This is a genomic window from Microcoleus sp. POL10_C6 (assembly GCF_036701585.1).
Classification (GTDB): domain Bacteria; phylum Cyanobacteriota; class Cyanobacteriia; order Cyanobacteriales; family Microcoleaceae; genus Microcoleus.
Genome location: NZ_JAUBRB010000035.1, coordinates 1 through 57,671, shown reverse-complemented (window position 1 = coordinate 57,671; position 57,671 = coordinate 1). Strand labels below are relative to the sequence as shown.

Genomic DNA, 57,671 nt, shown 5'->3' with positions numbered 1-57,671 from the left:
GTATACGCCCCAGTTACCACTGAAGAACGGAGCCAAACCGGCCGGGTGAGGTGGGGTAGACAAGAAGTTGTCCCAACCTACGTGCTGTCCGCGAGATTCGGGGATAGCAACGTGAACCATGTGACCAGTCCAAGCCAAAGAGCTGACACCGAACAAACCAGCCAAGTGGTGGTTGAGGCGAGATTCAGCATTTTTGAACCAAGACAAGCTGGGGCGGTACTTGGGTTGGAGGTGCAACCAACCTGCGAACAGGAATACAGCGGCCAGTAGTAGCAAGAAGATAGCTCCTTGATACAGGTCGGCGTTTGTCCGAATCCCTTGGGTGAACCACCAATGGTAGACACCGGAGTAAGAGATATCCACCGGGTTAGAAGCGCCCCCTTGAGTGAAAGCTTCTACAGCAGGAGCGCCGAATTGCGGGTCCCAAATCGCGTGAGCGATCGGGCGGACGTTTAGAGGGTCTTTAATCCACTGTTCAAAGTTACCTTGCCATGCTACGTGGAACAGGCTGCCCGATGTCCACAAGAAAATGATTGCTACGTGGCCGAAGTGAGAAGCAAAAATCTTTTGGTAAAGATTTTCTTCGGTCATGCCATCGTGGCTTTCAAAGTCGTGTGCTGTGGCAATCCCGTACCAGATCCGCCGTGTGGTCGGGTCTTGGGCAAGGTCTTGGCTAAATTTTGGAAATTTCGTTGCCATAAGCCTTGATTAATCCTGAATCCTGAACAAAATTGAAGGGATTCGGTTCGGAGTTTGGATTCTCGATTTGAGATTCCTCCCAAATCGAGAATCCAAAACCTAGGGGTAGTTTACCCTACCGAAATGATTCGCGCTAGGAAAAATGCCCACGTAGTGACAATTCCTCCTAGGAGGTAGTGAGCTACACCCACAGCCCGACCCTGAATAATGCTCAGAGCGCGAGGCTGAATCGACGGAGCTACCTTGAGCTTGTTGTGAGCCCAAACAATCGACTCAATCAGTTCTTGCCAGTAGCCGCGGCCGCTGAACAGGAACATCAAGCTGAAGGCGAAGACGAAGTGTCCAGCTAGGAACATCAGACCGTAGGCCGACAGTGCCGAACCGTAGGACTGAATCACCTGAGAAGCTTGCGCCCAAAGGAAGTCCCGCAGCCAGCCGTTAATCGTGATCGCACTTTGTGCGAAGTTGCCACCGGTAATGTGAGAAATTGTGCCGTCTGGCGATACTGTTCCCCACACGTCCGACTGCATTTTCCAGCTAAAGTGGAAAATCACGATCGAGATGCAGTTGTACATCCAGAACAAGCCTAGGAACACGTGATCCCAACCAGAAACTTGGCAGGTGCCGCCACGGCCGGGGCCGTCGCAAGGGAACCGGAAGCCCAAGTTGCCTTTGTCAGGAACCAAGCGAGAACTGCGTGCAAACAACACGCCCTTCAAGAGAATCAGGACTGTAACGTGAATGGTGAAAGCGTGGATGTGGTGGATCATGAAATCCGCCGTACCCAACTCGATCGGCATCATCGCTACTTTGCCGGCGACTACTACTGCACCGCCGCCAAAAGCGTGGCTAACGATTTCCGTAGCATTAGGCGCGGTTGTGCCCGGAGCCAAAGCGTGGATGTTTTGCACCCACTGGGCAAATATCGGACGCAACTGAATCCCGGTATCCGAGAACAAATCTTGAGGACGACCGAAAGCCCGCATCGTGTCGTTGTGAACGTACAAACCGAAGCTGTGGAAGCCCAAGAATATACAAACCCAGTTCAGGTGGGAAATGATCGCATCTCTATGACGGATCACGCGATCGAGCAGGTTGTTGACGTTCCCGCTCGGTTCGTAGTCCCGAACCATGAAGATTGCTCCGTGAGCGGCTGCTCCAACAATCAGGAATCCGCCGATCCACATATGGTGGGTGAAGATGGACAACTGAGTCGGGTAGTCCGTCGCGATGTACGGATACGGAGGCATCGCGTACATGTGTTGGGCGACGATGATGCTCAGAGAGCCCATCAGTGCCAAGTTAATCGACAGTTGCGCGTGCCAAGAATTAGTCAGGATTTCGTAGAGACCTTTGTGACCTTCACCAGTGAAGGGGCCTTTGTGGTTCTCTAGGATTTCTTTCATGCTGTGGCCGATGCCCCAGTTCGTGCGGTACATATGACCAGCAACAATGAACAGCACTGCCAAAGCTAAGTGGTGGTGTGCTGTATCAGTCAGCCACAAACCGCCTGTGGTCGGGTTCAGACCGCCTTTGAAGGTCAGGAAGTCTGTGTATGCGCCCCAGTTGAGGGTGAAGAAGGGGGTTAAACCTTTAGCGAAACTCGGGTAGATGTCAGCCATCAAGCCCGGTGTCAAAATCCACTCGTGCGGCAGAGGGATGTCAGCAACTGTTTTGATCAGCTTGCCGCCGACTGTCAGCGGTGAACCTGCATCGATCGCGTCCATGCAAGCATTGATCGGCAGAGCAACGTGAATTTGTTGTCCTGCGAAGCCCAAGCACCCGCAGCCTAACAAAACTGCCAAGTGGTGGTTCATCATCGATTCCACGTTCTGGAACCATTCCAGTTTCGGAGCGCGGACGTGATAGTGGAACCAACCGGCAAACAGCATCAAAGCTGCCATTACCAGGGCGCCGATCGCAGTGCAATATAGCTGGTATGAGTTAGTGATGCCGTTGGCGCGCCACAGTTGGAATAGACCAGAGGTGATCTGAATCCCGTGAAAGCCGCCGCCTACATCTGCATTTAAAATTTCTTGACCAAAAATCGGCCAGACCACTTGAGCGCTGGGCTTGATGGCTGTAGGATTTGTCAGCCAAGCTTCGTAATTGGAAAATTTAGCGCCGTGGAAATATGCGCCGCTCAACCATACGAAGATTACTGCCAAGTGGCCGAAGTGAGCGCTAAAGATTTTGCGCGAAACGTCTTCTAAGTCACTTGTATGACTGTCAAAGTCGTGAGCGTTAGCGTGGAGGTTCCAAATCCAAGTGGTGGTTTTTGGCCCCTTAGCTAGAGTGCGATCAAAATGACCGGGTTTTGACCACTTCTCGAAAGAAGTTGGAACCGGATTTTTATCGACTACTACCCTAGCTTTTACCTCTCGCTCTGGAGGACTAATGGTCATGAAGACTCTCCTCTCGGTAAGACAAGGAACGAGAACTGAACACTGTACCGGACACTCCCCACGCTTGATTAGGCGGGGGATTCTCGAAAAAGCCGACACTTCACTGCACTTTACTCTTTGCAGAGCTAGACGCAGGTGCATCGTCTCCCCAAGCATTTTGCTTCTGTGAAGAAGCCAGTTTCCCAGTGTCGCTAACAATGTGACTGGGTACTGCTAACTCTTCTCGCTATCTGCAGCCGCCGATCGCATCCTTGATTCAGACTTGATACGGCTGCTCCTTTTGAGGGAGTTTTATGAATTATAAGCTTGCTAGAGGAGTATTAATCGCTTGTTAACAATACTTAAAAAAGGCTCAATTCTTGATGTAATAACGCCTTTAAATCCCACAGTCCCTCAAAAAAGTCAAGGGGTACTGCCATTAACTTTACAAAACTCAAAGATAAGGTAATTTAGGAATACTCATTTGTAGATATATGTTTGGGAAAAAGGCTGCGGCAATTAAGAGTGGGAGAGGATGGGTTGCCCGCTGCTGCCTCAATCCGGGCTCCTACGCGGCTTTGGAATTCCAAAGCCGGCAATTCCCCAATACTAAATTCATTTTTGGGCTATAGTTCCCTATGAGAAGGCTTCTAGGAGTATGGTTGCGTGATTGGGATCAATTGGCACAGAACGGTTGCGGGCAGGCTGCTGGCATTGTTCGCAGTAGCAGTATTAATTTTGGGTTTAGCAAGTTGTGGTTTGGGCAATCCCGAATTGCCCAAACCAGGGAACAAGAGCGGCTCAGCTACCGCCCCAGTAAACAGAATCTCAGAGGTTTCTCCCCCAGAAGCCATTCAACAACTGCGTCAGGCTCTAGAAATCTACCAGCCTCAAATTAGTATTTTGAATCCAAAACCTGACGAAGTGCTTCAGGATATAAATGTGTCTGTTCAGTTCCAAGTTAAGGATTTGCCCATTTTCAAAGATGCAAACTTGGGTTTGGGCCCCCATCTGCAAGTTTTATTAGACAACCAACCTTATGCAGCAGTTTACGACATCAACCAACCTTTAACGCTCTCCGACTTAGAGCCCGGAACCCATACCCTGCAAGTGTTAGCCGCCCGCCCTTGGGAAGAAAGCTTTAAAAACGAAGGTGCCGTGGCTCAAACCACCTTTCACATTTTTACCAAAACAGACGACAACAATCCCGATAGAAGATTGCCCCTATTAACGTACAACAGCCCGCAGGGCAGCTACGGGGCAGAACCCATCCTGCTCGACTTTTACTTGACAAATGCCCCCCCGCACCAAATGGCGCAAGAAAATTCCCAAGATGAAATACTCGATTGGAAAATTAGAGCCACAGTCAACGGCCAAAGCTTTGCGATCGACCAGTGGCAACCTATATATCTTAAAGGATTCAAACCAGGCAAAAACTGGGTACAGCTAGAATTAATTGACGAGCGGGGAAATATCGTCAAAAACGCCTTTAATAATACAGTCAGACTGATAAATTTCCAACCGCTCGGTCAAGAGCCTCTTTCAAAATTAGTGCGGGGCGAACTAACAGCAGCAGAAAGTCGCGGTATAGTCGATCCAACCTACCAAGCCCCCGCTCCCACACCAACCCCAACCCCCGAACCGACACCGACACCTGCATTAGAAAAAACACCAGTTGTCCAACCCTCACCAGCGGTTCCAGAAACTCCTGTTACCCAACCGACTTTAGAGCCAACAGTCGCTCCCGAAGTTGCTCCCATTCAACTAATAGAACCGACACCGACAGCAACCCCCCAACTCGAAGCCCCGAAAATTGTAGAACCAATTCAAGTAATAGAACCGACACCGACAGCAACCCCCCAACTCGAAGCGCCGAAAATTGTAGAACCAATTCCAGTAATAGAACCGACACCGACAGCAACTCCACCGTTAGAAACCCCTAAAATTGTAGAACCAATTCCAGTAATAGAACCGACACCGACAGCAACTCCCCAGTTAGAAACCCCCAAAGTTGTTGCACCCGTTAAAATAATAGAACCGATCCCAACAGCATCTCCCCAAACAAAAAAACAGGAATATAAAGGATACTACAATCGGTTCCGCAACTTCCTGCGTCAAGAACCCCAACCTGTTAATCCTTCAGAGCCACCAACCCTGCCAGAAATAACAGGAAAAGCTCCAGTACCAAAAGTAGTTGCTCCCGCGATACCAGAACAGTCTCCCAATCTTGTACCGCCAACGCCACCAGTGGCCGCTGAAACTCCTAGCCAGCCAACCAGCGAATTAGCCTCTCCCGAAACAACAGTTTCCCAACCAGAAAATCCGCCCAAATCCGAACAAAAAGTCGAATTTGCCACCTAACAAAAACTTTCTGGGATTCGTGGCATGGGCGTCCCGCCCGTGCTCCATCTGCGGTCAAAAATCAAAAATTAGGACACTAAAAAATGACCTACCTCGAAACAGCAGCCAAATTCTACAGCGATGTTGCTGAAACACCCCAAATCGGACTTTGCTGCGTCCAAAGCAGCCCCTTGCAATTGCCAGGATTAAAAATTCCCGAACAAATGCAAGAAATGAATTATGGCTGCGGCACAACCGTTCACGCCGCCGAACTTGTAGGCAATCCCTTCGTGCTTTATGTAGGCGTCGGCGGCGGCTTGGAAGCACTACAATTTGCATATTTTTCTAGACACAAAGGAGCGGTTATTGCCGTCGATCCGGTTCCAGCAATGCGAGATGCGGCTGCACGAAACTTACAAATTGCCGCCCACGAAAATGATTGGTTTGATGCTAGTTTTGTGGAAATTATAGAAGGCGATGCTTTTGCGTTGCCAGTGCCGGATGCTTCTGTAGATGTTGTCGCACAAAATTGCTTGTTTAATATTTTTGAACCTGCGGATTTAGCTAAAGCATTAAAAGAGACTTATCGAGTGTTAAAACCGGGTGGTAGATTGTTGATGAGCGATCCGATCGCAACTCGGCCAATTCCGCAGCATTTGAAGCAAGACGAACGCTTGCGGGCCTTGTGTTTGTCGGGCGCTCTGACCTACGCAGAATACGTTCAACACCTTGTAGACGTTGGTTTTGGGCAAGTCGAAGTGCGGGCGCGCCGTCCTTACCGATTGCTGGACAAACACAATTATCAATTGGATGCGGATTTGCTGTTAGAAAGCCTGGATTCGGTGTCTTTCAAAGTGGATGTACCGGATGACGGAGCTTGCATTTTCACTGGCAAGACGGCGATTTATACGGGGTCTGAAGAGCTGTTTGATGACGGGGCAGGCCACGTTTTGCAGCGGGGAGTTCCGGCGGCTGTCTGCGATAAAACTGCTGGGAAGTTGGGGGGATTGATGCCGGATAAGGTGTTAATTACTGATTCGACTTGGCATTATAACGGCGGCGGTTGCTGTTAGATTTATTTCGGAATAATGTGGCTGTAATCTTTGGGGAATAGAGCATTTCTCAAAGAAGTGAGGTGTGGGCGCTTCCTATGCCCTCTTTTCACCTCATGTTAGTGAGCAATGGTATAAGCTGTCGCGCATTTGAATTGTATATTCAGGGCGGGCGGGACGCCCAACCCTACTCCCCACAAGACTTTGATTTTTTTTGACATACAATTTAAAGGCCGCAACAGCTTAGAGGTATCTAATTTTAGACTTCGACTCAAATTTTCATCAAATTTTTATTTCCCCCTGACATCCTAGCGGGAGAAGGTTCACAACTCTGAAGTAAGGAATAGATTGCTCTTGAGAGGAGTGGCTGTTTTCATCACACTCGTTCGCTAAATGTGAGGAGGAAATTTCCATGCTATCGAAATATTTAAATTCAAGTTTGTTATCGATCGTCCGTTACGGATCTAGTTTTGTTTTGGGATTAATGTTGTGGACGGCTCCAACTCCCCTGCTGGCGCACGTTGGGCATGACAACGAGTTTGCAGGTGGCGATGCGGCGAAGATTATGCAACCCATTGAGGTCGATGCAAATAAGGCGGCAGCATTGGGAATTAAGACAGAGGCGATCGCCCCCACGACCGATGGAGGTATTCTAAAAATTCCCAGCACCAGTTTGATTGATGCCAATGGGCAAAAGCTCGTCTACATCCAAGAGGGAACGACATACAAACCCATCTCAGTTCAGGCTGGTACCGACTCTGGAGATGTGGTGGAAATTAAAGAAGGCAATTTAGTTCCGGGAAATCAGATTGTGATGCAGGGGGCAACGCTTTTGTACTCCGAGGCCTTGCGAGGTAAACCGCAGGCAGAAACCCAGGCATCACCCGCTACATCGCAAGTAGAAACGCAGGCATCACCCGCTACATCGCCCGCTACATCGCAAGCATCGGCCGCTACATCGCAAGCAGAAACGCAGCCTGCTCAAGGATCGTCACCTTTGATGTGGGTAGCAGGCGCAGGAGTTTTACTGGTGGGTGGATTCGCCCTCTTTGGGTTAAAAGGCAAGGATCGGTAGACATTCAAAAACCAAGATTTTTGGTAACAGTCGATCGCGAGTGAGTAAATCTCTTTACTCCGTCTCCTAAAAGCTTGCCTCATGCTATCCAAATGTCATCCTTATGTTAAACGTCATCCCCAAATGGTCTATTGCTCAACGATGGTTAGTGGTGTTCGGGGCGATCGCCCTAACCATCTGGAGCCTGCATACTGTAAGTCGAATGCCCCTCGACGTGTTGCCCAACTTTGCGCCCCCTCAAGTAGAAGTACAGACCGAAGCCCCCGGTCTTGCGCCGGAAGCGGTGGAATCGTTGGTGACGTTACCGCTAGAAAGTGCGGTCAACGGAACACCAGGAGTTGAAGTCGTCCGTACCTCCTCAGCCGTAGGAATTTCGGTATTGCGGGTGGTGTTTAAGTGGGGAACTGACCCCTATCAAGCTCGTCAACTCGTGGCAGAGCGCTTGCAGGACGCGCAAGACCGACTTCCAGAAGGCATAGGTACACCGCAGATATCGCCCCTAGCTCCCCCCATCGGGACGGTGATTCAATATGCCTTCACGTCAGACACTACATCGATCATGGAAGTACGGCGTTTGGTGGATGGCAAAATCAACAATCGCTTGCTGGCAGTTCCAGGCGTATCGCAAGTGCTAGTCTACGGCGGAGAAATTCAGCAGTTTCAGGTTATTGCTAATCCTGAAAAACTCAAAGCGTTGAAGGTTTCCCTTCAGGAAGTCGTCAAGGCGGCAAACGAGGCAAATGCCAAAACCGCCGGTGGATTGTTGATTGACCCCGAGCGAGAATTGGTGATTCGGGGCGAGGGACAAATCCAGAACATCGAAGATTTGCAAAAAGCGGTCGTCAAGGTGCAGGAAGGAAAAGCGATTCTACTGCAGGATGTGGCAGAGGTGAAGATTGGGGCTGCACTCCAGCGAGGCGATGCCAGTTGGAATACTAAACGGGCTGTGGTCGTGATGGTCAACAAGCAACCTTTGGTGGATAGTCCCACCGTCACGCAAGCCATCATCGAGGCGATGGAGGAAATTAAACCGGGCTTACCCAAGGATGTGAAGGCGAATGTCACTTTCCGGCAAGATGCCTACATTGATGCCTCGGTTGGTAATGTGCGATCGGCCTTGATCGAAGGCAGTTTGATTGTCGCAGCCATTCTGATTCCCTTTCTGATGAACTGGCGCACCCTCACCATCTGTTTGCTGGATTTCTTTCTCACGCTACTGTTCTCGCTGTTAGTGTGTTCCTGGATTGGGCTGGAACTCAACACCATGACCCTCGGCGGATTGGTAGTGGCGATCGGGACAGCAGTGGATGATGCGATCGTCTACTGCGAAAATACCGATCGCCGCTTACGGGAAAATCGCCTCTCGCCCAATCCCCAGCCACCACTAGAGATTATTTTTGAGGGTTCTCAGGAGGTGCGCGAGTCGCTGATTGGAGCGACGTTAATTGGGATTATCGTCTTTTCACCGATTTTCACACTCTCTGGGGTAGAGGGGCGGATCTTCACCCCAATGGGTATTGCCTATCTGGTGGTGGTCATCATCTCCAGCCTGGAATCCCTAGTAATTTCCCCTGCATTGTGTGCCATTCTGCTGCCCCACAGCCGGATGCAGACGACAGAACCATTCCTAGCCCGGTGGTCTAAACAACTTTACGATCCGTTGCTGCGAATGGCGATGCGTCGCTCTACCTTAATTTTAGGATTGGCCACAGCTTCAATGGTGGCGGCAATGTTGATTGTGCCGACGTTAGGACGGGATTTTCTGCCAACGTTCCAGGAACGATCGCTGATGAATGCGATCGCCCTTTATCCGGGTTCCTCACTCGAAGCAACCAATCGCGTTGGCTTAGCGATTCAAACCGCCCTTAAGGATGACCGCCGATTTGAATCAGTACAACTCCGGGCAGGGCGTGCTCCGGGCGACCCGGATGCCGCATCGGTGAACTTGGCACACTTGGACGTGGAACTGAGTGAAGCTGCGATGCAAAACCGTGCTGCCTCGATTGAAGCCTTGCGGGAGGCATTGGGTCAGTTTCCGGGAGTTGCCACCAATGTCGGTGGATTTATCAGTCACAGGATGGATGAAGTGTTGTCGGGGGTCAGGAGTGCGATCGCCATTAAAGTATTCGGCAACGATTTACAAGAACTACGCCGCATTGGAGAACAAATCGAAACGACAATGAAAGACGTGAAGGGATTGGTAGACCTTCAGCTTGAGCCCCAAATACCGATCCGTCAAGTACAAATTCAATTTAACCGAGATGCAGCCGCTCGCTACGGATTGACGATCGCCCAATTGTCCGATTTCACGGAAACAGCCCTGAATGGTCGCGTGGTTGGTCAGGTGCCGGATGGTCAACAGTTGGTCGATGTGTTGGTTTGGGTCAACGAATCAGCCCGTCGCAATCTCAACACGATTCGCAACCTCCAAGTTAATACCCCAACAGGTCAAATCATCCCGCTTTCGCAGGTAGCAAAGGTTGACTTTGGCAATGGTCCGAACACGATTAACCGGGAAAATGTCTCACGTTTAATTGTAGTGTCAGCCAACGTACAGGGACGCGATGTTGCTTCGGTCGTCGGTGACATTCGCGCCAAGGTCAAGCAATCGGTGCAACTGCCCCAGGGCTACTATATTCAGTACGGCGGACAGTATGAGTCGGAACAACGGGCTGCTCAAAACTTCCTAATTTTCGGAATATTAGCAGTGCTAGCGATCGCAGTATTGATGTACTTCACGGTGAAATCCGTTCCTGCCATGCTGATGGTTATGATCAACTTACCATTAGCCCTGGTTGGCGGTGTTATCTCAGTCCTGCTGACGGGCGGCGTTATCTCAGTTCCGTCAATGGTGGGCTTTGTTACCCTGTTTGGCGTAGCGACGCGCAATGGGTTGCTGCTTGTAGACAACTACAACACCAAACTGGCACAAGGAATGCCACTTCCCAAAGTCATTGTCGAAGGCTCGATGGAACGGTTGCTGGCGATTCTGATGACAGCACTCACCTCGGCATTGGGCATGATTCCCCTGGTTTTAAGCGGTGGGGCTGGTAAGGAATTGTTGCAGCCGCTAGCGATCGTCGTCCTCGGCGGACTCTTTACCTCAACTGCTCTCACCCTACTGGTTCTACCTGCATTGTATGCTCGATTTGGGAAGTTTCTGATGCCTAAACGGGTGATGAAAGTGCCCGATCTGAGAAACTACAACGTGGAGCAGCCACCAACGACAGGAGATGAGGTAACGATTAAATGAGAATTCTGCTGGCGGAAGACGAACCCGATTTGGGTGCCATTGTGCAACGCACCTTGAGCCGCGAAAAGTACCTGGTGGATTGGGTGCAGGATGGCACAACTGCTTGGAACTATCTGCAAGACCAATGGATCGAGTACACGGTTGCAATTTTTGACTGGTTGCTGCCGGAAATCTCTGGCGTCGAACTATGCCAACGCTTGCGCCAGCAGAATAATCCTTTACCCGTTTTGATGTTGACGGCAAAAGATCGCACGGAAGATATGGTGGCAGGGCTAGATGCGGGTGCTGATGACTATCTGATGAAACCGTTTATTAAAGCAGAATTGTTAGCCCGGTTGCGGGCTCTTCAGCGACGGGGACGGAGTTTGTCGCCAGAAAACTCACCCCATTTCAATCCTGCCCAACTTGAGGTGGGGCGATTGCTGCTTGACTATACTAAATCCATCATCTGCACTACGGATGACGAAGGACAGCTAAGGGTGATTCCTCTGACGGCTAATGAGTTTCGGTTACTGGAATATTTCATGCAGCATCCGAACCAAATCCTCACGCGCGATCGACTTTTGACTCGTTTGTGGGATGTTGATACTGACCCGATGAGCAATGTAGTTGCTGCTAGAATTCGTCTGTTGCGCCGCAAGCTGGCAGATTATGGCTGCGACGGGATGATTGAAACGGTTCATGGATTCGGGTATCGCTTGAACAAGTAACTAAGTAGAAGGAAGAAGTCAACAGTCAACAGTCAACAGTCAACAAATAATATGCGATCCAACAAGCTATTTAACCGCACGCGCTGGCAACTTGCGGGTTGGTATGCGATCGTCATTGGGTTGTTGTTAGGTATATGCGGTGTTGCAGTCTATCAGGTTGTGTTTCACACGCAGCGATACATCCTCCAGGAAAAACTACAGTCCTTAGCCGGAACGCTGCATGACACTATCGAACCACAATTACAACAACCGGGACAGCTTTCATCCAGCTTGAAAACTATTTTGCCCGGTTTATGTCTGTGGAATGAAAACTGTTACTCTTCAGGCAATAACGGGGCGCGACATACTGCTAGGGTGTTTCAGCAGGAGGGATATTATCTCCGCTTTTTAGACCAATCTGGGCGAATATTAGGGAAGGTTGGAGAGCAGCCGGATGTATTAGAAAACTTTGCACCAAAAGAGTTTTGGCAAATTCTGCATCTTTCTAATGGCGATCGCTTTTATCAAATTTCTCTATTACTAAGAACAAACAGCGGTTTGCCTTGGGGTTATATGCAAATTGGGCGATCGCTCAAAGAATGGGATGCCTATCTTAACACCTTGCAATTGTTGCTCTTTTTAGGCTTACCCTTGGTCATGCTGCTAGTGGGAGGAGCTAGTTGGTGGTTATCTGGATTAGCGATGCGACCAATTTATCAGTCCTATCGCCAGATGCAACAATTCACCTCCGATGCCGCTCATGAATTGCGAACGCCTCTGGCTGTCATTCAGACTACTGTTGAGGATACTCGTCAGGCTGAAGATTTACCGGAGGTTAGTCAAAACCTGGATATTATTGAACGACAAAACATCCGCCTTTCTAGGTTAGTGAAAGATTTATTGTTTATTTGTAGAATTGAGCAACAACAGATTCCGACTCAATTGCAGCATTGCTGTTTCAACTATCTGATCGGCGATTTAGTAGAAGAACTTGCAGGTTTAGCAATGGTGGCTGAGGTGGAATTGAAGTTAGAAATTCGTGCTTCGCGAGCCGTTGTAATTCTTGGGGATGAAGCCCAACTTTACCGAATGGTGACGAATTTAATTACCAACGCGATTAACTACACTCCCCCAGGAGGGCTAATCCTTGCCATCCTCGATTGCACCGACAAGGAAGCCATAATTCAAGTTCAAGATACGGGTGTTGGTATCGCCCCAGCCGAGCAAACGCGAATTTTTGATCGTTTCTACCGAGTGCAGAGCGATCGTTCTAGAGCCACGGGTGGTGCTGGATTAGGGCTATCGATTGCAAGTGCGATCGCAGTGGCTCATCAAGGCAGCATTCAAGTCCAGAGTGAGTTAGGAAAAGGCAGTACATTTACAATCCGTCTACCACTCAAATGAGAACAATATTACTGCGATCGCGTCAAGATTGCCTTTGCAAGGAGAACCGCAGAATATCAATCTGTGGGTTAACTCGATCGTAAGTGCGATCGACCCGACCAAAATTAACGGAGTATTGCTTATTTTGGAAAATATCAGCAGAGACAAGCTAGATAAATCTCTCGCCAATTTGGTACTTTAGACCGCAACAGCCTTCAATTAAGGTATCAGCAGCGATCGCTAATCAAGAAAACTCTCACGCGATCGCCCCCCTCGCCCCCCTCTTGTCGCACTCGCATCTTGCCTATGTCCAAAAACCCTGATTTAATCAGCTTTCTTCCCATCCTGCGAAACTTCCCGCTAAATTAAAGAAGTAAAAAAATCATTCACGTCCTACCCAGGAGATGCCATGCCTCGCGTCAGAGCACCAGAATTCCCCGGAAACTACCCCTGGCTAAATACCGAGAAACCTTTATCCATTGAATCCTTAAAAGGTCGGGTCGTCCTCCTCGACTTCTGGACGTACTGCTGCATCAATTGCTTGCACGTCCTCCCAGACTTAAAATACCTCGAACAAAAATATAAAGATTCCCTCACGGTTATCGGCGTTCACTCGGCTAAATTTGAAAACGAAAAAGAAGTAGAAAACATCCGCCAAGCTATCCTCCGCTACGATATCGAACATCCTGTAATCGTTGACAGCGGCATGAAAGTTTGGCAAAGCTACGCGGTTCGCGCTTGGCCGACTTTAATGGTTATCGATCCTGAAAGTTATGTCGTTGGGTTTGTTTCCGGCGAAGGCAATAGAGAAGCACTTGACGAGTTAGTTGGCAAGTTAATTGCTGAATACAAAGATAAAAATGCGCTCAACTTTAAACAACTGCGTTTTAGCTTAGAAAAACAGCGCAAACCTGTATCAACACCGCTGGCTTTTCCCGGAAAAGTGCTGGCATTTGCGATCGCTGCAACGGAGGCAAAACACCTTCACCAACAGGTTGCGCTTTTGGGCGAAATGAGTCAGGAAAATGAATCTGTAGATGAAACTGTATTGCCAGGGCCTGCTAATTCAGTCATACAAAACTTAGTCGGTTCTTGCTTATTTATTGCCGATTCTGGACACAATAGGATTGTTGTCAGCACCCTCGAAGGTGAAGTGCTGCACGTCATCGGTAGCGGCAAACCGGGTTTAACTGACGGGGACTTTGAAGAGGCTGAGTTTTTTGCACCTCAAGGTATGGCTTTTGATGCAGAAAGTCAAATTCTATATGTTGCTGATACGGAAAATCATGCTCTCAGAAAGATTGATTTTACCACTCAACGGGTAGAAACTGTTGCTGGTACGGGCGAACAAAGTCACGAAATTTCACCCCGCAGCGGCAAGGCTTTAGAAACGCAATTGAATTCGCCTTGGGATTTAGAAAGAGTTGGAAATAGACTTTTTATTGCAATGGCGGGTTCCCACCAAATTTGGGAAATGCAGTTAGACACTGGCACGATCGGCACTTATGCAGGTATTGGCCGAGAATCCTGTGTTGACGGGAATCTTGCAGAATCTGCTTTTTCTCAGCCCAGTGGCCTGTCTACGGATCGATCGGAGTTGTTTGTTGCCGACAGCGAAATTAGTTCGATTCGTGCTGTGGGTATAGATGAAGACCCGAAGGTTCGCACTGTTTGCGGTAGCGGTGAATTGTTTGGTTTTGGGGATAAAGATGGTCGCGCTGAGGAGGTAAGGTTGCAGCACTGTTTGGGTGTTGAATACGCTCAAAATTACCTCTGGGTGGCTGATACTTATAATCACAAAATTAAGCGGATCGACCACCGGGGCGGTACGTGCAGAACAATGATTGGAGATGGTACAGCAGGTTTGGTTGATGCTAAAGGTCTCAAGGCTCGATTTTTTGAACCTTCAGGGTTGAGTGCGATCGGGCCTCATTTGTTTGTTGCTGATACGAACAATCATGTAATTCGGAAAGTTGAGTTGGATACGCTGGAAGTCACAACTTTGGATTTCCCCAGTTTGTGCGCTCCGGAGGTTTGTGTTCCTGATTAAGTCGATCGACCTTTTTGACATCAGGCACGGTTTTCAATTCTCCTGATTACCAGATTGATTGTGGTAAGGTAGGGTGCTCTTCGGCCCACCTTACCGCAATTTTTCAGCAAAGTAAGTTAACCTAATTATTCGCGGTAAGTGCAGTTCCTCACCCGCAATTCACTCATGGATGCAGAACCTCTATATTTAGGGTGTACAGCCCCATAACACCTAACCGATACAAGTAGAACGCCACACCACTTTTTGCGTCTAGGACTGAATTACTAAATGTTGTTAATTCCATCGCTACTAAAACCGCGATCGCCCCTATTAAATAATCGCAAAAATCCTCGCCCCCATCTAAAATTCCGAATAGCTCAGCAGCCGCACTATTTTTTCATCATCGTTCAATTCGCCGACAATTCGTCGCACGGGTTTCGGCCAGATTTTAATCAAAGTAGGAGTTGCTGAAATCTGATCTGCCTCAGCTTGGTCTGGATGTTTCAAAACATCAATTACTTTTAAAGTGTAGGGACGATCGAGGCATTGCTCTAAAAACTGGTGTAAAGTTTCTAGGGTGCGTTCGGTGCTGGGGTTGCTGCCGGAAACAAACAGACGCAAAACGTACCCTTGAGTTTGTGGCGGTGGGGTGAGTGCTGTTGGTTTGGGAAGCCGAGTTTGCTGCGCTTGCGGAAAGCCCAAGGGAGTTACTATGGAACTGCTCCAGTCCGATCGAGCTTCGGGGCTGGCATACTGTACAACTAAGTCGTGATTTTCCCAAAGTTCGGGGAATTCTTCGTGATAAGTAGCAATCGCCATCGGTTCGCACATTTCTTCGCTCCGGGGATGCCACACTAAGTCGCCAGTCCCAAAAATGGCGTTCAGCAGCGTTTGATGTCGCAGCACGGGGGGGTAAGCCTCGGCAACAACCCGCACCTGCCGATCGCCTGGATCGAGCCAGGAGTCAACGGTTGCCGTGTAGCAAGGTATCAGAAAATGCGGGGGTTCCGACAAACCGAGGAGCTCCTGTAGAGCTACGCACAACTGCAAATGCCAGCGAGTTTGCTTGTGCGGGTCTATGCAATAGATTAAGTCTCCCCCTGGTGTAAACAGCGCAATGCCTTTAAAAATTTCTGGCAAAATCGGGCGATCGACTTTCAATTCAGTACACCAATAACTGTTAACAGTTAACAGTTAACTGTTAACAGTTAACTGTTAACACTCGACCTTTAAACTCGACCTCGGAGCATCTGAGCCATTTCGTTCGGAAACGGCGAGTTCTCTACACAAAGTTCTTCAGTAATCCGACCTTCTTGATAAAGGCCGTAGAGCGACTTATTCATCGTCGTCATGCCTTCATAAGTATCTTTGATCATGATTTGATTGATTTCCTCATTCTGGCCCTTCAGAATGTATTCCTTAACCACGTCGGTATTGATCATAACGTCGTGGAAAGCAGCCCGCTTTCCGTCTGTGGTTTTGCACAGCAGTTGAGCAATAATCGCCACTAGGGATTCGGAAATTGAAACCCGTATGGCATCCTGTTCTTCCGCCCCGAACATATCAAGAATCCGGTTCAGGGTCTTAACCGCACTGTTGGTGTGCAGGGTTCCTGCAACTAAGTGACCGGTTTGAGAGGCTTTGAGGGCGATTTCCACCGTCTCTCTGTCCCGAATTTCTCCTACTAGCAGCATATCCGGGTCTTGTCGCAGAGCGCCTTTGAGAGCGCTCATAAACTTGAGGGTGTGCCTGCCGACTTCCCGGTGCTTAATCAAGGATTTTTTGCTTTCGTGTACGAATTCTACGGGGTCTTCGATCGTGATGATGTTGTAGGCTTTATTCTTATTGATGTAGTCGATCATCGCGGCCAAGGTGGTAGACTTACCCGAACCTGTCGGGCCTGTTACCAAAATCAGCCCTTTGTGGTAGCCACATATTTTTCTAAAGACCTCCGGCAGTTTCAATTCCTCCAGTGTCATTATTTTGGCAGGAATTAGCCGCAGCACCATTGCCGGGCCGGCCAAGGAGTCCATGCAACTAATCCGAATGCGGACGAACCCGAAGTCGAAAGCGCCGTCAAAGTCTAGAGTTTTTTGGAAAATTTCAATTTCTTCATCGCTCATGCACTCCCGCAACCAGCCAAAAAACGTATCTAAATCGGTCGGTGGATAGCCGATGTCGGCAATCTCGCCCCGGGTGCGGAAGCGGGGAACTTCGTTTACTCCGAGGTGAAGGTCGGATACTCCTTCATCTTTGGCTCGGATTACTAGCTCTTTCAAACTCGGAACTCCGCCGCTGCTAGAGCTCTGGCTTTTAGGTGTGGCGAAGGATTGCGGCGCTGGTGCGGGTGGCGCTGCTGGTGCTGGTGCGGCAGGCGGCGGTGCTGGCGGCATTCCTGCTGCTCTGGGGGGCATCCCTGGAGCTGGAGGGCGGGGCATTCCTGGCGGTGGGGGGGCTCCGGGTACGGGCGGGCGAGGAGCTGGCGGATGCTGTTGTGTCATATGCGCTACCTTAAGTTGGTGAGAAGGCTGACTCGAACAGATGATTTGTGGGAGTTGAACAATGCCGATCGCCATTGTGCGCGTCTTGCACAAAAGCTTAACTGTTGTTCTCAGTCTATCCCAAGATAGGGTCGTAGTGCTGCACTACTAAGGAAATATTCTGCCAATTGGAGGATGCCATCACTCTCGATATATGATCACATATGGACTTTTGACTTTTTTGGATAAATTTCTTAAGGAAAAGAGTTTGCAGCAACTCAACAGTATTAAATTATACTTTGCCAAACTATTAAGGAGTTAAACGGATGAATTCTGTCGATCGGGCTTTTACTCCTGCTCTGGAGTTGGCGAAGTCGATTCGCGCCCTGGAAGTGTCGCCTTTAGAAATTGTCAATCTTTACTTGGAACGGATCGATCGATTAAACCCTCAGCTTGGCAGTTATTTTACAGTAAGCGCCGATCGGGCGATCGCCCTGGCTAAATCTCAAACCGAGCAACTAGCTGGCTTAAACAAGCCACAGGAATTGCCACCTTTTTTCGGAGTACCAATTGCGATTAAAGACTTGACACCAGTTGCCGGCGTTCCCTGTACCTATGGCACTCAAGCTTTGGTGAATAACATATCTAACTACAGCGAGTCAGTGGTATGGCGCATCGAAGCAGCGGGATTTAACATTCTGGGCAAAACAGCAACCTCTCAAATTGGCTCATTGCCTTACACCGAACCCCCAGGTTTCCTGCGGGCGCGCAATCCCTGGAATTTAGAGTATACGCCCGGAGGTTCCAGCGGCGGCTCAGCGGCGGCTGTAGCGGCGGGTTTATGCGCGATCGCCCAAGGTTCAGACGGTGGCGGTTCGATCCGAGGCCCAGCTTCCTGCTGCGGTTTAGTGGGCATTAAACCATCCCGGGGGCGAGTTTCCTGGGCCCCCGTCGGAGATTACCTCAGCGGCATTTCTGCCAACGGCCCCCTGGCGCGCACTGTAGCTGACGCCGCCGCACTTTTGGATGTAATGTCAGGCTACACAACAGGCGATCCGTACTGGCTACCAGATTCAAATCCGACGTTTTTAGAAGCTTCCACTCAAGAGTTAGGCAAGCTACGAATTGCTTTTTCTACCAGTATTTCCCCTGTGGGCGAGGCTTCGGCTATCTGTCAGCAAGCGGTACTCGAAACCGTCAAGTTACTGACAGATTTGGGTCACGATGTCGAACCGGGATGTCCTGATTTTACGGGTTTAATCGAACCGTTTATCGCAATTTGGCAGTCTGGGGCGGCGGCAAGCGGCATTCCAGGCCCTGCTTTGGAACCGATGAATCGCTGGCTGTTAGAAAGAACTATTTCCGCTGGGGAATATTTGCGGGCGGTGAATCAAATGCAGGTGATTTCACGGCGGATTGTGGGATTCTTTGAAAAATTTGATGTGTTAGTTTTGCCGACTTATATGCACTCGCCAATCCGGGTTGGGGAGTGGGCGGATTTGAGCTTTGAAGAAACTTTGCAGCGAATTATTAATTGGGTTGCTCCTTGTCCGCCGTTTAATGCTAGTGGTTTGCCTGCGATCGCACTTCCTGCCATTTTAGATAACAACGGTTTGCCCGTGGGAATTCAAATTATCGGGCGGCCTGCGGCGGAAGCTACTTTAATTGCTTTAGCGGCGCAGATGGAAGCGGCGAAACCTTTCCCCGTTTTAGATTTTAAATAGGGAAGAGCAAGAAATAAAAGCACGTTTCCCTTTTTTATGGGTATGCCAAATCAGGACTTGTGCGCGGCGAACAAAAAATCCGGTTTATTGCAGAATTTTCTAGTCAGCCATCCCATATTTGACTAATAAACCGAGTTGATCGCCCAGTCATACTTATTACCAATTACGCTGTAATTTATTGATAATACCTCTTTAGATTGATAGACATTTTGATTATTTCCTTTTAAATATGGTAGCAGTTCGCTGCCAATATTTAGGGTGACATTCATGTTAACTTCCGGCCCGATTACCGCTCCCGTTCCCGTTTTCCTGGTTCTTTTAGCAATCATGCTAATCGCACCGCTGGTATTTGAGCGCTTGCGACTGCCGGGAATAGTCGGTTTAATTATTGCTGGCGTAATTGTAGGGCCCAACGGTCTCAATTTGCTGCAACGGGACGCTACTATTGTTTTGTTAGGTACTGTAGGATTGCTGTTTTTAATGTTCCTAGCGGGACTGGAAACTAGCCTCGACGACCTCAAACTCAATGCGGACAAAGCGGTCATATTTGGGCTGGCTACTTTTTCGCTACCGATGATATTGGGGACAGGAGCAATGCTGCTGTTGGGATATAGCTGGCTGGCTGCAATTTTAGTCGCTTCTTGTTTTGCTACGCACACGCTTTTAGCGCTGCCAATTCTCACCAAATTGGGATTGATGCGAACTCAGACTATTACTGCGACTTTGGGCGGAACTTTAATTACCAATGTGTTGGGACTGTTGGTGCTGGCAATTGTTGTCAAAGCTTACAAAGGAAATCTCACGCTCGATTTTTGGCTGGTTCTCATTCCATCTCTTGCTATCTATACTTTTGCTACTTTGTGGGGAGTCCCCAAAATCGGTCGCTGGTTCTTTAAGAAATTCGGCCACGACGAGAATGCCGAATTTATATTTGTACTGGCTACCCTATTTCTAGTTTCTTACGCAGCAGAACTAATTGAGATTGAGGCAATTATTGGTGCATTTTTATCGGGAATTGCCATTACTCAAATTATTCCCAAAATGAGTCCGCTGATGAATCGGATTGAGTTTATTGGCAATACGCTGTTTGTGCCGTTTTTTCTGATTTCTGTGGGGATGTTAATTGACCCGCTAATTTTGGTGAAGCAGCCACAGTCTTTGTTGGTGGCGGCGGTGATGATTTTAGCAGAGGTGGTAAGCAAGTTTTTGGCAGCTTGGCTACCGGGGAAATTATTTGGTTTTGAGTTTCCGAACATTATGGTAATGTTCGGTCTTTCTGTTGCTCAAGCTGCTTCTACTTTGGCTGCAATTACGGTTGCTTTTGACATTGAATTGGTTGATCGCGTAACGGTGAACGGCATCATTGCCATGATTTTAGTAACTTGTGTCGCTTCTCCTTGGATTGTATCTCGGTGGGGTCAAGAAATGCAGCAGCCGGGGTCGAGTTTGCCGACTGCTACTTCGGGAAAGCATTCATGGGGACAGCGAGTTTTAGTCCCTGTTGCTAATCCGAATACGGAAGATAATTTGCTGCGTTTGGCTTTGATTTTAGCAAAAACATCTCAGGGAACTTTGCTACCGCTGCATATTTTGTCCGATCGCGGGGAAGCAATTTCACCGGCAGATAAAATGCAGCAAACTCAACTTTTGACGGCTGCGGAAACTGTCGCCCATGCGGCTGCTTGTGCGGTTGAACCGATCGCGAGGATAGATGATGCGATCGATCGCGGAATCCTACGGAGTGCAACCGAACGCGAGGCTAGTTTAATTGTTTGCGGTTGGAAGGGATTTTCTACGACTCGCGACAATTTTTTTGGCAGCATCATTGACAATGTGGTAAGGCGATCGTCCGTACCCGTACTGATTGCTCGATTTCCCGATCCTCTCCAGAATACAGCCAGAGTTATTTTGGCGGTAACTGACAGCGAGTTGACTCGGTTTGGATTTCAGGAAACCGTGGATATTGCTAAGAGTTTGGCCGAGGAACTCAAGGCGAGTTTGCAAGTGTTGTTGGTGGCGACAAAACGGGAACAAAGCAACCAAAGTGCGGCGGAGGTGGGAATTCTCTCTGAGATACCAGTAAATCGGGTTCGGGGAAATTTTATCAAGTTAGTTTCGCAGAATTTGTTAGAACACGATTTGCTGATTTTAACAACAATTTCTCAGCAACAAAATTTGTGGGAAAAACCGGGAACTCTCAAAGAACCGGAAGCGATCGCCCGCACTCACCAAAACATTTCGATGCTTGTTGTTTATTTTCCTGTATCTTGAGGAAGAGTTTAACCGCAGATTATGTTATGAATCTGCATTCATCTGCGGTTAATATTTTAGGACTAAAGCCAACGGGCAAATTAAACAAAGGTATGTATAGCCTTTCTCAGTAACATGAGGTGCTCTGGCGGGCATAGGGCATAGGCATAGGGCATAGGGCATAGGGTTCGCCCCCATACCTCACCACGCTTGAGAACCGCTAGAGTTGCGATAGACTCGCTCTTTCCTAAGCTAAGAAAGAGCGCACAAGCGCAACTACATACCTAAAATTTAAGCCCTGTTTCTGACAATTGTGTAAGTCTTATATTTAATCCTAATCCAACGGAATTGCTAGCAAAATTTCCGCACCCTTGCGCGGTTCAGAAATACACTACATCGCTCTTTTCACTCGCGAAGTTGGTATTTTTTGGGCTGCCGATTAAAAAATCCTTCAACTCATCATCATTAGCACCCGCACAAGAAGTGCACTTAGGTACGGAATGTGCGATCGGCCAGTAAATATGCGTAGAGGCTTTGCCGATCGCACCCCGATGGAGGCAATTTCTCGGCATCTAGAACAATATCTCGGTATCTGGGAGAATTTTGAGAATATGGTGATCTACCCCCTCTAGTTCAATAAGGTAAAAATGAGCATCAGACCAAATTTCAGATGGTTTTCTTCAGTGGCGAGTGTTTTGGGTTCGATTTCGATCAGCCCTTTGAGTGGCGCGACATCCTCTGTAAAAGCAGCAGAAACGGTTGTTGTCCGCAAAGGTATTTTAGAATCGTCAATATCGGTGGCGGATTTGCGCGAACTCGCAGAAACAGGAAAAGTCCCCGCCAGACTGCAAGCTTATGCCAATCTCCTGTCTGAGGAACAGCGGAGTAAAATTTTTCGGGCGCTGCAAGCGAAAATTCCCCTCAATGTAGTAGGTCTGAGCAACTTGCTAAATACGGGCATCGGGACTGCCATCCTGACGGATTTGACTACAGTGATACCCAGGCGCGACGGTGCCGGTGTGGAAGCGCTGCGAGCGGCTTTGGTGCAGGGAGCAAACGCGCCGGAAGGCTTATCGGTATTGAGTTTCATTGAATCTTATCCGAGCTCGCGAGTAGTGGTGGATCTCGATCGAGCTTTCACAGTTTTGGGAAATATGAATGCCAGTTTTTGGCAAACTCAGCGCTTTATGGCGGCGATCGCACCTCAGTTAGCAGCGGTTAAACCCGCGTTTAAGCTGCCTTTCGATCCAACCCAGCCCGGCCCTAATTTGGTGCAGGTACGGGCGCTAGATTTGAAAGATAGTGTCCGCAATCGACTTATTCCAGTTGATGTGTACTTGTCGGAAGCTGCGACAGCCGACAAACCGACGATCGTCTTTTCTCACGGGTTGGGTTCCGTCCGCACCGATTTGCGCTACTTAGCCGAGCATTTGGCGTCTCACGGCTATGTAGTAGCAGCTTTAGAACATCCGGGCAGCAACGAGACAAATACCAATGCTGCGATGGCGGGGAAGTGTCCCTTGCTAGCTCCTCAAGAGTTTTTAGACCGTCCCAAAGACATCAGTTTTGTACTCGACGAACTGACAAAATTGAACCAAACTGATGATAACTTGCAGGGGAAAATTGCGATCGACCGATGGGTAATAATTGGCTATTCATTTGGCGGCGCTACAGCCTTGTCCTTGGCCGGCGCCGAACTGCAATTGAGCGCACTCAAACAAAGGTGTCAGGGGGATTTGATTGGGTTCAGCTTAGGCGAAGGCATTCAGTGCGCGGCGGCCGGATTGCCCGAAGAACGGTATCAATTGCGGGATGGGAGGATTAAAAGGGCGATCGCCATGAATCCGATCACATCATTATTATTTGGAGAAACGGGTTTAAGTGCAATTCAAATTCCCACCTTAATAGTAGCATCTTCTGCGGACAAAACAACTCCCGCCTTAGCCGAACAAATTGCAGGCTTTCCGAAAATTCCATCTCCTAAATGGCTAGTTGGTTTGGTAGGAGGAACCCATTTAAGTGTCAAAGATCCCAGTACAACTTTAAACCAGGTTCGTAGACCGAGTACAGTAATTACCGGGGATGAAGTAGTCGGCGACCAAGCTGTTAGCATACGCAATTATATTAAAGCTGTAAGTTTGGCTACCGCCGCGCAACTAACTGCTGAAGCTGATAAATATGCAGTTTTTCTAACACCAGAATACGCGCAATTTGCTTCCACATCGGCAATCCCGGTGCGGCTAGTAACAGAAATTTCCTCTGAAACTAATGCAGTAGTGCAAACTTTTCTTAAAGGGAATAAGTAGTGATTAGTAATTAATCATTAGTCCTCAGCTAATAACTAATTATTAAGAGTTGTAGTAATATCAAATAAGGTGACATGGAAATTATAATTGAGTGCGTCTTCTCGGTCGCTCCTGAGAGCACGGAGCCACACGGGAAGCTCCCACGGCACTCGGAAAATTATGATTCCGATGTCAGCGGAAACGATATTACGACTAGCAGCTTTTCCTTTTGTATGGGCGGCCGCTTAGCCCCGAAGGGTGTATTTTTTTCTTAAGCTGTTTCTGATATATTTTTTCCGTGCAAGGGCAAAATATAACAAACTGCTTCCACAAACTCTACTCCCAAACTGCGATGCCTAAAAAAAATCTTATCCCGTTATTGCTTCTGTTGGCAGCCCTATTTACCCTTTACGGTGACACTTTAACTTTTCTCCCCAAACCTGTAAGAGATACTAGCGTGGCAAGCCGAAAGTTCTTCGTCGGGTTGTGGCCAGATTGGTTGAGGCCGAGAGATTTCAACGAGAAAAGGCAACAGGATATTGATAAATTGCAAAAAAGTCCTAGCCCGAGTCGATAGTTTTGAGCTACCAACGACAAACCCGGTTTCTCTAACAATACCTAGCCATTTTCTTGTAGTATTGTAGGTTGGGTTAAGCGAAGCGAAACCCAACAGTACGATTTTAGATTTTGGATTGTAGATTAGAGATTTTTTATCCACTCTCTAATCTGTAATCGATTAAACTTAAGATTTTAGATTTTCCTCCCAGCGGTAAGGTGTGCATTGCACACCCTACAGATAGAGGTTATGCCTCCAGGGCTGTTTTAGATTGGTCTTCCCATCTAAAATCTAAAATCTAAAATCTAAAATTGATTAGGCTTGCTTTTTCAACCAGCTAAACATAGCTCGCAAATCTTTACCAACTTCTTCAATAGGATGTTCTGCTTCCTGACGGCGCATGGAGGTAAAACCTGGTTTGCCAGCTTGGTTTTCCAGAACGAATTCGCGGGCAAATTGACCGGATTGAATTTCGCTGAGAATTTTCCGCATTTCGGCGCGGGTTTGATCCGTAACGATGCGGGGGCCGCGAGTTAAATCGCCGTATTCTGCGGTATTGGAGATGCTGTCGCGCATTTTGGCGAGACCTCCTTCTACTATTAAGTCAACGATAAGTTTAACTTCGTGCAAACATTCAAAATAAGCTAATTCCGGTTGGTATCCGGCGTCAACTAAAGTTTCAAATCCAGCTTTAATTAATGCGCTCAAACCGCCGCACAAAACTACTTGTTCGCCAAAAAGATCCGTTTCTGTTTCTTCGCGGAAAGTGGTTTCCAGGATGCCAGCTCTGGTGCCACCGATACCTTTAGCATAGGCCATTGCCCGATCGCGCGCTTGACCGGAAGCATCTTGATATACTGCAAACAAACTCGGAACACCTTCCCCTTGTTCGTAAGTCCGTCGCACCAAGTGTCCGGGGCCTTTGGGGGCAACCATTACTACGTCTACATTGGCAGGGGGAACAACTTGGCCGAAGTGAATGTTAAAACCGTGAGCAAATGCTAAAACATTTCCTTCGGAAAGGTTCGGTTCGATTTGTTCTTTGTAAATAGTTTTTTGAACTTCATCGGGCAATAAAATCATGATGAAGTCAGCGGCGGCGGCTGCTTTGTCTACCGGGTGAACTGTTAAACCCGCGTCGGTTGCTTTGGCGGCAGATTTGCTACCGGGATACAAACCGACAACGACATTCATGCCACTGTCTTTGAGGTTAAGCGCGTGGGCGTGTCCTTGGGAACCGTAGCCGATGATAGCAATCGTTTTGTTGGCTAAGAGGTCTAGGTTCGCGTCGGTGTCGTAATACATACGGGCCATAATCCTTGTCTCCTGAGATGCAAATTGGGTGATTGACTGCAAAACTCTCATTTTATCAAAGTAGGGTACTTTTTTTGCAGAAATTTTTAGATTAAGATTTGGAAGGGGGAAAATAAAGGGCGATCGCGCTGAATTTAGCAGGGTTTCTGGCAGAGTCTGCGATCGTCAAATATAATTGTCAATAGCGTGCTGTGCTGTTGAAAAAAAACCCAACTATAGCAACCGCGCCCGACGCTATTGACATTCTTAATGGCTGAAACCATTGCTGTTACTGCTTCTTCCTTCTTCCTTCTTCCTTCTTCCTTCAGCTATAACTAACTTTTTTCAGATGAAAATAAAAGCAATACATCATGTGGCGATTATTTGCTCGGATTACGAAGCCTCGAAAAAATTTTATGTAGAAGTATTGGGATGTTCCATTATCAAAGAAACTTTCCGAACCGAGAGGAATTCTTACAAACTAGATTTGCGAGTCGGAAACGGCGACACCATCGAGCTTTTTTCCTTTCCCCATCCTCCTGAAAGAATTAACAATCCTGAAGCCTGTGGCTTGAGACATTTAGCTTTTGCAGTTGAGGACATAGAAGCATCAGTTGCTTACTTAAAATCCCAACAAGTAGAAGTAGAAGAAATTCGCCTTGACGAAATTACCGAAAAAAGGTTTACATTTTTCCGAGACCCCGACAACTTACCATTAGAAATATATGAGAATTAAGGAGTCTATTTATTTTGTCAAGCCGTTATTAAGTCAACCAGTCCGTAGTGCTGACTATAGAAATTGCATCATTCATTTCCCTCTAAAATATAAAATATAAAATTGTATAATGGACAGATTAATCAGAAACACAATCACCATCGGATTGCCGACTTTAATGCTCTTTATCGCCATATTAGCTACAGGAAAAACAGGTGATGCAGCCGTTTGGTCGGGTTTGGTCAAAGTCGGCGGTTCCTTTGGTATGCTGATCGGTTTAGGTGTGTTGGTATTTGTAGGATTTGTTGCCAATTCTGTTAGTTATTTTGTGGTAGATAGCTTGCTAGTGAGGTTTTATCAAAAGCGGTGCGAGTTGGAACAGCCAGAACAACTGGTAATAGAAATTGATAAATTGCCGATTACCAACGACCTCAAAATTAAGCTCAAATGGGCGGTGATGCACAGCACGCCCAACAAAAACATTAGCTTGAAGCACATAATTTTAAAATGGTTTATTATCGCAGCAACTGTCAATGCCGTATTGTCAATAGTCGGTTATTTAGGACAATTCAACATTTTTTTTGAATTGAGTTCTCATTTTAAACTACAATATCTGCTGCTGGGTTTCTCTACTTTTATATTCTTCGCTCTGGTGCGCTCAAAAAAAATATGGTTGTTGGTGAGCGCATTTTGCATTATTATTAATTTGGCGGAAATTGTTCCTTGGTATTTTCCAGCGCCAGCAGTTGCCGGAGCAACTCCCGGACACAACTTGCGGATTTTGCATTCAAATGTTTTAAGGGCTAATCGGCGATATTCTGAGGTGATATCGCTGGTTAAAGCAGAACAACCTGATATCGCGGTTTTTGTGGAAGTCAACTCAACTTGGGCAAAACAGTTATCGGTTTTAAGCGAGATTTTTCCTTACTCTTCTACCCAGCAAGAATCTGAGAGATTTGGCAGTGCAATATACAGCAAGCTGCCTTTAGAAAATTCTTCGGTTAAAGCCTTTTCAACGCGAAGAAAGAGCTTGTCGGCGGATGTTAAATTTCAAGGTAAAATCATTTCTCTGATTCTTGCTCATCCGACTGTGCCAGTCAAACAGGAGAGTTTTATCAATCGCAATAAACAGCTAGCAGCCATCGGCGAGTATGCAGCCCAAATAAAAAATCCGCTGATTGTGGTTGGGGATTTAAATACCACAATGTGGTCGCCGTTCTACAAAAATATGGTAAAAACCGGAAATTTGCGAAATGCGCGATCGGGGTTTGGCATTTTACCTACTTGGCCGACTTTTATGCCGCTGGCTTATATTCCGATCGATCACTTTCTAGTCAGCAAAGAAATTGGTGTTTTAAAGATTCGTACTGGCCGAAATGTCGGTTCGGATCATTTGCCGTTAATTACAGATTTGGTCATTTGAAGGCAGGATTCGATATTTTCTAACAAATTATTGATTAACTGTATCTGGTATTGCTGAATATTTGTCTGTAGCGGTTCTTTGCTGTCTTGAAAACTGATAACTTTTCCGGCGATTTCCTTGTAGTGTTGCAGCATGGAAAAAGTATCGGTGCTGAAGCGAGCGAGATAGTTTTTAGCAGCCTCGCTGCAAATTTCCTTTACTTGATTTAGATAAGCTTCAGACGATTCAGGCGGCTTTTCATACCCTGTTCTTTTATTCAAAATATAGCTAGCACCGCCGACTACTGCGGCTCCCACAGGCCCGCCCAATAGCCAACCTAAGCCGGTGGCGATCGCCACTGGAGCCACTTCGCCCTCGATCGACTTTTGCGGTGGAGGTGGCGGCGGTTCGGGTAAGCTGACTTGTGGGGCTGGGGGAAACGAAATCAAAAGGGCGATCGGCTGTTCTTTCTCAAAGAATTCGCAAGCTTTATTTACCCATTCTGCGATGGTTTGCTGCTGATGTAAGACCTCTCGCTGAAATTTTAGCTTCCACGCATCAAAACTCCCTTCCTGAAGCGACAGCGCCATTTCCGATTGATACCGCTGCAAAAGTGTGGGCTGGTAAAGCCAAATCTCGAAGTCAGAAACGCTGGCTTGAAAGCCTTTTGATATCAATTTTTCAGCTTTTTGTTTAATTTCAATTTTGTCTTTGTGCTTTTGTTGAGCAGCAGCTATTTCTGCGGTGACAGTTTCAGCTTTGGCTCGGAGAGATTGGCAAATTTTAGTAGCTATAGCTTCAATTCTGGGCAACTTAACTGCTAGTTGTTCCTGTTGAGCTGCCACAATACTTTGCAAAGCCGATTCAAAGCTGGCAATTCCTGTAGTTTGGGCGGCCGCCACATCTCCTTTCAGCCTCGCCCTCAAAGCCGGCAAAGCATCGACGCGGTAGATATTGCTGATATTGGTCGGCAAGTTCGAGCGAAAACTTTCGGCAACAAACAACAAGCGATTGTAAACTTGTTTTTGGTCGTCTGGTTCGAGTAGATTGAGAAAATTGGCAACAAAGACGACAGTGTTGATGTGGCGATCGCTCAACCAATCTCTCAAGTTTTCCCGTTCGCCTAAAGTCATCAATTTGCGAGCATCTAAAACCTGCACAACTAAATCAGCCGTTAGCAATTTATCCCGAACCAAATTATCCTGTTCTTCCCGATCGTTGGTTCCCGGTAAATCCAGCAATTCCACACCGGTTTGCAGGAATGGATGGGGACAGTAAACATTCACGGCCGCGACATCATCCCGCATTTGTCTCGCGTCGTCAAGGATGGCGTAGCGTTTCAGAACATCAGTCCCCGGTTCGCTAATTTCCGTGCCGTCTTTCAGGGTTATTTTTGCGTGCAATTCCTCGCCGTAGTTGACATAAATGGCAGCACCTGTAGTGGGCACGAGGTCGATCGGCAAAGCCCGATTTCCAAGCATTGCATTGAGCAAAGTTGACTTGCCATAATTAAACGGGCCAAAGACAGCAACTTGAAAAGTTGGTTTGGCTAGATAGTCGCAGATTGAGGTGGTATCTCGATACAGTTGGGAGTTTTTGTCAAGTTCGAGAATACCCAGTGCTGATTTGAGATAGTCGGTCAGGTCTTGATAAATTTCGGTTTGTTGCATATTGTTGTTTTATTTCATCTAGCTGATGCTAGGAAAGCTTGATATAGCGATTCAATACTCTGCGACTCGGCAGAAACATTAGCCTCCAATTTTTTCAACCGCTCAGATTCAGCCTGACAATTAATCTCGCGAGATTCCTTTTGCTCCAGCAAATTATCTAACTCAGCTTTCCGAGAATTAATATCCGCATTCATGCGATCGCCCACTTCTCGCCCGTAAACATCAAAACACTCTTTCACAGCATCGTGAATCGGCTGCCACTGCTCTTGAGCCACCTGCGGCAGATATTTCACCAACTCTTTTTTTGCCGCTTTCACCAACTGTTTGTTAGCTCCGTCTGCTTGCAAAACGCCAACACCAATCCCCAACAAAGCTAAATATAGCGGCCCCAAAACAACCCCGGTCAAACTAGCAAAAATCGTACTGACGCTCAACACAGTGATTAAATTAAGCAGGATATTTTTCCAGTCAAAACCAGCTCCTGCCATTGCTACGCCCGCCAGATTTCCGGTCGTTAACGAGAACAATCCCATCGCCCATTTTGCCCAAGCTGGGGAGTTATCTTCGTTCGAGTTGCTGACTGCTGCTGGTATTTTTTGCCCGGTCAGTTTTTCGGTGATTTTTTCAGTCACTTTCGTGTAAGATGCTCCGTAATTTGCCGCACTTTTCGATAGCTGCGAAAATGCTGAATTCATCTCTTGTTCTGCTGTGAGAGTCCAAGCTGCTAATTTGTCGTTGATGTACTGCTCTAATGCTCGTTTGAGCGATGCTTCAAAGGCTTCTCGCTTGCCTTGGCTGAAGAAATCCAGAAATTTTAGATCCGGTTGATACCGCAAAAAGTCTGTTTCAAAGGTATTTTCTAAGTTGAGAACGTAGGCGCGGAAAGAATCTGCGATCGCCCGCGATTTACTATCTCTAACTTCGATAATTTCTTGTTGAAACTCATCGCGAATGTGAGTCAGTTTTTTAAACTCCGGCTCAACTGAATTAATCTTTTCCTTCAACTCATTGACATCGCGATCGAGTAATGGTAATCTGCGCCCAACAGCTTCGCGGACACGAGCAGAAATTTGACGCGCCAAAGTCCTCGCCGGACGCAATTCTGAAATCGCCCTTTCCTGCGTCAAAAACGTATTCAGTGCCACCATAAACTCGGGAAAACCAGTTCCTGCCAAATCCGCATCCGGGTTTTTCATCCGCAACCTGAGCGCCTTAATGGAGGTAATTGCAAACACTCGCTCGTCGTAAATATCATGTCCTTCGGTTAAACAATATTCAGCCAAATTAGCTTGAAAAACCCGTCGCAGTTTCCCTTCTGCTTCTGCCAATTCTTCAGGATCATCCGGGTCAATCAAACTTTCCCGCACTTGATCCCAAGCATTAATCAGAAAGAAAATGCTCAATCCGCGATTTTTGATGTAATTTTCTAAATAACGTCTTTCACCCATGGTGCAAGGCTGAGTTGCCCTGAGTACAAACAAAATAGCGTGGCAGTTGTTGATGTAACCGAGAGATAATTCGTTGCGGGCTTCTGTATCGTTTAGTCCGGGACTGTCTACTATTTCTATGCCTTTTTCCAGCAAAGGTAAGGGATATTCTACTACGGCACAATCGATATCTGGAAATGCTGGTTTCTTTTCTTCTTCTAAACGTTTTGCCTCAGCGGGGTCAATTGTGTAGTTCTGTTTAAAGCTTTTAAAATCTAGCTGTTTTGGGCTTTTGCCGTCATTGAAATAAACAGTAACTTTTTTTTCTGAACCATAGCGCAAAATCGTCAACAAAGCTGTACAGGGATTTACATCGCTGGGCAGTAAGTTTTCGCCGATTAACGCATTGAGAAAAGTGCTTTTTCCGCGTTTCATGTCACCTAGCACTAACAGGCGAAAGACTCCTTGGCGCAAGTTTTTACTGGCGACATCAATGTCAGCGTTGTCTGTTTCTAAACCGAGTTTTCCCGATGCTTCTCCTGCTGCTAATTCTGATTGGTTGATGGCTGTGGCGATGTTGCTGAGGCGATCGGCAATTTCTCGGCGGACGGCGGCTACGCGCTCTAAATCGTTGAGAAAGTTGCTAGTTTCTACTTTAAGGTTCATGGGTGTTTCCTGATAGTTTCGTGCTTGAGCTTTTCAACTTCTGTCTTCTTCAATAAACATTTTGTAAGCTATGAAAGCAATGCCTCCCACTATCAGCGCGGCTGCCAGCCAAGATGCTATGCGAACTGCAACGATAACAGCAATGACAATGCCTGTAAATTGAGCGGCTGCTATAATTTTTCGGCGCCACTGTTTGAGTTTGCCGTTAACTTGGCTGTCTGGTTCTTGGTACTTGCTTGTTAGATGTTCGGGTACTGAGCGGTCGATTTCGGCTTCTAGTTCGCGGAGCCGAATTTCTTGTTCTCGCTTCCGCAGTTCTTGTTCTTTGCGCCGGAGTTCTCGGGATTTGTTGTCAGGAGAATTCATAAATTTTAGCCTGTTTTTCGCGGGAAAAATGTGTTATTTATTGTCAATGTTGCGGATCGATAAGTTCTCTACGACTGTAACTCACCTTTTCCCCCATGTCGAGAAATGTTAAGAAATTTTAAAAATGGCGAGCGACTAATTAAGCCACTCGCCCTACGCCCTAGACTAGCCGCTGCAAATCCTCAATATCCTTCGGGGCCGATAGTAGTGCGATCGCACTCGGCTTCGGACAAATCACCCAAGCGCGATCGAAATAAGTTGCAGCCCGCTAATTGAGCTTTGCTTAACTTTGCTTTCTCCAAATTAGCTCGACTCAAATCCGCATATCTCAAATCGGCATTCGTCAAATCTGCATTGTACAAATCCGCACCTTGCAAATTAGCTTTCTGCAAATTAGCACCTTGCAAATTGGCGTGACGCAAATTTGCTCTTGATAAGTTTGCTCTTGATAAACTTGCTTCCGACAAGTTAGCTTGATAAAGTTGAATGTCGCCCAATTCAGCCTCTTGCAAATCAGTTTTATAAAGATTAGCTTGCGTCAAATTTCCGTAGGGCAGATAAGCTCGCCTCAGAACGCTACCAGAAAGATTTATTTCTGTCAAATCTGCTTGAAACAAGTTATTTTCACTTAAGTCAACGGCGTTAAAGTTTCGCTGGCCCTTAGCATACTGAGCAAGCAATTCCTCAGCGCTTAGCTTTTGCATTTTCACTCCTCATGACGACAGCTACTGCAGCCAATCCATAACAGTAATTAATGGTTATTATTCTGCGTATTTATACTTAGGCATATTCTTATGTTAAGCTTGTGTAACAACAGTCGCATTTTTTCTAAGATTTTTTTTATATTTGTAAATTTCTGCCTTGCTCGACCAGTAAGCGGTTAGTAATGTCAAGATCGATCGAGAAACCAAAGCCAATCCTCTACTGAAATATGCCAGAACTTCCTCTCTCCATTGCTCAGCACTACCACGAACGCACCAAATACGACCCTGAAACCATTGCTGCTAAAAGCAAACAGCTAGATTGGACAGAGCAACCTGTGCCTTTCAAAGAATATAAAATTGGAGCGTATTTTGACCTCAAGCCTTATCTAAAAGACCCCTCGGAGGATGCCGATGCCGATCCCGATGCCGCTTGGTGGCATCGGTTATCTAGCTTGTTGCTGTGCAGCTACGGGTTGACGGCGAAAGTGCAGACGGTAGACGACAGCTACCTGTATTTGCGCTCTGCACCGTCGGCGGGTGGACTCTACCCAGCAGAGGTTTATTTAATCTCCCGTGGGACTGCCCAGTTGCCGGCCGGACTCTACAACTATCAGTGCAGAACTCATTCACTTGTTCATTTTTGGGACAGTCAAGTTTGGCCGACATTGCAAGCAGCTTGTTTCCAGTCGCCAGCGCTAGAAAATACCCAATTGGCGATCGCCATTACCACTGTTTTTTTCCGTTCTTCTTGGCGTTATGAAGACCGAGCTTATCGGCGAATTTTTCTAGACACTGGCCATTTATTGAGTAATATCGAGTTAGCTTGCGCCGTCAACGATTACCGACCTCACCTGATTGGAGGATTCGCCGACGAAGCTGTCAATGAATTACTTTACATTGACTCGGAGCAAGAAGGAGCGATTTGTATAGTTGCTTTAGCCGACTTGCTAGATATTGACCAAAACTTGCCTAAATTTAAAACAGCTTTGCCCGGAAACACCACCACTGATTACCCGAAAATTTCCGAAGGTCAACTGTTAAAATACCTTCACAAAGCGACGCATTTAGAATCAGACCCTACCGGAGCTGATGGCTGGAAAATTGATGAAAGTGAAGGGGAATTAGAGGATAAATACAACTTTCCATTTTGTACTAAAGTTTCGACTGTCACTCCTTCGATTCCTTGGGGAGTGAACCTGGAAACTTTAGAAAACACTATGCTCAAAAGGCGTTCGACCCGTGCTTATACAGGTGCTTCTTTGAGCTTGGGCGAACTGCTAGCTATGCTCGATTTTACTTACCAGCCGCAGCACTATATCGACCAAGGATTAGACGGTAATCCAGACTATTTTGATCTAAGTTTGATCGAGACTTTTATTGCTGTTTCGGGAGTGCATGGGTTAGAAGAAGGCTGTTACTATTACGCTCCGAAAGCTCAAGAATTGCGGCAAATTCGGTTTAAAAATTTCCGCAGGGAGTTGCATTTTTTGTGCTTGGGGCAAGACTTGGGCAGAGATGCGGGGGCGCTGTTATTTCACACGGCGGATTTGAACAGGGCTGTAGCAAAATATGGCGATCGAGTTTACCGCTATTTGCACATGGACGCGGGTCATTTGGGCCAGCGGTTGAATTTAGCAGCTATGCAACTGCGTTTGGGTGTCAGCGGTATCGGGGGCTTTTTTGACGATCGCGTCAATGACGTTCTCGGTATTCCTGCGGGTGAAGCTGTGCTTTATATTACAAGTCTGGGAAGACCTCGATCGTAAGAATGACTCATCAGTCAGCATTAGTCAGAAGGCAGAAGGTATCCTAAAAAAACCAACTCTGCTCGCGAAGCCGCTGCCATGCTTTGCGAATATGTTGAGGCTTAAATAGTTCGCTCTTGCGAATGTTCCATTCGCGTACAAGTTCGATCGCTCTTTCGCAATCCTCTGCTGCTGCCCTATTTTCCCTAGCCACCCAGTGAACAGTTGCCAACAGTTCCATTCCGTAAGGAGTTTCAAAACCGTTGATTAAGTTGCTAACACGCTCTAGTCGCTCAATAGCATCGGGGGCATTTTCTAAAAATTTCCGCGCCGCTATTTCACCGTCAGACAACACATAGATTTGTGCCTCTCTACTCCTGTCTCCATAACCTCGAATATAATGGCCTTCCAGCTTCTGCAAAACATGATTGAGATTATTTGCGTAGGGGCCGTACTTTTCTTTAACATACTGTAATCTGAGCGGTTCTCCTGCACTTTGAAGGAAGTAAGCTAGCTTTTGAATTTCGAGCATTGTCAGCCGATAACCAGGAATTCCATACAGTTGCAGCAAGCGAACAAACAAGGCACGAGCGCGAGTCATTTTTGGTTTTTCGGTAGCAACCTGCATCGTATCAGCTTCAGGAGTACCCTGCGGTTCAAACAGCAAAACTTGCACGTTAGGCAGTTCCAAAAACGCCGATTCAATGAGAGGTTTTACCGTCTTCCAAGACAAGCCACCATTCCCGCAACCCAGCGGAGGAACCGCAATGGAAGTGATTCCCAATTGCTTGATTTCTTGAATCAAAGCTGTTAGCCCAGATTTAATATCTTCAATTTTTGATTTTCCTCTCCAGTGACGTTTTGTGGGAAAATTAATAATGTATCGGGGATTAAATAGATTGCCAGTAGATATTACAAACATTTGTCCTGGCTGCACTTCACCAGCGCGACAAGCCTTTTCATATTGGCGGTAATTTTCGGGATATGCCTGCTTGAACTGCAAGGCAATTCCTTTGCCCATAACTCCAACACAATTAACTGTGTTGACTAGGGCTTCGGCATTTACTTTTAACAGGTTGCCTTGCTGAATTTCAATCACTTTTATTTCCCAATCTTTCTTATCTTAAGAATACCAATTATTACGGACTATGACTGATGGCTTGTGTGTAAAATTTTGTAAAATATTCTCTACCTGTGTTTTTATTGTATCATTCATAACTCCGATTTCTGTTATTAGCTGCCAAGGAAAAAAGTAGCGAACCAAAAACTCGGCTTGACGCCTGCGTTTTCTGTCATTATCTTCGTTTGTGTCATTCCAGTAAAGCGATTCCATGACATCCCAATCGATCGCATCTAGATAGTTGAGATCGTCAAAAAAATCGGTAAATGTCATGACTGCATGACCGTCAGTAAAAACAAAAGATAAATCTTCAGCCTCGATATTCTCTATACTAGAAACCAGGTGAATAACTGCTGCCTGACCTTGAGTGTAGTTTTCTACATTGCCACGACTAATAGTATATAGCATCGGAGAGCGCGGAGCAAAATAAAATGGAACATAATCGTGCAAGACTCCACCTTCACCGCACGGAACATAAGTTGTAGCGCGACGATATTGGATATTTTCGTAGGCGATATTAGTGTAGTTAGTTTGGGTCTCAACCATAACATTGTAAGCTAACAATCCACCTTCTGACAGGATAGATTCTAGATTGTCAATGTGGGTGATGTGGTAGATAAGTAATGGCACTGCTGTTATCTGTTTGCTGTTTCAGGTTTAACACATAATTATAATATCTGCTTGTAATTATAATATCTGCTTGGCAGTTAAAGATAAATAATCTTTTTCTATAACTATTTACCAATGCAAAATCTGCTAAATATTCTATCGAGCACTGATTCTGTCACTTCTTCGCCCGTAACTTCCCCCAATGCTTGAATTGCCCCGCGCAAATCTATTGTCCAGAAATCTAAAGGCAATTTGTTGCTAATAGTATCCGTGCATTGTTCCAGAGACATTTTAGCTTTGGTTAACGCCGCTGCTTGCCGCTGGTTGATTGCTAAGTCTGAGTTGGCTGCTTGCAAATTTTCCCCGCTGACGGCATCTAAGATTGCTGTTTCTAAGTCTTCGATGCCTCGATCGAGGGCTGCGGCTGCGGTAACTATTGGGTGATTTTCCGAGGAAAAAGGTAATTCGGGGAGTGTTTTTACTAGGTCGATTTTGTTGATAATTATAATTAGCTGGCGGTGCTTTACTTGTTCGTAAATTTCTGAATCTTCCTCTGTCCAACCAGATTCCGCGTCAATTGTCAACAACACTAAATCGGCTTGTTTTGCTGCTGCGCGCGATCGCTCAACGCCAATTTTTTCTACCTTGTCTTCGGTTTCTCGAATGCCCGCAGTATCGAGAACCTGCACCGGAATGCCGCCCACAACTAGCTGCGATTCTACCACATCCCGCGTCGTACCGGGCAAATCCGTGACGATCGCCCGATCGCTCTTACTCCACGCATTCAACAAACTCGATTTTCCCACATTCGGCCGCCCGACAATCGCTACTTTCAAACCAGTTCTCAACAATTCTCCGCGATCTGCCGTTGCCAAAATTGTTGACAATTCCTCCAAAACATGATTGATTTCCAAAGATGTTTTAGCTTCATCTAAAGGCGGCAAATCTTCCTCAAAATCAATTCTTGCCTCAATTTCTGCCAGTACGTCCAAACAAGTTGTTCTCAATTTGCGAATTGGCTGCGCTAATTTTCCTTGCAAACCAGCCAAAGCACTTTGTGCAGCAGCGGGCGATTTTGCTCCCACCAAATCTGCAATACTTTCAGCTTGAGTTAAATCGAGCCTCCCGTTCAAAAAAGCCCGCAGCGAAAACTCTCCCGGCTGCGCCAATCTCGCCCCATTTTCCAAACACAACTGCAAGACTTGCTGCACGGCCATTATGCCACCGTGACAGTGAAATTCCACCACATCTTCGCGAGTAAAAGAACGTGGTGCTTTCATGATTAGCAGCAAAGCTTCATCGACTAATTCTTGAGTTTTAGGCCGGCGGATGTGACCGTAAAGAATGCGGTGAGACTCCCAAATTTGCCGTCCTGGGGCGCAAAACAGAGTTTCGGCAATTTTTAAGGCTGCGGAACCGGAAACTCGCACAATCCCTACGCTGCCTTGTTGGGGAACTATGGCGGTGGCGATCGCTGCGATCGTTCCTCCTTTTGTTAGTGATTCAGACATGTTTATTATTCACACATTCAAAAGTTCTCTCAATCTCCTGTTTTTGAGTATCAGGCAATTGCTTGTCGGTATTTGAGAGTATAAATCTCTAGTTCGTCATTCAAAAAATTAAAATAGCCGCCCTTTAGGGCAAAATGCACCAGTTTCCGGGTCGAAGCGTAGGAGATATTTGGTAATATTTTCCCTAGAATCGCTAATTGCTCGTCGGCTGCGAGAGACCAGATAACTTGAATTAGGGATTCAACCAGTTGTACGTTCATTTGACTGACCTCCGGCTTGGTTGTTAAATTATACATATCTCATTGACAGGATAAACAATTTCAGCATTTTTTTTCTAAAATATTAGAAGAGCGTGGCAACAGCGAGGGACTTGGCGAGCCAATCCGATCGCCCGTTTGTCCAGTCAGTCGATTTTAGATTTTAGATTTTAGATTTTAGATTAACTCCACAGATGAATCGGGGAGCTTCAACTAGGGTCTAAAATTTTGGGATGCTAACGACTCCTGTGGGAAAGCAACTATCCGTTTTTGGGTAGGAGTCACGGCTCGATCGGACTTAAATTACTCAGCCACATATTTTGGCTATTCTGATTTCATGCGATAATGGAAAATTGACCGAAAGCATCCAGGATACAAGCCCCCGGATTCATCCGTGGAGAAATAAAAAACCTGTATCCGATGAAACTTGCCCCCCGAATTTATCTGTGGGGTCAATGCTTCAATTCTTTAATCTAAAATCTAAAATCTAAAATCGATAGACAGGGTAGAGGGCAAAGCATGATTGGTCAACTTCTAGACAGACGTTACCGCATCATTAAAGTCACAGACTCAAGTGAGGTGGGAAAAACTTATCTAGCAGCAGATACTCACCGTCCCGGGTATCCGCAATGCACGGTTAGAGAAATGCGGCTACCCGGCACAAGTTCGCAAACTCCAGAATTAGTCAAAGTTATATTTCAACGAAACGCAGAAATAATTGAAAAATTGGGGAAACACGACAAAATTCCCGAATTATTGGCGTATTTTGAGGAAAATCAAAGTTTATACTTAATTGAAGAATTTATTGCTGGTTCACCTTTAAGTCAAGAACTAATACCCGGTCAACCTTGGGATGAAGATCAAGTAATTGGTCTGCTATCAGAAATATTAGAAATTTTGGTGTTCATACACGAGAAGGGTTTTATTCACCGCAGAATTCAACCAGACATAGCGATCCGGCGCGAGTCAGACGGCAAATTTGTATTGGTAGACTTTAGCTTAGACAAAGAAATTAACCCGGAACTTGCTAACTGTCATTTGTTGTCGCAAACTTCCCCGAACTCTGTTAAACGGCCTGTGGCAAAAAAACAGGATTTGGCGGCCCAGGAGTTATACGTGCCGATCGAGCAATCGAGCGGCAACCCCCGTTACAATAGCGACATCTACGCTCTAGGTACGATCGCCCAGCTTGCCGTCACGGGACTCTCACCCAACGAACTGAGTGCCTTAAAAAACAACAAAAACGAAATTTCCTGGCGAAACCGGGCAACTTGTTCGGCAGCCCTAGCAGATATTATCGATCGAATGGTGCGCTCTGACTGCGAGGAACGTTATCAGGAGGCAGCGGAAGTTTTAGCAGACCTCAAACAAATCGCCGTAAAATTGGAGGTTGAGCCGCCGCCAGCCACAATCATCACGCACGCTATGAGTCAACCGCGAAGACAAAGCCCAACCAAACTGCTGCTGTTGGCTGCAACAGCGACAGCTTTAATCTTAACGGCACTGATAATTTACTTTTGGCAGAGTCAAAGTCCGGCGAGGTCAAAAGAATTGTTAGCCCGCGGTGTTACCAAGGCGCAGCAAGGTGACACAACAGGCGCGATCGCCGATTATACTCAAGCGATCGCCCTGAATGCCAGCGATGCGGAAACTTACTACAAGCGGGCAAACGCTCGCTACGACATGGGCGCAACCGAGCAAGCAATACAGGATTACACGCAAGCAATTAAAGTCAATCCTAGCCACACCAAAGCTCTCTACAATCGAGGTATGGCCCGCCTCGACATCGGGGACAAGCGGGGGGCCGTGGAAGATTTCACCCAAGTAGTGCGACTGCATCCCAGCGACGGTGAGGCATACTCTCAGCGGGGTTTAGCCTACTACGATTTGGGCGACTACCGCACAGCAATTGAAGACTACACTCAGGCAATTCGGCTCAGTCCCAACGATGCTACAGCTTACAGCAATCGCGGTTTAGCTCGATCGGCTGCAGGCGACAAAACAGGAGCAATGGCAGATTTTACTCAAGCCCTTCAAATTAGCCCCAAACAAGCTGGCGTATACTACAGTCGTGGTCGAGCGAGATTTAATCTGGCAGATTATCAAGGAGCGATGGAAGATTATACTAAGGCGATCGAATTGCAACCAGATCTCGCTGATGCTTATACCAATCGGTGCAGCGCTTACTTGAATTTGGCCACCTACGATAAAGCGATTGCAGATTGCACCGAAGGAATGCGCCTCGATCCAAAAGATGAAGCAGCTTACAACAACCGCTGCATTGCTTATCTGAATTTAAAACAATTTCAAAAGGCCAGCGAAGATTGCAGTTTGACGATCGGACTCAACGGCAACAATCCCAAAGCATACAGCAATCGAGGATTAGCTCGATCGGCTTCGGGAGACAAGCAGGGAGCTTTAGAAGATTTTACTCAAGCAATTCGACTCAATCCCAGCGATGCAGTAGCTTACAGCAATCGCGGTACTATTTACTCAGAACTAAAAAATTACCCTTTAGCGGTTGAGGATTTCGCTCACTCGCTGCGGCTCAACCCCAACAATGCTAGCGCTTTTTATAGCCGAGGCCTCGTCCGCCGCCAACTCAAAGACCGTGCTGGGGCGATCGAGGATTTTCAGAAAGCTGCAACCTTGTTTCTAGAACAAGGAAGAGCCGATGGTTTCCAAAACGCACAATCACAAATCAACGACCCTAAATAAACTCTTAGTTTCCATTCAGATGTTAAAAAAACCAGAAAAAAGGAAGAAGGAAGAAGGAAGAAGGAAAAAGGAAGAAGCTCAAATTACCAACTTCCCCTTACCAACTCCCCCTTACCAACTCCCCCTTACAAATTCCCAATTACCAACTCCCCGTTACCAATTCTCAATTATAGATATGAACATGGTTGGTCAACTTTTAGACAGGCGTTATCGCGTAGTGCAAATCCTCAGTTCAGGAGCTTTTGGACAAACTTATTTAGCTGTCGATACTCGCCGGCCGGGCCATCCTCAATGTGTAGTCAAACAACTGCGCCCTCCCAGCAACACTTCCACAGTTCTCAAAACAGCTTATCGCTTATTTAAACAAGAAGCAGAAATATTAGAAAAGCTGGGAAAACACGATCAAATTCCATTTTTACTAGCTTATTTTGAAGAAGCAAATCAATTCTACCTCGTCGAAGAGTTTGTGCCCGGACACGCCCTAAATAGGGAAATTGTGGCCGGTCAACCTTGGCGAGAAGAACGAGTGCTGGATCTGTTGCAAGAAGTGTTACAAGTTCTCGCCTTCGTACACTCTCAAGGAGTGATTCACCGCGATGTTAATCCCTCCAACTTAATCCGCCGCAAACCCGACGGCAAATTAGTTTTAATTGACTTTGGTTCGGTTAAAGAAGTTGCGAGTCACGTCAGCGATCACGATACAGAGTTTCCGCGCACCATTGCTACTGGAACTCCGGCTTATATGCCGATCGAACAATTTCAAGGCAACCCGCAATTTAGCAGCGACCTCTATGCAGTCGGGATGATGGCAGTCCAAGCTATCACTGGTTTACCCGGTACGGATTTGCCCAAATTGCAAGATCCGAGTCCTTCTCATACGGGGGAAATTGTTTGGCGAAACCGATCTCAATGTTCTGTGGGATTAGCCAATATAATTGACAAAATGGTCTGTCACCAATTTGCCAAGCGCTATCAATCTGCGGAGGAAGTTTTGGTAGCTCTCAGCAAGTTGAGACACCGCCAAGAGCCTGTGAATACGGCTAACAAGAAAAGTATTGCTCCCAGCTTAGTGTCTTCTGATAGTTTTTATTCACGTTTGGGAAGTCGATTTTGGTTGCTGATTTTGGCGGGCGTCGGGGCAGCGATAGTTCTGATATTTCTGTTTAGTTATTGGAGCCGGCCGAATCCGATTAAAGCTAAGGAATATTACGAACAGGGAGTGGAAAAGTCTCGCAATCAAGATGCGGATGCAGCTTTGCAGGCTTTTAATAAGTCAATTCAATTGAATCCTAAAAATGCTGAGAGTTTTTACCAGCGCGGTAATGCTAATTATGATTTAAAAAAGTATCAAGAAGCAATTGCGGATTATTCTCAGGCGATCGCTCTCAATCCTAAATATGTTCAGGCTTATTTTAACCGCGGCCTAGCCCGTCACGATTTTAACGATACACGGGGAGCGATTGAGGATTACACTCAAGCTTTGAATCTCCAGCCAAACGATGTTGATACATATTATGAAAGAGGAGTTGCTTATTTAGAACTGCAAGATTACAAGGCCGCTATTCAGGATTTTACCGGAGTAATTCGGCTGCAGCCGAACCTTGTTAAAGCTTATCATTCGCGGGGGTTGGCTCGTGCTGGGAGTGGCGATTTGCAGGGGGGAATTGGAGATTATACTGAGGCAATTAAACTTGATCCTAAGAATGTTGATGCTTTTTACAGTCGCGGGAGAGCTCGCTTTCACCTAGGAGATTATCAGGGAGCTTTGGCGGATTATTCTCAGGTAATTGCGATCGATCCCAAGAGTGAAGATGCTTACGCTAATCGTTGCAGCACGCAGTTGAATTTGGGAGCACATCAAGCGGCAATTGACGATTGCACTCAGGCAATTTCGCTGAGTGAGGAGGATGGGGTTCCTTACAACAATCGCTGCATTGCTTATTTAAATTTGAAGGATTATCCGAAAGCAATTGCCGATTGCACTCAAGCGCTAACAGTAAATCCGAATGATTTTAATGCTTTTAACAATCGTGGTTTAGCTCGCAGTGCCGGGGGTGACGCCCAGGGGGCGATCGCAGATTTTACAGCAGCAATCGGCTTCAATCCCAACAATGCGGAAGCTTACGCCAATCGGGCTAAGATTTATCACGAGTTAAAGAATTACAATAGTGCGATCGCAGATTACGTGCAAGCTATTCGGATCAGTCCGAATTATGCTGCTGCTTACTACGGTAGAGGCATGGTTCGCCGCTCATTGGGAGACAAAGCAGGAGCAATTAGCGATTTAGAAAAAGCCGGCAAAATGTTTCTCGATCAAGGACTTACTGGGGGTTACAAAGATACACAATTTGAGATTGAAAAGCTCAAGTAGTCAGTTGTTAGTTGTTAGTTGTTAGTCAACAGTTAACAGTTAACAGTCAACAATGCCCCCTGCCCAATTCCCTTTAAGAGTTTTGAAGTCTCTTCACCAACTCATAAAACGGTTCCCAATTATCCTCAATAGCAATGGGCTCCCAAACAGCCTCAATTGTCGGTCTCAAGAGCGATTGTTCGGGATTGTGCTTCCGCAACCTGTCCGCCATTTGATCCATATCATCCGTAGACAAACTTTGCAAAACGTGATAATAAAACTGTCGCCAAGGTGCTATCAAGTCCGCCGGTTCCGCCTCAGCAAAAATTAGACTAGCATCATCTCGCCAAGTGCGATCGAACTGTCTTCGCAATTCAAAAAAGAAATCGTGATACTCAACTTGAGACTCCGCCAGCATTTTAATTGTCACCCTCAACAACTCATCTCCATCAGCTTCTGGCAAATCCTCAAATCCCAATCTATTGAGCATCAACCGCCGATATGCTGCATTATAATAATCGCCAAACTTTGCCAAACCCGCATCCATATCAGCTTGAGGAATCGCCGCTGCTAGCGGTTCCTGGAGCTTCTCTAAATTGTCCCTACAAATCAACGGTTGATTGCCGTAACAATAAAGACCCGAATAGTCAAAATAAGCTGCTGTAAATTGCGGCTTGTAAGTTGGAATAAAAGCGAAAGGCCCGTAATCGAAACTTTCTCCCGTAATCGACATATTATCAGTATTTAGCACGGCGTGGCAAAATCCTGCTGCCATCCACTGAGCGACTAATTCAGCGACTCGCTGGACTAAATCTGCATAAAATAGCGCATACTTTTCCGGGGCCGAAAAACCAGCCTTGCTTGCTTCTAAATGCAGTTCTGGATAGTAATATTCAATAACAAAATCTAAAAGTTTTTTAGTTAAATCCGGGCGGCGGATATAGTGCAACCTTTCAAAAGTTCCAAACCGAATGTGAGAATGACTGAAACGCACCATTACGGACGATCGCGTCGGAGATGGTTCGTCGCCCCGCCACAAAGCATCCCCAGTTTCAACTAAACTAAAACAGCGAGATGTCCGCACTCCCAATCGGTGCAAAGCTTCGGCCGCTAAAACTTCGCGAATTCCCCCTTTGAGAGTAAGTCTACCGTCACCGCCCCGCGAGTACGGAGTGCGGCCAGAACCTTTAGTGCCGAAGTCGTAAAGTCTGCCGTCAGTGCCGCGAACTTGGCCGTATAAGAAGCCTCTACCGTCACCTAAATTGGGGTTATATGCGTTGAATTGATAGCCGTGATAGCGGAGTGCGAGAAAGGGACGGACGCAGTGAAATTTGCCGAACGCTTCGATGAAATGTTGGTCGGTTACTTGCGCTGGATCTAAACCCAATGTTGGCAATAATTGGTCATTGCGGAAGCGGAGAATATGCTGCGGAAAATCGGCTGCAGGGACTTCATCAAAATAGTCGCCACCGAGGGATTCGAGGGCGGGTTCGTAGTTGAGGGAAAGTAAGGGATTTGACATTTTTATATTTTATCTTGAAATTGGCGATCGCTCCAAATTATATACGGGTAAGGTGCGGACTGCATTGGAGTTAACAATTGCCTCAGACCCTTTTTCTCTCTCATTTATAGCCGAGTTCGATCCCCTCCCATCTCCGGGCTTTTTCATGCTCAAATTTTAGCCAAGCTGAAGTTTGAGCATGAAAAATTAATGTCTTCCTCGAAGGGAAAAAGTTTTTACGGTCAATTTTATTGATAGTTGAATTAACCGTTTTCCTTGCTAAAAAGCGAGTTTAAGGCTTGAATTTTAGTCGGATTCACCAGCTAATATACCAATTCCCTCTTTAAAATTGGTCAACACCCCGTAAATTGCCCAAATAGCCATCGCCCGCAAATAGTGACTAGCCCGAAAAGTTCCCCCCGCCGTAATCGCTTCCGGCGTCCGAAACTGCAACCCATTTTCATAAATCTGCTTCACCACCGCATCCGTCAATTTAAATGCTTTCTCCTCCATCCCCATCTGTACCAAAAAAGCCGCCAACCCAAAATTAATCCCCGTCCAAACTTCCAAAGGATGAGTTGCATTCGGATTTTCCGGCGAACCATTCAGCATCACCCCATTGGCCGCACCGAACTCGCCATCGTTGAACTTCAAAAAGCAAGAATCGTACACAGTTTCTAAAGCGCTGACTGCACATTCTGGCGGCACAATATCCGGCAATCCTAAGAGTTTCGCATAAAATTGACCGCACAGTTGGTCAGCCATCACCACTTCCGAGTTACTCTCGCTGTCCAAACGGTAATATTGACCGTTCCACAGTTTTTCTTGATAGCTCGGTCTTGCTTGTAACAGCCAACTGTGATATAATGCAATCTTTGCTTGAGGGTTAGGAATTATCTCCGGTGCTGCATCTTCCAAGATTTCGCCGATCGCGATCGCAGCCTCCAGCGCCGCCAACCACAAACCCCCGCAATACGCACTGATTCCCCGCATTTGCCAGTCATCAAACGTCTGATCCGGAGCTCCAGAATTCTCAGGAATTCCGTCCCCATCCTCATCAAAAGTTTTCAGATAAGCCAAAGCCTCAACAATTGCCGGCCAACACTCTTGCAAAAAGTCACAATCTGTGCCACCAGTCAACAAAAAGTCACGATAAACCTGCAACACAAAATCGCAAGGCAAATCCTTCCACAAATTGCAATCTTGATAGCTAGTATAATTCGTTTTCTCCCAAGGATGTTCATTAGGAGCACCCAAATCGTGGGGCGTCGCACCGACAGCTTTTCTAATAGCCGAAGCTTGATTCCAGCCAATAATTCTCGGCGTATCATCTCCCGCAGAAATTGCCCTAGCAAACGCTAAAACCACCGACTTTTCCAAATCCGGCCACAGCATCAACAAAGCAAAAGAACCGTAAAGCCGCACGTCCAAACTTTCGTACCAGCGGTAATCAATGCACTCCAAAACCGCAAATTGGCCCTTGGGATCGCGTTCGTCAGCCGCACTCCAAAGAGTACCGCCGTCTGTCAGGGCGTATAACTCGTTAAACAGCGCCATTTTAAAACTATCTGACAAATCTGTCCGTTCTAAAATCGGTTTTTGCCAAGCTTCAATATTTTCGCGCCAAGTATCAGAATGCTTCATTGCAGTGCGAATAATCGGCCAAGCATTTTTGCCGTTGCGGCCGAAGAAATCTGTGTAGCGACGGTAGTACCAAACTCCCGATGCAAACTCAGTAACTGGCAAGTCCCAAGCTATAATAAAGGGGATTTTGCGAGTTTTTCCCGGTCGAATAGTAAAGCGAACTGCGATCGCACAAGCCAACTGTTCTCCGGCTGCTGCTGCTGTTTCGTCTTTGTCATCCAACAAGAAACCTTCAGCCGAAAAGTTGCGCCAAATATCGTCACCGTTCCCCGCCGGGTTCCAGCGAGTTTGATAGAATACTTCTACCGCCGGATTAGTAATAGTTGCGATCGCCCATTGTCCATCCCCCTCTTGCGGTTCGTCCTCAGCAGTCAACCGCGTCATCACGCAACCGATGCGGTGAAAATCTTCCACCAACAAATTCAAATTTCCGGCACTTTCTCCCCACCGGGGTTGATAGTCATAAAATGGACTACCATCATCTCGCACCATCACTTTTGGCGACTTATTGGCATTAGTAAACCAACCGACAATATTCTCCCAAGTCAGCATGATGCTGAGAGTAATCGGCGCATCTGTAGGATTGTGTGCTACCCATTCAAACATGGCAACTGGGTAACTGCTTTCCTGATAATTGTTCGGCAAGATTGGCGAAAACTGCTCGCAGCTTAATTGAGCCTGAAACACATTTTCATAAACAAACCAACTGCGCGGATACAAAGCATGATAAGTCCCCGAAGATTGAAATTTTTCCTTCTCTTCCCTTCTTCCGTCTGCATTCAGAATTCCATCCGTTACATCCGTTACAGAATCCGTTGCCGAACTTCCTTCCGATGGATACCATTTCCAACTAGATAAACTACCATCGGTAGGCGGTTCAGTGGACAGTGCAAAAGCTTGTTTATTGCCTTGAGTTTCTTCAAAAATGCTAAACTGACAAGCGGGCAAACTGCGAAAAATGTGTTCGCCGCCGTCAATGTGCCAGAGGTTGAAGTCGCCGCGGGGCGATCGCCCGATGCAGCCGGCACCGAACCCGCCCAGAGGCATTCCGTGCCAGGGCCCGTCGTCGAGATTGCTTGCGTAGCGGACTGTATAGGGATTCTCCCAACCGAGACCGATGGGACGTTTCCAGGTGTGTGGGGGAATGTTTGGATTGGATGTGCGATCGTTATTCATGTCAATTGATTTTAGATTATCGATATAGGAATGTTTCAAAGCTTAGGAGTTTTTTGGCTGTGTAAGCAATTATAAATAAATAATTTTTTGCTTAATTTTCCTTACTGTAGTTTAGCATTTATGAGAGTGTTCGCTACGCTTATAATGACAGATTTGCCCTGAAATTTGTCATTATTGTACCTCAACAAAACTCATTAAGAGTGAGTCTTATAATCCTGGACGCACGGGCGATCGGAAACCAGGTTTTTTTCAGAATACTTCGTTACAGCCCGCAAAAACCGCAAAAAACCAGGTTCAGAAGGTTTTTAGGCGTCCAGGACTATCCTGAAAACTTTATTCCTTCAACTCACCAAATCCCAAATCAGAACCTTTCCCCGCGTGTACCAAAGCCAACTTTTCGTAACGCTTAGCGTGTTCCACCAACTCCGCAGCTTCTTCCTCAGAGACATCCCGCATTCGCTTGGCAGGCACTCCCGCAACAAGCGTGTGAGGGGGAACGTCCTTGGTGACAACAGCCCCTGCACCGACGATCGAGCCTGTTCCCACCCTCACTCCGTCCAGGACGATCGCCCCAATCCCGATCAGGCAGCCCCGTTCAATGTAAGCTGAGTGAATCACAGCTCGGTGTCCGACTGTAACGAAATCTTCCAAAACCGTCGGTTTCCCCGGATCTCCGTGCAGAATTGCTCCATCTTGGATATTGGTACTTGAGCCGATCGCAATTCGCTCTACATCCGCCCGCACCACCGCCCCGTACCAGATACTAGCGCCCGCAGCTACCTCTACCCTGCCGATGACAACAGCGCCTTCAGCGACAAAAGCCGCTTGGGATAGATCTGGTCTTGGCCAATAGGAAGGAAGTGCAGACTGAGATTCGTTGAGATTGCTCATTAGTTGGTCGATCGTTATACTTCTAGCAGATTAGCTGGTTGTTGATACGGGATATAATAAAAGTATTTGGGACTTTTGCAGAGAAAATATGCTGGGACGCAAATAAATGATTGAAGTTGCCTTGCAATACCCGATGTTTGGCCCGGAAATTCAGTGTCCCCACTGTCGCCAAACAATTCCGGCTCTAACGCTAACGGATACCTATTTGTGTCCGCGTCACGGGGCATTTGAGGCAGATCCAAAAACGGGGGAACTGGTTCACCTTCAGTCTGGGCGGCACTGGCGCCGCTGGGAGAATGAATGGTATCGCCAGCACACGCACCCGGACGGAATTCGGTTTGAAATTCACGAAGCGCTCGATCGACTTTATACTCAAGGCTACCGAGCAACTCGCGTGATCGTTGCTCAACGCTATCGCGACTTAATCAGCGCTTATTTGGAACGCAGCACGCCTTGGCGCGGCCAAGCGGAATCGCCCCGACCGAGACTGTACGGTTTGCCTGTGGATTTTAGCCCCGATCCTCAAGACGACCCTTGTTGGGAAGTGATTAATTTTGATTTGGAAAAAGAGCCGGGACAGCCGATTAGATATCCCTATTTTCGATTGTTTGAATAGTCAGTTGACAGTTGGCAGTTGTCCGTTGACAGTTGGCAGTTGTCCGTTGTCATTAGGAAATTAACTGACTAAATTTATTCCTGAGTCTGGAATTATTCAGTAATAAGTAAATAAAGTAACTAATGATTAACAAATCATAAAGCCGATTAATAACAACTATCAACTGACAACTATCAACTGACAATTATCAACTGCCAACTATCAACTGCCAACTGCCAAAATCTAATGCACCACGCCTCGATTCGCACTGCTAACATTCACCGGGCGATCGCCTTTTACGAACAGTTGGGATTTACTGTGAGCGATCGCTTTACCACTGGTTACACTCTAGCCTGTTGGATGGAAGGTCTCAACGGACGCATCGAACTAATTCAAATCCCAGAACCAAAACCCGCACCGGATGCTTTCGGAGACGAGCATTATGTTGGATATTATCATTTATCTTTCGATTTAACTGAGGCGACAACTGACTTGCCTAGCTGGTTGCAGTCTCTGAAAGATCGGTTTGAGGAAGCTGCTAAAGACCAACCAAACCAGTTTCAAGCTTTGAAAGTTTTATTAGAACCGACTCAACAGGCGATCGGGCAAAATGTTTACGAAGTAGCTTTTATTGCCGATACCGACGGTTTGCCCTTAGAATTTATCCGACGGATGAATAGCTAATTAAGTCTGAGTTGAAACACTTCAGAAATCCCATCAGCCTCCATCTGTGTTCCGAAGTTGATATCTGCGGTTAAAAAATCCCAATCCGACTAATCTGCTTTAATCCGGATATCAATTAACCAATAACTAAATAGAAAAAAAACGAAACAGGAAGCAGGAAGAATGCTCATATAGCCAAGTTTTTAGCCATCTGCATCTTTCGTTTGGATTAAGGAGATTTACTTAATTACCAATAACTAATCAATAAAAATAAAACCCGCACCAGCGGGTTTCATCTTCATGCTTATTGTTAATAAATTACTGTTTCAACTACTTACTTTTTAGGAACAAGAACCTCATTAGCGGCCACGGGACGCGCCGAGGAAGTAGTAGTTTTCAAAAGTGCGATCGCCTGCGCGTAGCAAGGATCATCCTTAGTCGCAACCAACATCGGTTTGTTAGCTAATTTCAGCTTTTGTTCGTCGGTGATTTCCACCTTAACATCAGGAGTAACCCCCTTGTGGCTGATATCCGTACCGTTAGGAGTATAGTAGTGAGCGATCGTCACCGCCAATCCCGAACCGTCAGCCAAAGAATGCACCGACTGCACCAAAGCTTTGCCAAAAGTTTGGCCGCCCATCACAGTTGCGCGCTTGTTGTCCTTCAGAGCACCGGCCAAAATCTCGCTGGCGCTGGCCGAGTTATCGTCCACGAGCACCACCAAAGGCTTGTCAGTGAGCGCAGTGCGATTTGCCTTCATTTCCTGAGAATCGCCCGCGCGATCGACTGTGCGGACGATCGCCCCTGTATCCATCCACATCCGAGCGATATCAATGCTCACTCGCAGCAACCCGCCGGGATTCCCCCGCAAATCCAAAACAAAAGCGTCAGCTTTCTGAGCCGAGAGCTTTTTAATTGCCGCCTCCATTTGTTCGCCCGCGTGGGAGCTAAACTCTTGCAAACGGATGTAACCGACATTCTTACCGCCTTCATTCTTGAGGCTGTAGCGAACCGCTGCTACCTCAATTCTCGCCCTAGTCAGAGTGATATCAAACTCGCTTTTGCCCTCACGAGCAATCCGCAGCGTCACTTTCGTGCCTTCCTCGCCCCGAATTATCTGAGCCGCATCCGAGACAGTCATGCCTTTGGTAGTTTTGCCGTCAATCACCAGAATCGTATCGCCCGCTTGAATCCCTGCCTTCAGGGCCGGGGAATTTTCCATCGGCTCGACTACGGTAATCGCTTTGGTTTTCTCGTTTTCTTCCAGCCTCATCCCCACCCCTGTCAGTTCCCCAGAGGTTTGATTCGTCAGCGCTTCGTACTGCTTCGGGTCCATGAAGCGCGTGTAGGGGTCGTTTAATTTCTCTAGGGCTTTGCGGAGGGCGGTGTAGGCAGCTTCGCGAGAGGTATAATTTTTGCTCAGCAGTTCTTGGCGGGTTACTTGCCAGTCAGTCTTGTTAAAGCTGCCATCAACATAGTCTCGGTTCACAATTTGCCAAGCTTCGTCTAAGACAGCTTTGGGGCTATCTTGAAGCTCAGCGCGGACTGATTGACTCAGGCCGGGAACGAGCAAAGATATCGAAGCGGTTGTTGCCATTGCCCCACTGAACAGGGCTGCCTGTAATTTAGAAAAGCGTCTGCGGGCTTGATTCATTGAATTTGGCTCAATTCGATTTTAGATTTTTGATTTGAGATTTTATATTGCTAAAAAATCTCACACTACTACTTAAACTATTGTGTGGAGGCTCCACCATCCCTTTGGACAGTTTAACGAGATTTATTGTCGATCGCCAACCAATTATTACTCTCTTTCAATAAACTTAATTTAAAACTTGGATTTATAAAGTGCCGTGGAAGCTAAAATCGAACAATTTTCGCGTAAGTGGTTGAGCCTGCTCGTTAATGGAGCTATCGGTCTAGCAGCGCTGGCGGGGGTCGTGGCCATGCAGTCTAGCGGGCAGTTGGGCGGAATGTCCCCAGTTGGCGTTCAGGGGCAAAAGCCGCTGTCTGCAATGTCTGCTGCCAGTTTCAAGCAAGCCGCACAGCAAGAAGCGCAGCAAGAAGCCCTGCGGCTAAAAATGCTCAAAACTATCCCTAGTTTTGGGTTTGACAATTTAATTGCAGATTGGACATTTCTCAAATTTTTGCAGTATTTTGGCGACGACGAAGCGCGAGATGTGACGGGCTACAATCTCAGCCAAGATTATTTTGACATAGTTACGCAGCGCGACCCGCGGTGGGCTGACATCTACCTGTTTCTTTCCACAGCTATTTCTTTTTATCAAGGAAAGCCTGAAACCGCTGTTAACTTTATAGAGCGTGGTACTAGAGCCCTTGCCGTGTCGCCGCAACTTCATTCCCAATCGTGGATAGTGTGGCGAACTAAAGGTATTGATGAGTTGCTGCTGTTGGGGGATATTCCCGAGTCAATTCGCTCTCACGAAATGGCCGCTGATTGGGTGGAAGGAAGCCCGGAAGGGCCGGAATTAGCGCCGATGTTTCGAGCAACTGCTGAGTATTTGCGCCGAGATCCCGATAGCGTCCCGGTGCGGTTTAATGCTTGGAGCACGGTTTATGCTCAAACAACTGATAAGTTGGTGCGTCAAAGGGCGAGACAAGCTCTTGTCAAGTTGGGAGCTCAGGTGCAAAAAGATAAGGATGGAAACGAGAGTTTTATTTTGCCGCCTCGAAAGTAAGCAGAAGGAAGAAGGAAGTTCGGCAACAGATTCTGTAACGGATGTAACGGATGTAACGGATGTAACAGATTTCAGTCCGATGGAAGTCGGAAGAAGGAAGAAGGGAAATGCAGTCGCAGTAATACTTTCAGATATCAAGAATGTCCTCAATGTCAAGGCGGTTGACTGTAATTCCCCAATCTAAAATCTCAAATCTAAAATCTAAAATCAGCTTGAGTTAGTTCGCGCCATTCACCGGGTTTGAGGCCTTCGAGACGCAAATGCCCGATCGCACATCTGACCAGCCGCAGCGTCGGAAACCCTACTGCTGCCGTCATCCTGCGGACTTGGCGGTTGCGGCCTTCTGTAAGAGTCATTTCCAGCCAAGCTGTCGGCACGTTTTTGCGAAATCTAATCGGCGGTTCGCGGGGCGGCAAAGCGGGTTCTTCTAACAATAATTGCACTTTTGCCGATCGAGTCCGATAATCTTGAATTGTGACACCTGTCTGCAAAGCAGCGATCGCACTTGCATCAGGAATTCGTTCCACTTGCACCCAGTAAGTGCGGGGATGAGCGAATTTCGGGTCACTGAGGCGGTGCTGCATTTGTCCATCATCGGTTAGCAGCAACAAACCTTCACTATCGCGATCGAGCCTTCCTACTGCATAAATGTTAGGAATAGGAATATAGTCTTTGAGAGTGCTGCGTTTAGTTTCGCTGGAGTTGTCAGTGAATTGAGTTAAAACATCGTAGGGTTTATAAAATAGAATGTAGCGATAAGGCATGACAATTAAACAATAAAAATGTACCAACAGTGCGAGATAAAACTATATAACACCCTCAATAAACCCCTTCCTCTCTATCTTTTCTCCCTCCTCTGCGCCCTCTGCGCCCTCTGCGGTTCCTAAAAAAATAAATCTTATTAACCAAAGATTCAAACCTGCTATAAAATATTGAGCCTTTAAAACCCTCACAAATCTCAACTACCCAATTTTACCATGTCCGAAGCCACACACCGCGTTTGCATCGTCTTAGGAACTCGCCCGGAAGCGATTAAACTAGCCCCAGTAATTCAACTGTTCAAAAGTTCTCCCACCTTTGACACCCAAGTAATTTTAACCGGGCAGCACCGAGAAATGGTCGAACAAGTAATGCAAATGTTCGATCTCAAAGCCGATCGGGATTTAGCAATTATGCAGCACCAGCAAACCTTGACAGATATTACATCCCGGAGTTTGCAGGGTTTGGAAGCCTTGTTTAAAGAATTGCAGCCCCACATCGTCTTAGTTCAGGGCGATACAACGACAGCATTTGCCGCTGCTTTGGCTGCATTTTACCAAAAAATACCCGTAGGTCACGTAGAAGCCGGATTGCGGACAGACGACGTGTTCAATCCTTACCCCGAAGAGGCTAACCGACGGTTGATATCTCAGCTCACAAGGCTGCATTTTGCCCCGACAGAGCTGGCCCAAGAGAATTTAGGGCGATCGGGCGTTTTGGGAGAAATTCACCGTACAGGCAACACAGTAATCGATGCCTTGCTTTCTGTCGCCAAACGCGAACCAGAATGCAACATTCCTAACTTAGAGTGGAGCAAATATCGCACTATCTTAGCAACAGTTCACCGCCGCGAAAATTGGGGAGAACCCTTACAAGGAATTGCTCACGCATTTCTCCAAATCTTAGATAAATTTCCCGACACAGCCTTGCTGCTACCACTGCACCGAAATCCCACTGTTCGAGAACCTTTGCAAGCTCTTTTGGGCGACAATCCGAGAGTCTTTTTAACTGAACCTTTAGATTACGCAGAATTAGTAGGAGCCATTCAAAGATGTCATTTAATTTTAACAGATTCGGGTGGCTTGCAAGAAGAAGCCCCTAGTTTGGGCAAGCCAGTTTTAGTATTACGAGAAACCACAGAAAGACCAGAAGCTATTTCCGCAGGAACCGCTAAACTTGTAGGTACGAATTCTGATACAATTTTCTCAGCAGCGGCAGAATTGCTCAGCAATTCCGAAGCATACAACGCAATGGCAATGGCAATTAATCCCTTTGGTGACGGTTTGGCGGCTTCGCGGATTTTGAAAATTGTTGAGGAGTATTTTAGTTAACTACTCCATCGCGAGTTGGGCGGTTGAAACCGCAATTAAACAAACAAAGTCCCCGCAGAGGGGGACTAATTCCTGTTAAAAAAACTAGGTTTTTGCCTCCATTCCCGAATTACCAATCCCCACCGCCACCCCCACTACTAGAATCGCTGCTACTACTGCTACTGCTGTAGTCGCTACTGCTACTGCTGTAGTCGCTACTGCTACTGCTGTAGTCGCCGCCACCGCAATCATCGCTACTGCTGCTGCTGTAGTCGCCACCGGCACCGCCACCGCTGGAGTCGCCACCGCCAAAGCTACCCCCGCAGTCGCTACTGCTAATGCTGTAGTCGCTGCTATTAGTGCTGTAGTAGCCACCGCAATCATCGCTGCTACTGTGAGTGCTGTAGTCGCTACTGGTACAGTAATCGATGCTGTTACTGCTGGAGTCGCCAGCCCCACCGTAATAGTTGTGACTGTTAATACTGTAATTGCGATTGTTACTGCTGTAATTGGGACTGTTACTGCCGTGGTTGCGATTGTTACTGCTGTAATTGCGCGGATAACGGCGGTGGCGGTAACGAGATATCCGAGAAAATAAGCTGCGAAATATCCTGAAGATAATGAAGCAAGGTATAAATGCTATGAATGCTATGAATAACAACCCTAGTAAGCCATAGATTAAATTCGATGAATCTTCACCTGTAGATGTACTATTGCTAATCACAGGAGATTGGCTAGGTATTTGTGACGGTTTCACCCCTTGAGATGGTACGATTGGAGCCAAAGGGAGTGTGGTTTGAGATTTAGCATTTACCGTCGGAGTTTGTAAAACATTTACTAACGCCTTTGTCCCGGCTAATGTGCCCCCGTCAAAGTCTTGCTGTTTAAATCTGGGCGTAATTTCGGTTGTAATAATGCCCACTACCTGTGCATCGGGTAAAATGTTTTTAATGCCAGAACCTGTTTCAATTTGAACGCGGCGTTCTCCCGACGAAATCAACAATAAAACTCCGTTATTTGTACCTTTCTTCCCAATTCCCCAAAAGTTAAATAATTCTGTAGCAAATGCTTTTGGGGTCGCCGATGGCTTAGTATCAGGCACTGTCACAACAGCGATTTCTGAGCCGTTTTTCGCCTCTAAATCCGAAATCATTTGATTTAGCTGAGTTTCGGTGCTGTCGCTGAGAATGTTTGCCTTGTCCGTTACCCAAGTGTTATTTACTTGACGGGGATTCGGTACTTTTTGTACTGTTATAGCTTGGCTCGTTAGGGGAAATGCAATTGCCGAAAAGCATAGCAAACTGGTCCAGATTATTTGTTTATTGCTAAATTGTAACTGCATCGCTTCAGTCTCCTGAATAACTGCTAGTCTAAAAATGGCATATATCTGTCCGCCTAATTACAATTAAATAACCAGCTCGCTGTGATGTCAATTCATATTATTCAGAAGTTGGATTCATAAAAATCATAATTTTAGGTGCGCCCTCAGCACCTTACATTTATAGTCATGGACGCACGGGTGGCGAGAAACCGGGTTTTTAACCAAAATAATTGCTGAAAACCGTTAATCTGGGTTCAAAAACCCGGTTTCTTAGTGGGCGAGTGCGAGTGCGAACTAATTAAGATACTTTTAAGGAGAGGGAACTGGTGGCAGAAAATTGCTGCTGCCTTTATAACCGGATAAAATAGCCAGTTTTTCCAAAGATTGCCGGCCCGTGTAATATTTCCCACGAATTTCCCAAGTGGGATAAGCTTTAATATTGGCAGCTTTGCACAAATCTGGTTGAGCATCTTTGCCTCTAGGATCGCACTCAATGTAAGTAATCGCGGTAAATGCTTCTTTGCCGAAAAGTTCTTGTTGCGTATGACAGTGAGGACACCAGTAAGCACCGTACATTCTAGCTTTGATGGTCTGCAAATGGGTTGCTAAAGCTATTTGATCCGGCACGGATTCGCTGCGAATAGGTGGCGCTTCTTGTTCGGTAACAGGCTGTGCGAAAGGGGGAGGAGGTGGGAGGGTTTGTGCTAATTTTTGAGTGGGTTTGTTGCTGAAACTGAACTGTGCAATTCTTCCGTCTGCTTTGGTAGTGACGAAAATCCCCAAAGTCAGAAAAATGCCGATCGCACAAAAATTGAATTTGCTTACTCTCATCTTGGATTTCATCTTGAATTTACTAGGATTTCGCGAGCTTGATTCATAGCCTCTACAGCATTGTTTACCACAAAGATGTTAAATTGTGCTAAACCTTGAAAAAAAAGTTGACTTTCGCCACTGTGATTTAACAATATAACTTGTTTGTTAGCTTTCAGAGCGAGTGCTATTTCCGAAGCTGTGCCTGTGCCCATACCGCAGGCAATTATTACGTCTGAAGAAAGAATGTTAATGTTATTTCTGGCGTTGCCCATATCGGTGACAATGGCAATATCTACAGCTTCAGAAATGCCACGAGTGTCATTCCCCGGAAGGATGCCGACTGTTAAACCGTTAGCTGATTTTGCTCCTTTGTTGGCGGCATCCATGACGCCGACATTTCTGCCGCCAGTTAGCAATATCCATCCTGCTTCGGCGATGAGTTGTCCGAGTTGATAGGCGTTTTCTAAGTCTGTTGATGTGGCACTTTCGCCGGGGCCCATGATGCCAATGACGATTTTTTTCATAGTTTTGGGGTGAATATGGTGTTATTAATACTTGCGAGTTTTTTGCACTATATACGAATGTATGTTATCATATAAATAGTGGGTTGATAAAAACAGTTTTTGACACAACTAACTTCCTGAAGCTTCCTAGTATTTTTACTATGAAAGAGCAAACATTTAAACTAGATGAATCTCAGATAAAATTTTTAGAACACTGTCAAAACTATGGATTGAAAAATTCTAGTGAATTGGTTATAATAGCGATTCAACGGTGGGAATTAGCCTTAGAAACCGAGCAGTTGAAAGAATCGGCGATGCTCTAGGCGGAAGTCTATGCAGAAGAGACAGAGTTACATGAATTGGCGGAATTAGGTTTAGAAGAATGACCGAAGGAATAAATTCAATTAAATTGAGAGAGTATAAAATGTAGGCTAAGTTAAAATTAACAAGTGAGAGATAACATGAGTGTCGCCCAAAACCCGGAAACAAAGCTGATGGAAAAAATCCGTAGTTTACCGCCCGATAAAATTACGCTATTAGAAGATTTTATCGATTTCCTTTTAACGCGAAGTGAAGATCGTCTGCTCGTTTATACTGCAACTAAACTCTCAGAAGCAGCTTTTGCTAAAATTTGGGATAACCCAGAAGACGGGGAGTATGACGAGTTATAATTTTGGTGATGTGGTTTTAGTTCCGTTTCCTTTTACAGAGCAAAGTACCAATAAAAAACGTCCAGCAGTTGTGATTAGTTCTGACGTTTATAATGCAGAATATCCCGATCGCATTCTTATGGGTATAACTAGCCAAGTTAGCAGTAGGCCGAAAGTCGGTGATATTATCATAACAGATTGGCGATCGGCTGGGCTTTTAAAAGCTTCTATGATTAAGCCTGTTATTACGACAATTGAGAAGCAACTGAAATTGAGAAGCAACTGATACTCAAAAAATTGGGAAGGCTTCAAGATGTAGATAGGGCTTGCTGAATATATCGAGCGCATATTACGTGGGCTGGGTTAAGAGAGCGTGCGATCGAGAGTAAAGTGCAAG

The 57,671-nt window shown here is 46.6% G+C and carries 47 protein-coding genes (1 of these 47 running past the window's edge); 24 read left to right on the top strand and 23 right to left on the bottom strand.

Annotation, left to right across the window (positions count from 1 at the left end; all coding sequences use genetic code 11):
* Both psaB and psaA read right to left on the bottom strand, forming a co-directional pair.
* A protein-coding gene (gene psaB, locus QUA34_RS19350; protein WP_333103716.1) for a photosystem I core protein PsaB crosses the window boundary here: on the bottom strand, window positions 1-699 show its 5' portion. It extends 1,530 nt beyond the left edge of the window; only the first 699 of its 2,229 coding nucleotides appear in the window; it begins with the start codon at window positions 697-699; its stop codon lies beyond the left edge, outside the window.
* Window positions 700-809: 110 nt separating this feature from the next.
* Complete coding sequence (psaA, locus tag QUA34_RS19345) at window positions 810-3,104, bottom strand: photosystem I core protein PsaA (RefSeq protein ID WP_333388938.1); 2,295 nt, start codon at window positions 3,102-3,104, stop codon at window positions 810-812.
* Between the two features lie 645 nt (window positions 3,105-3,749).
* Here psaA and QUA34_RS19340 point away from each other — a divergent pair.
* From QUA34_RS19340 to QUA34_RS19305, 8 genes are all read left to right on the top strand, one after another.
* Entirely contained in the window at window positions 3,750-5,444 is a 1,695-nt protein-coding gene (locus QUA34_RS19340; RefSeq protein WP_333388937.1) for a hypothetical protein, read from the top strand.
* An 83-nt stretch (window positions 5,445-5,527) separates the two neighbouring features.
* Window positions 5,528-6,496 carry an arsenosugar biosynthesis arsenite methyltransferase ArsM gene (gene arsM, locus QUA34_RS19335; protein WP_333322594.1) on the top strand — a complete coding sequence of 323 codons (969 nt, stop codon included), beginning with the start codon at window positions 5,528-5,530 and terminating at the stop codon, window positions 6,494-6,496.
* A gap of 391 nt (window positions 6,497-6,887) precedes the next feature.
* Entirely contained in the window at window positions 6,888-7,550 is a 663-nt protein-coding gene (locus QUA34_RS19330; RefSeq protein WP_333388936.1) for a hypothetical protein, read from the top strand.
* Between the two features lie 103 nt (window positions 7,551-7,653).
* Window positions 7,654-10,803, top strand: a complete 3,150-nt coding sequence (locus tag QUA34_RS19325) for an efflux RND transporter permease subunit (protein ID WP_333388935.1) — start codon at window positions 7,654-7,656, stop codon at window positions 10,801-10,803.
* On the top strand, window positions 10,800-11,513 hold the full coding sequence (rppA, locus tag QUA34_RS19320) for a two-component system response regulator RppA (protein WP_333388934.1): 714 nt from the start codon (window positions 10,800-10,802) through the stop codon (window positions 11,511-11,513). The genes QUA34_RS19325 and rppA overlap by 4 nt, the downstream gene beginning before the upstream one ends.
* Window positions 11,514-11,564: 51 nt before the next feature.
* Entirely contained in the window at window positions 11,565-12,896 is a 1,332-nt protein-coding gene (gene rppB, locus QUA34_RS19315; RefSeq protein ID WP_333388933.1) for a two-component system sensor histidine kinase RppB, read from the top strand.
* 34 nt (window positions 12,897-12,930) lie between these two features.
* A complete protein-coding gene (locus QUA34_RS19310) occupies window positions 12,931-13,077 on the top strand; it encodes a hypothetical protein (RefSeq protein WP_333322605.1) in 147 nt (48 codons plus the stop codon).
* 207 nt (window positions 13,078-13,284) lie between these two features.
* Window positions 13,285-14,925, top strand: coding sequence for a thioredoxin-like domain-containing protein (locus QUA34_RS19305; protein ID WP_333322607.1), 1,641 nt, complete (start codon window positions 13,285-13,287; stop codon window positions 14,923-14,925).
* 339 nt (window positions 14,926-15,264) lie between these two features.
* On the opposite strand, the gene QUA34_RS19300 is transcribed toward QUA34_RS19305, so the two are convergent.
* The gene (locus QUA34_RS19300; protein ID WP_333322609.1) at window positions 15,265-16,065 is read right to left on the bottom strand and encodes a circadian clock KaiB family protein; all 801 of its coding nucleotides are present in this window, start codon (window positions 16,063-16,065) and stop codon (window positions 15,265-15,267) included.
* Window positions 16,066-16,133: 68 nt separating this feature from the next.
* Complete coding sequence (locus QUA34_RS19295; RefSeq protein ID WP_333211472.1) at window positions 16,134-17,405, bottom strand: type IV pilus twitching motility protein PilT; 1,272 nt, start codon at window positions 17,403-17,405, stop codon at window positions 16,134-16,136.
* A gap of 305 nt (window positions 17,406-17,710) precedes the next feature.
* Here QUA34_RS19295 and QUA34_RS19290 point away from each other — a divergent pair, with 305 nt between their 5' ends.
* Entirely contained in the window at window positions 17,711-19,108 is a 1,398-nt protein-coding gene (locus tag QUA34_RS19290) for an amidase (protein ID WP_333322614.1), read from the top strand.
* A 122-nt stretch (window positions 19,109-19,230) separates the two neighbouring features.
* Here the strand turns inward: QUA34_RS19290 and QUA34_RS19285 are convergent, their stop codons facing one another.
* The gene (locus QUA34_RS19285; protein WP_333388932.1) at window positions 19,231-19,437 is read right to left on the bottom strand and encodes a hypothetical protein; all 207 of its coding nucleotides are present in this window, start codon (window positions 19,435-19,437) and stop codon (window positions 19,231-19,233) included.
* On the opposite strand from QUA34_RS19285, the gene QUA34_RS19280 reads away from it, so the two are divergent.
* Window positions 19,436-21,379 (top strand): cation:proton antiporter domain-containing protein, encoded by a 1,944-nt coding sequence (locus QUA34_RS19280; protein WP_333388931.1) that lies wholly within the window; start codon window positions 19,436-19,438, stop codon window positions 21,377-21,379. The two genes, QUA34_RS19285 and QUA34_RS19280, sit on opposite strands and share 2 nt — an antisense overlap.
* 359 nt (window positions 21,380-21,738) lie before the next feature.
* On the opposite strand, the gene QUA34_RS19275 is transcribed toward QUA34_RS19280, so the two are convergent.
* Window positions 21,739-21,930 (bottom strand): hypothetical protein, encoded by a 192-nt coding sequence (locus tag QUA34_RS19275; RefSeq protein WP_333322618.1) that lies wholly within the window; start codon window positions 21,928-21,930, stop codon window positions 21,739-21,741.
* 75 nt (window positions 21,931-22,005) lie between these two features.
* Between QUA34_RS19275 and QUA34_RS19270 the strand changes: the two genes are divergently transcribed.
* Window positions 22,006-23,664: an alpha/beta hydrolase gene (locus tag QUA34_RS19270; RefSeq protein WP_333388930.1), complete on the top strand. Its 1,659-nt coding sequence runs from the start codon at window positions 22,006-22,008 to the stop codon at window positions 23,662-23,664.
* 850 nt (window positions 23,665-24,514) lie between these two features.
* Here QUA34_RS19270 and ilvC read toward each other — a convergent pair.
* Window positions 24,515-25,564, bottom strand: a complete 1,050-nt coding sequence (gene ilvC, locus QUA34_RS19265) for a ketol-acid reductoisomerase (protein ID WP_333043995.1) — start codon at window positions 25,562-25,564, stop codon at window positions 24,515-24,517.
* A gap of 277 nt (window positions 25,565-25,841) precedes the next feature.
* Here ilvC and gloA2 point away from each other — a divergent pair, with 277 nt between their 5' ends.
* Both gloA2 and QUA34_RS19255 read left to right on the top strand, forming a co-directional pair.
* Window positions 25,842-26,228 (top strand): SMU1112c/YaeR family gloxylase I-like metalloprotein, encoded by a 387-nt coding sequence (gene gloA2 / locus QUA34_RS19260; RefSeq protein WP_333259973.1) that lies wholly within the window; start codon window positions 25,842-25,844, stop codon window positions 26,226-26,228.
* Between the two features lie 109 nt (window positions 26,229-26,337).
* Window positions 26,338-27,630, top strand: a complete 1,293-nt coding sequence (locus QUA34_RS19255) for an endonuclease/exonuclease/phosphatase family protein (protein ID WP_333322623.1) — start codon at window positions 26,338-26,340, stop codon at window positions 27,628-27,630.
* Here QUA34_RS19255 and QUA34_RS19250 read toward each other — a convergent pair.
* From QUA34_RS19250 to QUA34_RS19235, 4 genes are all read right to left on the bottom strand, one after another.
* Window positions 27,597-29,279, bottom strand: coding sequence for a dynamin family protein (locus QUA34_RS19250; protein WP_333322625.1), 1,683 nt, complete (start codon window positions 29,277-29,279; stop codon window positions 27,597-27,599). The two genes, QUA34_RS19255 and QUA34_RS19250, sit on opposite strands and share 34 nt — an antisense overlap.
* Window positions 29,280-29,293: 14 nt before the next feature.
* Window positions 29,294-31,372, bottom strand: a complete 2,079-nt coding sequence (locus tag QUA34_RS19245) for a dynamin family protein (protein ID WP_333388929.1) — start codon at window positions 31,370-31,372, stop codon at window positions 29,294-29,296.
* A gap of 33 nt (window positions 31,373-31,405) precedes the next feature.
* The gene (locus QUA34_RS19240) at window positions 31,406-31,738 is read right to left on the bottom strand and encodes a hypothetical protein (protein ID WP_333211487.1); all 333 of its coding nucleotides are present in this window, start codon (window positions 31,736-31,738) and stop codon (window positions 31,406-31,408) included.
* 182 nt (window positions 31,739-31,920) lie between these two features.
* Complete coding sequence (locus QUA34_RS19235) at window positions 31,921-32,442, bottom strand: pentapeptide repeat-containing protein (protein ID WP_333322630.1); 522 nt, start codon at window positions 32,440-32,442, stop codon at window positions 31,921-31,923.
* 227 nt (window positions 32,443-32,669) lie between these two features.
* Between QUA34_RS19235 and QUA34_RS19230 the strand changes: the two genes are divergently transcribed.
* Entirely contained in the window at window positions 32,670-34,208 is a 1,539-nt protein-coding gene (locus QUA34_RS19230) for a SagB/ThcOx family dehydrogenase (protein ID WP_333388928.1), read from the top strand.
* A gap of 43 nt (window positions 34,209-34,251) precedes the next feature.
* On the opposite strand, the gene darG is transcribed toward QUA34_RS19230, so the two are convergent.
* The 4 genes from darG to QUA34_RS19210 form a co-directional block, all read right to left on the bottom strand.
* The gene (gene darG, locus QUA34_RS19225; protein WP_333388927.1) at window positions 34,252-35,286 is read right to left on the bottom strand and encodes a type II toxin-antitoxin system antitoxin DNA ADP-ribosyl glycohydrolase DarG; all 1,035 of its coding nucleotides are present in this window, start codon (window positions 35,284-35,286) and stop codon (window positions 34,252-34,254) included.
* A 24-nt stretch (window positions 35,287-35,310) separates the two neighbouring features.
* Entirely contained in the window at window positions 35,311-35,937 is a 627-nt protein-coding gene (gene darT, locus QUA34_RS19220; RefSeq protein ID WP_333388926.1) for a type II toxin-antitoxin system toxin DNA ADP-ribosyl transferase DarT, read from the bottom strand.
* 104 nt (window positions 35,938-36,041) lie between these two features.
* The gene (mnmE, locus tag QUA34_RS19215; protein ID WP_333388925.1) at window positions 36,042-37,427 is read right to left on the bottom strand and encodes a tRNA uridine-5-carboxymethylaminomethyl(34) synthesis GTPase MnmE; all 1,386 of its coding nucleotides are present in this window, start codon (window positions 37,425-37,427) and stop codon (window positions 36,042-36,044) included.
* Window positions 37,428-37,477: 50 nt separating this feature from the next.
* A complete protein-coding gene (locus tag QUA34_RS19210) occupies window positions 37,478-37,687 on the bottom strand; it encodes a hypothetical protein (RefSeq protein ID WP_333388924.1) in 210 nt (69 codons plus the stop codon).
* A 516-nt stretch (window positions 37,688-38,203) separates the two neighbouring features.
* On the opposite strand from QUA34_RS19210, the gene QUA34_RS19205 reads away from it, so the two are divergent.
* Together QUA34_RS19205 and QUA34_RS19200 are read left to right on the top strand one after the other, a co-directional pair.
* Window positions 38,204-40,402 carry a tetratricopeptide repeat protein gene (locus QUA34_RS19205; RefSeq protein WP_333388923.1) on the top strand — a complete coding sequence of 733 codons (2,199 nt, stop codon included), beginning with the start codon at window positions 38,204-38,206 and terminating at the stop codon, window positions 40,400-40,402.
* Complete coding sequence (locus QUA34_RS19200) at window positions 40,359-42,773, top strand: tetratricopeptide repeat protein (protein WP_333307813.1); 2,415 nt, start codon at window positions 40,359-40,361, stop codon at window positions 42,771-42,773. The genes QUA34_RS19205 and QUA34_RS19200 overlap by 44 nt, the downstream gene beginning before the upstream one ends.
* A 73-nt stretch (window positions 42,774-42,846) precedes the next feature.
* Here QUA34_RS19200 and QUA34_RS19195 read toward each other — a convergent pair whose 3' ends face one another.
* The 3 genes from QUA34_RS19195 to QUA34_RS19185 form a co-directional block, all read right to left on the bottom strand.
* Window positions 42,847-44,274: a protein adenylyltransferase SelO family protein gene (locus QUA34_RS19195; RefSeq protein ID WP_333388922.1), complete on the bottom strand. Its 1,428-nt coding sequence runs from the start codon at window positions 44,272-44,274 to the stop codon at window positions 42,847-42,849.
* Window positions 44,275-44,559: 285 nt separating this feature from the next.
* Window positions 44,560-47,073, bottom strand: a complete 2,514-nt coding sequence (locus tag QUA34_RS19190; RefSeq protein ID WP_333388921.1) for a GH116 family glycosyl hydrolase — start codon at window positions 47,071-47,073, stop codon at window positions 44,560-44,562.
* A 333-nt stretch (window positions 47,074-47,406) separates the two neighbouring features.
* A complete protein-coding gene (locus QUA34_RS19185; RefSeq protein WP_333388920.1) occupies window positions 47,407-47,964 on the bottom strand; it encodes a gamma carbonic anhydrase family protein in 558 nt (185 codons plus the stop codon).
* 106 nt (window positions 47,965-48,070) lie between these two features.
* Here QUA34_RS19185 and QUA34_RS19180 point away from each other — a divergent pair, with 106 nt between their 5' ends.
* Together QUA34_RS19180 and QUA34_RS19175 are read left to right on the top strand one after the other, a co-directional pair.
* Window positions 48,071-48,580, top strand: coding sequence for a TIGR02652 family protein (locus QUA34_RS19180; protein WP_333211502.1), 510 nt, complete (start codon window positions 48,071-48,073; stop codon window positions 48,578-48,580).
* A 225-nt stretch (window positions 48,581-48,805) separates the two neighbouring features.
* Entirely contained in the window at window positions 48,806-49,243 is a 438-nt protein-coding gene (locus QUA34_RS19175; protein ID WP_190693504.1) for a VOC family protein, read from the top strand.
* A gap of 313 nt (window positions 49,244-49,556) precedes the next feature.
* Here QUA34_RS19175 and ctpB read toward each other — a convergent pair whose 3' ends face one another.
* Window positions 49,557-50,876 carry a carboxyl-terminal processing protease CtpB gene (ctpB, locus tag QUA34_RS19170; protein ID WP_333322647.1) on the bottom strand — a complete coding sequence of 440 codons (1,320 nt, stop codon included), beginning with the start codon at window positions 50,874-50,876 and terminating at the stop codon, window positions 49,557-49,559.
* A gap of 196 nt (window positions 50,877-51,072) precedes the next feature.
* Here ctpB and QUA34_RS19165 point away from each other — a divergent pair, with 196 nt between their 5' ends.
* Together QUA34_RS19165 and QUA34_RS19160 are read left to right on the top strand one after the other, a co-directional pair.
* Window positions 51,073-51,918, top strand: coding sequence for a hypothetical protein (locus QUA34_RS19165; RefSeq protein WP_333388919.1), 846 nt, complete (start codon window positions 51,073-51,075; stop codon window positions 51,916-51,918).
* Complete coding sequence (locus tag QUA34_RS19160; protein WP_333388918.1) at window positions 51,881-52,102, top strand: hypothetical protein; 222 nt, start codon at window positions 51,881-51,883, stop codon at window positions 52,100-52,102. Before QUA34_RS19165 ends, QUA34_RS19160 begins: the two co-directional genes overlap by 38 nt.
* A gap of 10 nt (window positions 52,103-52,112) precedes the next feature.
* On the opposite strand, the gene QUA34_RS19155 is transcribed toward QUA34_RS19160, so the two are convergent.
* Window positions 52,113-52,682 (bottom strand): rRNA large subunit pseudouridine synthase E, encoded by a 570-nt coding sequence (locus tag QUA34_RS19155; RefSeq protein ID WP_333375501.1) that lies wholly within the window; start codon window positions 52,680-52,682, stop codon window positions 52,113-52,115.
* A 213-nt stretch (window positions 52,683-52,895) separates the two neighbouring features.
* Here QUA34_RS19155 and wecB point away from each other — a divergent pair, with 213 nt between their 5' ends.
* Window positions 52,896-54,008, top strand: coding sequence for a non-hydrolyzing UDP-N-acetylglucosamine 2-epimerase (gene wecB, locus QUA34_RS19150; protein WP_333388917.1), 1,113 nt, complete (start codon window positions 52,896-52,898; stop codon window positions 54,006-54,008).
* Between the two features lie 109 nt (window positions 54,009-54,117).
* On the opposite strand, the gene QUA34_RS19145 is transcribed toward wecB, so the two are convergent.
* The 3 genes from QUA34_RS19145 to QUA34_RS19135 form a co-directional block, all read right to left on the bottom strand.
* Window positions 54,118-55,329 (bottom strand): TPM domain-containing protein, encoded by a 1,212-nt coding sequence (locus QUA34_RS19145; RefSeq protein ID WP_333388916.1) that lies wholly within the window; start codon window positions 55,327-55,329, stop codon window positions 54,118-54,120.
* A gap of 288 nt (window positions 55,330-55,617) precedes the next feature.
* Entirely contained in the window at window positions 55,618-56,139 is a 522-nt protein-coding gene (locus QUA34_RS19140; RefSeq protein ID WP_333388915.1) for a hypothetical protein, read from the bottom strand.
* 8 nt (window positions 56,140-56,147) lie between these two features.
* Window positions 56,148-56,645 (bottom strand): TIGR00725 family protein, encoded by a 498-nt coding sequence (locus tag QUA34_RS19135; RefSeq protein WP_333322657.1) that lies wholly within the window; start codon window positions 56,643-56,645, stop codon window positions 56,148-56,150.
* Window positions 56,646-56,785: 140 nt separating this feature from the next.
* Between QUA34_RS19135 and QUA34_RS19130 the strand changes: the two genes are divergently transcribed.
* The 3 genes from QUA34_RS19130 to QUA34_RS19120 all read left to right on the top strand — a co-directional run bounded on the left by QUA34_RS19130 (window position 56,786) and on the right by QUA34_RS19120 (window position 57,560).
* Entirely contained in the window at window positions 56,786-56,947 is a 162-nt protein-coding gene (locus QUA34_RS19130) for a hypothetical protein (RefSeq protein WP_333388914.1), read from the top strand.
* A 138-nt stretch (window positions 56,948-57,085) separates the two neighbouring features.
* On the top strand, window positions 57,086-57,295 hold the full coding sequence (locus QUA34_RS19125) for a toxin-antitoxin system, antitoxin component, Xre family protein (protein ID WP_333388913.1): 210 nt from the start codon (window positions 57,086-57,088) through the stop codon (window positions 57,293-57,295).
* Window positions 57,282-57,560: a type II toxin-antitoxin system PemK/MazF family toxin gene (locus tag QUA34_RS19120; RefSeq protein WP_333388912.1), complete on the top strand. Its 279-nt coding sequence runs from the start codon at window positions 57,282-57,284 to the stop codon at window positions 57,558-57,560. Before QUA34_RS19125 ends, QUA34_RS19120 begins: the two co-directional genes overlap by 14 nt.
* Window positions 57,561-57,671 lie beyond the last annotated feature (111 nt).

Bases quoted from the DNA above. Each gene is read 5' to 3' on its own strand.
- psaA (WP_333388938.1), bottom strand. From the start codon at position 3,104: ATGACCATTAGTCCTCCAGAGCGAGAGGTAAAAGCTAGGGTAGTAGTC.
- arsM (WP_333322594.1), top strand. From the start codon at position 5,528: ATGACCTACCTCGAAACAGCAGCCAAATTCTACAGCGATGTTGCTGAA.
- QUA34_RS19330 (WP_333388936.1), top strand. From the start codon at position 6,888: ATGCTATCGAAATATTTAAATTCAAGTTTGTTATCGATCGTCCGTTAC.
- QUA34_RS19325 (WP_333388935.1), top strand. From the start codon at position 7,654: ATGTTAAACGTCATCCCCAAATGGTCTATTGCTCAACGATGGTTAGTG.
- rppA (WP_333388934.1), top strand. From the start codon at position 10,800: ATGAGAATTCTGCTGGCGGAAGACGAACCCGATTTGGGTGCCATTGTG.
- rppB (WP_333388933.1), top strand. From the start codon at position 11,565: ATGCGATCCAACAAGCTATTTAACCGCACGCGCTGGCAACTTGCGGGT.
- QUA34_RS19305 (WP_333322607.1), top strand. From the start codon at position 13,285: ATGCCTCGCGTCAGAGCACCAGAATTCCCCGGAAACTACCCCTGGCTA.
- QUA34_RS19295 (WP_333211472.1), bottom strand. From the start codon at position 17,405: ATGACACAACAGCATCCGCCAGCTCCTCGCCCGCCCGTACCCGGAGCC.
- QUA34_RS19290 (WP_333322614.1), top strand. From the start codon at position 17,711: ATGAATTCTGTCGATCGGGCTTTTACTCCTGCTCTGGAGTTGGCGAAG.
- QUA34_RS19280 (WP_333388931.1), top strand. From the start codon at position 19,436: ATGCTAATCGCACCGCTGGTATTTGAGCGCTTGCGACTGCCGGGAATA.
- QUA34_RS19285 (WP_333388932.1), bottom strand. From the start codon at position 19,437: ATGATTGCTAAAAGAACCAGGAAAACGGGAACGGGAGCGGTAATCGGG.
- QUA34_RS19275 (WP_333322618.1), bottom strand. From the start codon at position 21,930: ATGCCGAGAAATTGCCTCCATCGGGGTGCGATCGGCAAAGCCTCTACG.
- QUA34_RS19270 (WP_333388930.1), top strand. From the start codon at position 22,006: ATGAGCATCAGACCAAATTTCAGATGGTTTTCTTCAGTGGCGAGTGTT.
- ilvC (WP_333043995.1), bottom strand. From the start codon at position 25,564: ATGAGAGTTTTGCAGTCAATCACCCAATTTGCATCTCAGGAGACAAGG.
- gloA2 (WP_333259973.1), top strand. From the start codon at position 25,842: ATGAAAATAAAAGCAATACATCATGTGGCGATTATTTGCTCGGATTAC.
- QUA34_RS19255 (WP_333322623.1), top strand. From the start codon at position 26,338: ATGGACAGATTAATCAGAAACACAATCACCATCGGATTGCCGACTTTA.
- QUA34_RS19250 (WP_333322625.1), bottom strand. From the start codon at position 29,279: ATGCAACAAACCGAAATTTATCAAGACCTGACCGACTATCTCAAATCA.
- QUA34_RS19245 (WP_333388929.1), bottom strand. From the start codon at position 31,372: ATGAACCTTAAAGTAGAAACTAGCAACTTTCTCAACGATTTAGAGCGC.
- QUA34_RS19240 (WP_333211487.1), bottom strand. From the start codon at position 31,738: ATGAATTCTCCTGACAACAAATCCCGAGAACTCCGGCGCAAAGAACAA.
- QUA34_RS19235 (WP_333322630.1), bottom strand. From the start codon at position 32,442: ATGCAAAAGCTAAGCGCTGAGGAATTGCTTGCTCAGTATGCTAAGGGC.
- QUA34_RS19230 (WP_333388928.1), top strand. From the start codon at position 32,670: ATGCCAGAACTTCCTCTCTCCATTGCTCAGCACTACCACGAACGCACC.
- mnmE (WP_333388925.1), bottom strand. From the start codon at position 37,427: ATGTCTGAATCACTAACAAAAGGAGGAACGATCGCAGCGATCGCCACC.
- QUA34_RS19210 (WP_333388924.1), bottom strand. From the start codon at position 37,687: ATGAACGTACAACTGGTTGAATCCCTAATTCAAGTTATCTGGTCTCTC.
- QUA34_RS19205 (WP_333388923.1), top strand. From the start codon at position 38,204: ATGATTGGTCAACTTCTAGACAGACGTTACCGCATCATTAAAGTCACA.
- QUA34_RS19200 (WP_333307813.1), top strand. From the start codon at position 40,359: ATGGTTTCCAAAACGCACAATCACAAATCAACGACCCTAAATAAACTC.
- QUA34_RS19195 (WP_333388922.1), bottom strand. From the start codon at position 44,274: ATGTCAAATCCCTTACTTTCCCTCAACTACGAACCCGCCCTCGAATCC.
- QUA34_RS19190 (WP_333388921.1), bottom strand. From the start codon at position 47,073: ATGAATAACGATCGCACATCCAATCCAAACATTCCCCCACACACCTGG.
- QUA34_RS19185 (WP_333388920.1), bottom strand. From the start codon at position 47,964: ATGAGCAATCTCAACGAATCTCAGTCTGCACTTCCTTCCTATTGGCCA.
- QUA34_RS19180 (WP_333211502.1), top strand. From the start codon at position 48,071: ATGATTGAAGTTGCCTTGCAATACCCGATGTTTGGCCCGGAAATTCAG.
- QUA34_RS19175 (WP_190693504.1), top strand. From the start codon at position 48,806: ATGCACCACGCCTCGATTCGCACTGCTAACATTCACCGGGCGATCGCC.
- ctpB (WP_333322647.1), bottom strand. From the start codon at position 50,876: ATGAATCAAGCCCGCAGACGCTTTTCTAAATTACAGGCAGCCCTGTTC.
- QUA34_RS19160 (WP_333388918.1), top strand. From the start codon at position 51,881: ATGGAAACGAGAGTTTTATTTTGCCGCCTCGAAAGTAAGCAGAAGGAA.
- QUA34_RS19155 (WP_333375501.1), bottom strand. From the start codon at position 52,682: ATGCCTTATCGCTACATTCTATTTTATAAACCCTACGATGTTTTAACT.
- wecB (WP_333388917.1), top strand. From the start codon at position 52,896: ATGTCCGAAGCCACACACCGCGTTTGCATCGTCTTAGGAACTCGCCCG.
- QUA34_RS19145 (WP_333388916.1), bottom strand. From the start codon at position 55,329: ATGCAGTTACAATTTAGCAATAAACAAATAATCTGGACCAGTTTGCTA.
- QUA34_RS19140 (WP_333388915.1), bottom strand. From the start codon at position 56,139: ATGAGAGTAAGCAAATTCAATTTTTGTGCGATCGGCATTTTTCTGACT.
- QUA34_RS19135 (WP_333322657.1), bottom strand. From the start codon at position 56,645: ATGAAAAAAATCGTCATTGGCATCATGGGCCCCGGCGAAAGTGCCACA.
- QUA34_RS19130 (WP_333388914.1), top strand. From the start codon at position 56,786: ATGAAAGAGCAAACATTTAAACTAGATGAATCTCAGATAAAATTTTTA.
- QUA34_RS19125 (WP_333388913.1), top strand. From the start codon at position 57,086: ATGAGTGTCGCCCAAAACCCGGAAACAAAGCTGATGGAAAAAATCCGT.
- QUA34_RS19120 (WP_333388912.1), top strand. From the start codon at position 57,282: ATGACGAGTTATAATTTTGGTGATGTGGTTTTAGTTCCGTTTCCTTTT.